At 62.1% G+C, this 57,671-nt stretch carries 45 protein-coding genes and 3 tRNA genes (1 of these 48 only partly in view); 26 read left to right on the top strand and 22 right to left on the bottom strand.

Annotated features, from left to right (window positions below):
- Positions 1 to 44 precede the first annotated feature (44 nt).
- The 4 genes from QM596_RS21720 to gdhA all read right to left on the bottom strand — a co-directional run bounded on the left by QM596_RS21720 (position 45) and on the right by gdhA (position 4,056).
- Positions 45 to 212 carry a hypothetical protein gene (locus QM596_RS21720; RefSeq protein ID WP_003945367.1) on the bottom strand — a complete coding sequence of 56 codons (168 nt, stop codon included), beginning with the start codon at positions 210 to 212 and terminating at the stop codon, positions 45 to 47.
- A 244-nt stretch (positions 213 to 456) separates the two neighbouring features.
- Entirely contained in the window at positions 457 to 603 is a 147-nt protein-coding gene (locus tag QM596_RS21715) for a hypothetical protein (protein WP_019749123.1), read from the bottom strand.
- A 363-nt stretch (positions 604 to 966) separates the two neighbouring features.
- Entirely contained in the window at positions 967 to 2,226 is a 1,260-nt protein-coding gene (locus QM596_RS21710) for a PucR family transcriptional regulator (RefSeq protein ID WP_019749122.1), read from the bottom strand.
- Positions 2,227 to 2,712: 486 nt separating this feature from the next.
- The gene (gene gdhA, locus QM596_RS21705) at positions 2,713 to 4,056 is read right to left on the bottom strand and encodes an NADP-specific glutamate dehydrogenase (RefSeq protein ID WP_003945368.1); all 1,344 of its coding nucleotides are present in this window, start codon (positions 4,054 to 4,056) and stop codon (positions 2,713 to 2,715) included.
- A gap of 270 nt (positions 4,057 to 4,326) precedes the next feature.
- Between gdhA and QM596_RS21700 the strand changes: the two genes are divergently transcribed.
- Positions 4,327 to 5,661, top strand: coding sequence for a glycoside hydrolase family 183 protein (locus QM596_RS21700; protein ID WP_021344745.1), 1,335 nt, complete (start codon positions 4,327 to 4,329; stop codon positions 5,659 to 5,661).
- Between the two features lie 81 nt (positions 5,662 to 5,742).
- Here the strand turns inward: QM596_RS21700 and QM596_RS21695 are convergent, their stop codons facing one another.
- Positions 5,743 to 7,920, bottom strand: a complete 2,178-nt coding sequence (locus QM596_RS21695; RefSeq protein WP_283309909.1) for a glutamine synthetase III family protein — start codon at positions 7,918 to 7,920, stop codon at positions 5,743 to 5,745.
- Positions 7,921 to 8,145: 225 nt separating this feature from the next.
- On the opposite strand from QM596_RS21695, the gene QM596_RS21690 reads away from it, so the two are divergent.
- Positions 8,146 to 8,415, top strand: coding sequence for a putative quinol monooxygenase (locus QM596_RS21690; RefSeq protein WP_223257903.1), 270 nt, complete (start codon positions 8,146 to 8,148; stop codon positions 8,413 to 8,415).
- A 364-nt stretch (positions 8,416 to 8,779) separates the two neighbouring features.
- Here QM596_RS21690 and QM596_RS21685 read toward each other — a convergent pair whose 3' ends face one another.
- From QM596_RS21685 to QM596_RS21665, 5 genes are all read right to left on the bottom strand, one after another.
- A complete protein-coding gene (locus QM596_RS21685; RefSeq protein WP_113684227.1) occupies positions 8,780 to 9,595 on the bottom strand; it encodes a class E sortase in 816 nt (271 codons plus the stop codon).
- Positions 9,596 to 9,661: 66 nt separating this feature from the next.
- Positions 9,662 to 9,805 carry a hypothetical protein gene (locus tag QM596_RS21680; RefSeq protein ID WP_003945342.1) on the bottom strand — a complete coding sequence of 48 codons (144 nt, stop codon included), beginning with the start codon at positions 9,803 to 9,805 and terminating at the stop codon, positions 9,662 to 9,664.
- Positions 9,806 to 9,932: 127 nt separating this feature from the next.
- Positions 9,933 to 14,534 carry a DUF5979 domain-containing protein gene (locus QM596_RS21675; protein ID WP_502943425.1) on the bottom strand — a complete coding sequence of 1,534 codons (4,602 nt, stop codon included), beginning with the start codon at positions 14,532 to 14,534 and terminating at the stop codon, positions 9,933 to 9,935.
- Positions 14,535 to 16,260: 1,726 nt separating this feature from the next.
- Complete coding sequence (locus QM596_RS21670; protein WP_283309907.1) at positions 16,261 to 16,419, bottom strand: hypothetical protein; 159 nt, start codon at positions 16,417 to 16,419, stop codon at positions 16,261 to 16,263.
- Between the two features lie 118 nt (positions 16,420 to 16,537).
- A tRNA-Arg gene (locus QM596_RS21665) sits at positions 16,538 to 16,613 on the bottom strand.
- Between the two features lie 97 nt (positions 16,614 to 16,710).
- Between QM596_RS21665 and QM596_RS21660 the strand changes: the two genes are divergently transcribed.
- Positions 16,711 to 18,846 (top strand): bifunctional copper resistance protein CopD/cytochrome c oxidase assembly protein, encoded by a 2,136-nt coding sequence (locus QM596_RS21660; RefSeq protein ID WP_259119227.1) that lies wholly within the window; start codon positions 16,711 to 16,713, stop codon positions 18,844 to 18,846.
- 181 nt (positions 18,847 to 19,027) lie between these two features.
- The gene (ssb, locus tag QM596_RS21655) at positions 19,028 to 19,441 is read left to right on the top strand and encodes a single-stranded DNA-binding protein (protein WP_007733347.1); all 414 of its coding nucleotides are present in this window, start codon (positions 19,028 to 19,030) and stop codon (positions 19,439 to 19,441) included.
- Between the two features lie 4 nt (positions 19,442 to 19,445).
- Here ssb and QM596_RS21650 read toward each other — a convergent pair whose 3' ends face one another.
- A complete protein-coding gene (locus tag QM596_RS21650; RefSeq protein WP_070797086.1) occupies positions 19,446 to 19,904 on the bottom strand; it encodes a MarR family winged helix-turn-helix transcriptional regulator in 459 nt (152 codons plus the stop codon).
- A 106-nt stretch (positions 19,905 to 20,010) separates the two neighbouring features.
- Between QM596_RS21650 and QM596_RS21645 the strand changes: the two genes are divergently transcribed.
- The 7 genes from QM596_RS21645 (at position 20,011) to QM596_RS21615 (ending at position 31,414) form a co-directional block, all read left to right on the top strand.
- On the top strand, positions 20,011 to 21,828 hold the full coding sequence (locus QM596_RS21645; protein WP_283309934.1) for an ABC transporter ATP-binding protein: 1,818 nt from the start codon (positions 20,011 to 20,013) through the stop codon (positions 21,826 to 21,828).
- 95 nt (positions 21,829 to 21,923) lie between these two features.
- On the top strand, positions 21,924 to 23,102 hold the full coding sequence (locus QM596_RS21640; RefSeq protein ID WP_283309906.1) for an acyl-CoA dehydrogenase family protein: 1,179 nt from the start codon (positions 21,924 to 21,926) through the stop codon (positions 23,100 to 23,102).
- A 166-nt stretch (positions 23,103 to 23,268) separates the two neighbouring features.
- The gene (ettA, locus tag QM596_RS21635; protein ID WP_007730925.1) at positions 23,269 to 24,948 is read left to right on the top strand and encodes an energy-dependent translational throttle protein EttA; all 1,680 of its coding nucleotides are present in this window, start codon (positions 23,269 to 23,271) and stop codon (positions 24,946 to 24,948) included.
- A 4-nt stretch (positions 24,949 to 24,952) separates the two neighbouring features.
- Positions 24,953 to 25,372: an acyl-CoA thioesterase gene (locus tag QM596_RS21630; protein WP_019749099.1), complete on the top strand. Its 420-nt coding sequence runs from the start codon at positions 24,953 to 24,955 to the stop codon at positions 25,370 to 25,372.
- 99 nt (positions 25,373 to 25,471) lie between these two features.
- Positions 25,472 to 30,319 carry an NAD-glutamate dehydrogenase gene (locus QM596_RS21625; RefSeq protein WP_283309905.1) on the top strand — a complete coding sequence of 1,616 codons (4,848 nt, stop codon included), beginning with the start codon at positions 25,472 to 25,474 and terminating at the stop codon, positions 30,317 to 30,319.
- On the top strand, positions 30,316 to 30,735 hold the full coding sequence (locus QM596_RS21620; RefSeq protein WP_003944573.1) for an acyl-CoA thioesterase: 420 nt from the start codon (positions 30,316 to 30,318) through the stop codon (positions 30,733 to 30,735). The genes QM596_RS21625 and QM596_RS21620 overlap by 4 nt, the downstream gene beginning before the upstream one ends.
- Positions 30,728 to 31,414 carry a DUF8010 domain-containing protein gene (locus QM596_RS21615; protein ID WP_019749097.1) on the top strand — a complete coding sequence of 229 codons (687 nt, stop codon included), beginning with the start codon at positions 30,728 to 30,730 and terminating at the stop codon, positions 31,412 to 31,414. The genes QM596_RS21620 and QM596_RS21615 overlap by 8 nt, the downstream gene beginning before the upstream one ends.
- Positions 31,415 to 31,480: 66 nt before the next feature.
- Here QM596_RS21615 and QM596_RS21610 read toward each other — a convergent pair whose 3' ends face one another.
- Positions 31,481 to 33,079 (bottom strand): glycoside hydrolase family 13 protein, encoded by a 1,599-nt coding sequence (locus QM596_RS21610; RefSeq protein ID WP_019749096.1) that lies wholly within the window; start codon positions 33,077 to 33,079, stop codon positions 31,481 to 31,483.
- 163 nt (positions 33,080 to 33,242) lie between these two features.
- Here QM596_RS21610 and QM596_RS21605 point away from each other — a divergent pair, with 163 nt between their 5' ends.
- On the top strand, positions 33,243 to 33,677 hold the full coding sequence (locus tag QM596_RS21605) for a cupin domain-containing protein (RefSeq protein WP_021344735.1): 435 nt from the start codon (positions 33,243 to 33,245) through the stop codon (positions 33,675 to 33,677).
- A 4-nt stretch (positions 33,678 to 33,681) separates the two neighbouring features.
- Here QM596_RS21605 and QM596_RS21600 read toward each other — a convergent pair whose 3' ends face one another.
- A complete protein-coding gene (locus QM596_RS21600) occupies positions 33,682 to 34,089 on the bottom strand; it encodes a globin (protein ID WP_003944464.1) in 408 nt (135 codons plus the stop codon).
- 182 nt (positions 34,090 to 34,271) lie between these two features.
- Here QM596_RS21600 and QM596_RS21595 point away from each other — a divergent pair, with 182 nt between their 5' ends.
- The 3 genes from QM596_RS21595 (at position 34,272) to QM596_RS21585 (ending at position 35,846) form a co-directional block, all read left to right on the top strand.
- Positions 34,272 to 34,970, top strand: a complete 699-nt coding sequence (locus tag QM596_RS21595) for an HNH endonuclease (RefSeq protein WP_020908239.1) — start codon at positions 34,272 to 34,274, stop codon at positions 34,968 to 34,970.
- A 146-nt stretch (positions 34,971 to 35,116) separates the two neighbouring features.
- Positions 35,117 to 35,380 carry an aa3-type cytochrome oxidase subunit CtaJ gene (gene ctaJ / locus QM596_RS21590; protein ID WP_007730943.1) on the top strand — a complete coding sequence of 88 codons (264 nt, stop codon included), beginning with the start codon at positions 35,117 to 35,119 and terminating at the stop codon, positions 35,378 to 35,380.
- Positions 35,367 to 35,846 (top strand): DUF5130 domain-containing protein, encoded by a 480-nt coding sequence (locus QM596_RS21585; RefSeq protein WP_019749092.1) that lies wholly within the window; start codon positions 35,367 to 35,369, stop codon positions 35,844 to 35,846. Before ctaJ ends, QM596_RS21585 begins: the two co-directional genes overlap by 14 nt.
- 71 nt (positions 35,847 to 35,917) lie before the next feature.
- Here QM596_RS21585 and pepN read toward each other — a convergent pair whose 3' ends face one another.
- Positions 35,918 to 38,497 (bottom strand): aminopeptidase N, encoded by a 2,580-nt coding sequence (gene pepN / locus QM596_RS21580; protein WP_283309904.1) that lies wholly within the window; start codon positions 38,495 to 38,497, stop codon positions 35,918 to 35,920.
- Positions 38,498 to 38,562: 65 nt separating this feature from the next.
- Entirely contained in the window at positions 38,563 to 39,798 is a 1,236-nt protein-coding gene (locus QM596_RS21575) for an NAD(P)/FAD-dependent oxidoreductase (protein WP_020908238.1), read from the bottom strand.
- A gap of 166 nt (positions 39,799 to 39,964) precedes the next feature.
- On the opposite strand from QM596_RS21575, the gene QM596_RS21570 reads away from it, so the two are divergent.
- The gene (locus QM596_RS21570; protein ID WP_003944541.1) at positions 39,965 to 40,588 is read left to right on the top strand and encodes a DsbA family oxidoreductase; all 624 of its coding nucleotides are present in this window, start codon (positions 39,965 to 39,967) and stop codon (positions 40,586 to 40,588) included.
- Here QM596_RS21570 and QM596_RS21565 read toward each other — a convergent pair.
- Positions 40,576 to 41,454, bottom strand: a complete 879-nt coding sequence (locus tag QM596_RS21565; RefSeq protein ID WP_021333424.1) for a M48 family metallopeptidase — start codon at positions 41,452 to 41,454, stop codon at positions 40,576 to 40,578. The two genes, QM596_RS21570 and QM596_RS21565, sit on opposite strands and share 13 nt — an antisense overlap.
- Before the next feature lie 100 nt (positions 41,455 to 41,554).
- Between QM596_RS21565 and QM596_RS21560 the strand changes: the two genes are divergently transcribed.
- Together QM596_RS21560 and QM596_RS21555 are read left to right on the top strand one after the other, a co-directional pair.
- Entirely contained in the window at positions 41,555 to 42,028 is a 474-nt protein-coding gene (locus tag QM596_RS21560) for a ribose-5-phosphate isomerase (protein ID WP_003944571.1), read from the top strand.
- A gap of 15 nt (positions 42,029 to 42,043) precedes the next feature.
- Positions 42,044 to 42,841 carry an Fpg/Nei family DNA glycosylase gene (locus tag QM596_RS21555; protein ID WP_020908236.1) on the top strand — a complete coding sequence of 266 codons (798 nt, stop codon included), beginning with the start codon at positions 42,044 to 42,046 and terminating at the stop codon, positions 42,839 to 42,841.
- Here QM596_RS21555 and QM596_RS21550 read toward each other — a convergent pair.
- A complete protein-coding gene (locus QM596_RS21550) occupies positions 42,838 to 43,632 on the bottom strand; it encodes a hypothetical protein (RefSeq protein WP_050768698.1) in 795 nt (264 codons plus the stop codon). The genes QM596_RS21555 and QM596_RS21550 overlap by 4 nt on opposite strands.
- Before the next feature lie 193 nt (positions 43,633 to 43,825).
- Positions 43,826 to 43,899, bottom strand: a tRNA-Gly gene (locus QM596_RS21545).
- Positions 43,900 to 44,298: 399 nt separating this feature from the next.
- On the opposite strand from QM596_RS21545, the gene QM596_RS21540 reads away from it, so the two are divergent.
- From QM596_RS21540 to clpX, 5 genes are all read left to right on the top strand, one after another.
- Positions 44,299 to 44,372, top strand: a tRNA-Pro gene (locus QM596_RS21540).
- 115 nt (positions 44,373 to 44,487) lie between these two features.
- Positions 44,488 to 45,861: a trigger factor gene (tig, locus tag QM596_RS21535; protein WP_019749086.1), complete on the top strand. Its 1,374-nt coding sequence runs from the start codon at positions 44,488 to 44,490 to the stop codon at positions 45,859 to 45,861.
- A 216-nt stretch (positions 45,862 to 46,077) separates the two neighbouring features.
- Entirely contained in the window at positions 46,078 to 46,665 is a 588-nt protein-coding gene (locus tag QM596_RS21530; RefSeq protein ID WP_007730960.1) for an ATP-dependent Clp protease proteolytic subunit, read from the top strand.
- Positions 46,666 to 46,713: 48 nt separating this feature from the next.
- Entirely contained in the window at positions 46,714 to 47,376 is a 663-nt protein-coding gene (locus QM596_RS21525) for an ATP-dependent Clp protease proteolytic subunit (protein ID WP_003944539.1), read from the top strand.
- 369 nt (positions 47,377 to 47,745) lie between these two features.
- On the top strand, positions 47,746 to 49,026 hold the full coding sequence (clpX, locus tag QM596_RS21520; RefSeq protein ID WP_003944582.1) for an ATP-dependent Clp protease ATP-binding subunit ClpX: 1,281 nt from the start codon (positions 47,746 to 47,748) through the stop codon (positions 49,024 to 49,026).
- A gap of 101 nt (positions 49,027 to 49,127) precedes the next feature.
- Here clpX and QM596_RS21515 read toward each other — a convergent pair whose 3' ends face one another.
- The 3 genes from QM596_RS21515 to QM596_RS21505 all read right to left on the bottom strand — a co-directional run bounded on the left by QM596_RS21515 (position 49,128) and on the right by QM596_RS21505 (position 53,637).
- The gene (locus tag QM596_RS21515) at positions 49,128 to 50,465 is read right to left on the bottom strand and encodes an MFS transporter (protein WP_020970000.1); all 1,338 of its coding nucleotides are present in this window, start codon (positions 50,463 to 50,465) and stop codon (positions 49,128 to 49,130) included.
- A gap of 203 nt (positions 50,466 to 50,668) precedes the next feature.
- Positions 50,669 to 52,891, bottom strand: coding sequence for a glycoside hydrolase family 3 C-terminal domain-containing protein (locus tag QM596_RS21510; protein WP_283309902.1), 2,223 nt, complete (start codon positions 52,889 to 52,891; stop codon positions 50,669 to 50,671).
- A gap of 71 nt (positions 52,892 to 52,962) precedes the next feature.
- Complete coding sequence (locus tag QM596_RS21505; protein WP_269577847.1) at positions 52,963 to 53,637, bottom strand: TetR/AcrR family transcriptional regulator; 675 nt, start codon at positions 53,635 to 53,637, stop codon at positions 52,963 to 52,965.
- A 127-nt stretch (positions 53,638 to 53,764) separates the two neighbouring features.
- On the opposite strand from QM596_RS21505, the gene aroQ reads away from it, so the two are divergent.
- The 3 genes from aroQ to QM596_RS21490 are packed head-to-tail and all read left to right on the top strand — an operon-like array spanning position 53,765 to position 57,002.
- A complete protein-coding gene (gene aroQ, locus QM596_RS21500; RefSeq protein WP_029255676.1) occupies positions 53,765 to 54,214 on the top strand; it encodes a type II 3-dehydroquinate dehydratase in 450 nt (149 codons plus the stop codon).
- A complete protein-coding gene (locus QM596_RS21495; RefSeq protein WP_113683745.1) occupies positions 54,214 to 55,092 on the top strand; it encodes a shikimate dehydrogenase in 879 nt (292 codons plus the stop codon). The genes aroQ and QM596_RS21495 overlap by 1 nt, the downstream gene beginning before the upstream one ends.
- The gene (locus QM596_RS21490) at positions 55,089 to 57,002 is read left to right on the top strand and encodes a sugar phosphate isomerase/epimerase and 4-hydroxyphenylpyruvate domain-containing protein (protein ID WP_283309900.1); all 1,914 of its coding nucleotides are present in this window, start codon (positions 55,089 to 55,091) and stop codon (positions 57,000 to 57,002) included. Before QM596_RS21495 ends, QM596_RS21490 begins: the two co-directional genes overlap by 4 nt.
- Here the strand turns inward: QM596_RS21490 and fdhD are convergent.
- Positions 56,953 to 57,671, bottom strand: partial view of a formate dehydrogenase accessory sulfurtransferase FdhD gene (gene fdhD, locus QM596_RS21485; protein WP_283309899.1) — the 3' portion only. Its footprint extends 151 nt past the window's final position; only the last 719 of its 870 coding nucleotides appear in the window; its start codon lies beyond the right edge, outside the window — the gene reads right to left on this strand; its stop codon occupies positions 56,953 to 56,955. The two genes, QM596_RS21490 and fdhD, sit on opposite strands and share 50 nt — an antisense overlap.

Below are 57,671 nucleotides of genomic sequence, written 5' to 3'. Positions count from 1 at the left end.
CGGCGGCCGAAGACGCGGATCGAACACCGATCACGAGTGAGGTCCTAAGCAGCGCTTCCGAGGCTCGCCGAGTCGAAGCTGCCGAGCCCGGTGCTGCCGAGACCGCTGCTACCGACCCCGCCCAATGCGAGCGCATTGCTGCTACCCGCGCTCAGTAGCTGGACGATGATGTTGATGACGATGGGGTCGCCGGTGAGCGGAATTGTAGGCACAGGGGGACCTGCTTTCTGTTTCGAGATGTGGTGAGCAAGGTGAGCGGCGACGGGATCGTCGACGTGGTCAGGCGGGCTGTTTCAGCCACTTCCGGTGCTGCCGAGCGACACGATAGAGCCGTTGCCGAAGCCGAGTGCTCGGGAGAGTGAGCCGAAGTCGATGACCAGGCTGCCCAGGGTGTGCTGGTTTATCACGGTGGTTCCTGTCTGTGCCGCGACTTTGTGATGCGAGCGGGTAAGTCGATCAGGGAGCAGGCGTCGTGGGAGTTTCGCCGCCGCCGCCGCCAATCGGAGAGTTGTTGGTGTAGAGGAAACTGCTGCCGGCGTTGAACATCTGTAGGACGGTGTTCAAGACGACGGCCAAAGCGCCTGTGGTTGGTGCGGCGATCATGTGCTTGCTCCTGGTTTCAGCGGTGGCGACGTGGTGGTCACCGTGGTCACCGCCATCACAGTGTCAGGCGGCTTGGAGCGGGCCCTGCGCGAGAGATTCTCTCGCACAGGGCCCGAGATTCGTCCTAGGAGACGCCGCCGCCATCCGTCGAACCCGTGCCGGTGCTGCCCGCGTTGAAGAGCTGCAGGATGGTGTCGAAGAAGGCACCGAGGAGAGCGTTATCCTGGCCGTTGATCATGTGTTTCCCCTTAATTGTTACTGGTTTGCGCGGTGATTCGCACCACACTTTTATAGCCCGGTTCGGAGCGGAAAAGTGGGGTCCAGGCGCCACACGTGGACAGCTAATAGCGAGGATGTGAGTGTTCACATTTTCGCTGGACGATTGTCCACATCAGTGCTTGCGAAAGTCAGAGAGATCATGGCAGCGCGCAGTTTGAGCAGTTCAGAGGGCAGGGCCGGATCCAATCCGGTCAGGGTTGCGATGCGCTTGATTCGATTGTCGACGGTGTTGGTGTGCAGGCCGAGCGCCGACGCGGTGCGCTGACGATGCTGGCCGTTGGCGAGATGTATGGACAATGTCTGCAGCAGTTCCGGATTGCCGTCGAGTGGCCTTAGAAGATTGATCAAGCTGTCGCGGCCTGCGCCACCCCGAGTGAGTTGATACTCGAGCGCGAGGTCTTCCATTCGGTACGACCGCGCCGGCAGTCTCAGGCGCCGCACGAGTTGCGCCAATTCGTGAGTGGTTGCTTGGGCGGCGGCGATATCTCGTACCGCGGCGTTCTCGGCGATTGCTGTGATCTCCACCCCGACCGTTGCGCGTGCACGTTGGATGACCTCGCACACTGTTCCCCAGTCGGGTGTGCCCTCGATCAGGACCAGACCACGTTGCGGTGCAGGAGCTTCGAGCAGCGCCGACCCGAAGTGGGCCGCGATTTTCGATTGAGCGACGGAGAGGTCACGGTAGGCCTGTATGCGCTGGTGGTTGCCGTTGCGTGCTCCCGGGCGGATGGGCGGCAGGTTCACCAGGAGCCGCAGGACGAGATAGCGGGGTGCGAGTTCAACGCCCATCTGCAACGCAAGCTGGGTGGGATCGTCGCCGTCCAGCATGGCTTTCACGAGAGCGCCGGCGGAGTATTCCCCGAGTTGGGAGCCAGCTGGAAGAGCCGAGAGATAGCTGATCGAGATGAACGAGTGAAGCCGCTGCGCGAGTGCGAACAAGAACTCGTTGAGATCCCCGAGATTGGCGGAGTCCTCGGCGTCGGCCCGGCTGAGGATGAGGGTGCGAAAAGTGCTGATGCCCTCGTTGGTCAAGTTGAGGATCGCGCTGAGTGGCACGCCTTTCAATGCTTGTTGGACGGTCATCGTGTGAATGCCGTCCAACTCTTGGTCGGTGGGAAGTTTGCGGTGATCCAGCAGCTGGATCCCCACTTGGAGCCCCTGCACGATCACCGCAATCAGTTCCCGACGAACTGCCTCCGTTTGGAGGGAAGTCAACGTCGGGTTGGCACGGGACAGGTGATCTACGAGATCGCTTGCCAGTGGGATGACGTCGTTGACCGCTGTGGAGGCGGGCTTGCCTCCCAACATGAGCGGTCCCGGGTTGTTCAGCAGCGCTGGGGACATGGGTGGCCTCCTCTAGACAGGTGCGTCGCCTGGCACAGGCACCCGGAGGCTCGGCGCGTTACGAAGCGGGGTACACGCTGAGGCCTTGTTCGGGGGCATACTCGCCGCTGAAATTTGCGGATCGAATTGCGCCAGGCGTTGTGATTTCTACCACATGAACGATCGTCCAACTGTGAAATGGACAAATGTGAAGATAAGTCCATATGCCCCACGCGCTGCGGACCTAAACAATCGTCCACTTACGGTGTTTTTCGACGTCAGAGCGGAAAACGGATTCGGAGGACACCACGAGTTCCGTCTGGGATCATTGCCGGCGCCTACGGTGCTCGTCGCGGGCGATTTGCTCAGATCAAGCTCGAGGGCCCTGGGTCCTCGCGGACCCAGGGCCCTCGAGGCCTAGGTATTGATTCGACCAGTCCGATGTACGGGAACCGGTTCAGGGTGAAATCACCCCTTTTTGTACTGCTGTCTGTATTGCGGAAATCTCTAGATGACGCCCAGTGAAATCATGGCGTCGGCCACCTTCACGAAGCCGGCAATGTTCGCGCCGTGCACGTAGTCGCCCGGCTTTCCGTACTCGGCAGCGGTGTTGATGGTGCGCTTGTGAATGCCGCGCATGATTCCGGCGAGACGCTCGTCGGTGTACTCGAAGCTCCAGGAATCACGCGAAGCATTCTGCTGCATTTCGAGGGCGGAGGTTGCAACGCCACCGGCGTTGGCCGCCTTGCCGGGCGCGAAGGCTACGTTCGCGTCACGGAAGAGCTGGATGCCACCGGGGGTGGTGGGCATGTTCGCGCCTTCGGCAACGGCCTGAACGCCGTTGGCGATCAAGGTCTTTGCGGCATCTTCGTCGAGCTCGTTCTGAGTCGCGCAGGGGAGTGCGACGTCGCACGGCACGTCCCAGATGGAACCATCGGCGATGAACTCGGCATGCGGAACTGCGTCGGCGTACTCGCTGATGCGGCCGCGGCGAACTTCCTTGATCTCCTTGAGGAGGTCGAGATCGATGCCCTTCTTGTCCACGATGTATCCCGAGGAATCCGAGCAGGCGATCGCGACGCCGCCGAGCTGGTGGATCTTCTGGATTGCGTAGATGGCGACATTGCCGGATCCGGAGATCACGACGTTCTTGCCTTCGAGGCCTTCACCCTTTGCCTTGAGCATTTCGGCGACGAAGTACGCGACGCCGTAGCCGGTGGCCTCGGTGCGAACCTGCGATCCGCCCCAGGTGATGCCCTTGCCGGTGAGGACGCCCGACTCGTACGTGTTGGTCAGCCGCTTGTACTGACCGAACAGGTAGCCGATCTCGCGACCGCCGACGCCGATGTCGCCGGCCGGAACGTCGGTGTATTCACCGATGTGACGCTGCAGTTCGGTCATGAAGGACTGACAGAAGCGCATGACCTCTGCGTCGGAGCGGCCCTTGGGATCGAAGTCCGAGCCACCCTTGCCGCCGCCGATGGGCAGGCCGGTGAGTGAGTTCTTGAAGATCTGCTCGAAGCCGAGGAACTTCACGATGCCCAGGTTGACGCTGGGGTGGAAGCGCAGGCCGCCCTTGTAGGGGCCGAGTGCACTGTTGTACTGCACGCGGAAGCCACGGTTGACGTGAACGTTGCCCTGGTCGTCGGTCCACGGCACGCGGAAGATGATCTGGCGTTCCGGCTCACAAAGCCGCTCGATGAGTCCGGCGTCGGCGTAGCGGGGGTGGCGTTCGAGCACTACGTGAAGAGACTCGAAGACCTCTGCGGCGGCCTGATGGAACTCGGGCTCTCCTGCATTGCGAACCAAAACCTGATCGTAAATCTGCGCTACGCGGTCACGTACGGACACCGCTCACCTACCTCGTTGTGAGAACTCTTTTACATTTCCGTTACATACTAGGCGCCTTTATTGCTGTATCGGACAACTGTCCTGTGAAGGTGAAATCGGACACAGCTGTCACTTGTGTCAGTTGAACGGGCGATTTATAACAATTTGCTCAGCTTTCACTCTCTTAACACAGTCCAAATGGTTTGCTTCTGCGGTCGGGGATCACTGTGCCTGTGGTCCGAACGGGAGTCGAAATGATCAGAGGGGCTGCACGTGCGTAAAAAACACTCCATGTCGGCGATGTTGTCGATAGGCGTCGTCACGATTGCCGCGACGATTGCCGCAGCACCGTCTGCGTCGGCGATCGGCGGACCGTGTGGGTCGGGAGGAAGTGGTTCCGCCGGATCGATGACGGGTTCGCTCGGTTCGCTGACCGGATCACTTGGCAGTGGTTCCGCCGGTACCGGCTCCCTCGCCAACGCGTTGCCGTGGATCACCGGCGCGCCCAACGGTGCTCTGCCGGTGCTGACCGGCCGCACCAAAGCGATCGAAATGGTCACTGGCCCAGGCAGTCCCAACAACACGATCGAGCGGTTCAACGTGTCGGGAACCGACCTCGGAATCATGTGGGACAACGGTCTTTCGGGGCCGGATCACGACGTTCTGATGGCATTCGGCGATACGGTTGGCGACTGCGACACCCCGGGTGACGACTGGCGCAGCAACGTGTTGTTCCGCAGCAACGACACCGCCATTGCCGACGGGATGAAAATCGACAGTTCTCCTTTGGACGGCCCCAATCATTCCAAGGAGATCATTCCGGGATTCGGCATTCCGGGTGAGTTCACCACCATCCCGACCGCTGGAATCTCTTACGGTGGTGTGCAGTACATCAGATTCATGTCCGTTCGGTCGTGGGACGAACCCGGAGCCTGGACCACCAACTACTCGGCTCTGGCTTTCTCCACGGACAACGGTGAGAACTGGGAACTCGATCCGGCGACAGTTCGCGCCAATACCGAAGGACTTGGCATTCCGGGGATTCCGGCAGTATCGCCGATCAATTCCAACTTCCAGCAGAGCGCCTTCCTCGACGGTCGGGACGGCTACATTTACGAATACGGAACTCCCTCAGGTCGTTTCGGTAAGGCGGTCCTGGCGCGAGTGGCCGGCGCCGACATCAGAAACCTCGGCGCCTACGAATACTGGGACGGCTCCGGTTGGAGTCCGCGAGATACCGATGCCGTTCAGGTCATCAAGGCACCGGTCAGTGAACTTGCCGTGCAGTGGAACGACTACCTGAACAAGTACGTTGCCATGTACACCAGTGCCGAGGGCAACCTCGTGATCCGTCAGGCCGACCAACCGCAAGGCCCGTGGAGCGGCACCCAAACTCTGTTGAGCGGAATCACGTTGCCCGCGTTGTACGGCGGATTCATGCACCCGTGGGCGAGCGGACAGTTCCTCGAATTCGTCGCCACCACGTGGGACCGTTACAACGTCATCTACATGCGGACCGATTTGAACGGACTCCAGATGGCGTCATCGGATTCGCGCGATCGTCCTGACCCCGCGACCACCGGTGAGGCTCGCGTCCTCGAAGTCACGATGCCGGAAGACCGCTAGCCGAGCAAGCTTCGACAACTGTGGCCTGCAACTCGATCGAGTTGCAGGCCACAGTTTTGTGAGCGTTGATTTCGGTGATGCTCAGAGAATGAAGAGCATTTCCTGATACGTCGGGAGTGGCCAGTGATCGTCGGCGACGATGGTTTCGAGGAAGTCGGCCGCTGCACGTACCTCTGCCATGGCGGGCAGGAGTGCGTCCTGTGCGTGCTTGGCCTGATCGAATGGCGACTCGCCGGAGTCGGTGTCGATTGCTGCGCGCAGGGCCGCGAGCGCTGTGCGCAGAGCCGCAACGGGCGCCGACACTTCTTCGAGCGGAGCTGAATCCGGTTCGAGGCCGGCGGACTTCAGTGCGACGAAGTTCTGCGCAACTTCCGTCTGGTGGCGCACTGCAGCCGGAAGGATCAGCGTCGTACCGATTTCGGCGGCCAGGCGTGCCTCGACGCCGATGCTCAGTGCGTACTGTTCGAGTCCGACCTCGTAGCGACTGTGCATCTCTCGGTGGTTGAAGACCTTGTACTTCTCGAAGAGTTCCATCGAGGACTCGGTGATCAGTTCAGGAAGGGCGTCCAGCGTCGTGCGAAGGTTCGGCAGGCCGCGAGACTCGGCCTCGATCTGCCAGTTCTCCGAGTAGCCGTCGCCGTTGAAGACAACCGCACCGTGGTTGGTGATGATCTCGGTGAGCAGATTCTGGACGGCGGTGTCGAAATCGGCGCCGTCGGCGACCGCGGCCTCCAGTTCGGTGGCCATGTAGTCCAAGGCCTCGGCCATGATCGTGTTGATGGTGACCATCGGGCCGTTGACTGTTTGCAGCGATCCTGGCGCGCGGAACTCGAAACGGTTGCCGGTGAAGGCAAATGGGCTCGTGCGGTTGCGGTCGCCCGGGTCGGTCGGTAGGACGGGAAGGGTGTCGGCTCCGATCATCATGGTGCCCTTGTCCTTCGACGATGTCGCCGCGCCCTTGGCGATCTGCTCGAAGACGTCGGCCAGTTGATCGCCGAGGAAGATCGAGATGATGGCCGGGGGAGCCTCGTTGGCACCGAGACGGTGATCGTTGGTTGCCGATGCGACCGACGCGCGCAGGAGGCCGGCGTATTTGTGGACGGCCCGGATGACGGCGGCGCAGAATACGAGGAACTGGGCGTTGTCATGCGGATTGTCGCCGGGGACAAGCAAACTGCCGAGTTCGGAGTTGCCCAGCGAGAAGTTGACGTGCTTGCCGGAGCCGTTGACACCGTCGAACGGCTTCTCGTGGAACAGACATTCCATGCCGTGCTTCTTGGCGATGGTCTTGAAGGTGGTCATCAGCAACTGCTGGTGGTCGGCGGCGATGTTGCCTCGCTCGAACATCGGGGCGATTTCGAACTGGCCGGGGGCAACCTCGTTGTGCCGTGTCTTGGCGGGGATACCGAGTTTGAACAGTTCCCGCTCGGTGTCCATCATGAATCCGAGCACACGTTCCGGGATCGCCCCGAAGTAGTGGTCGTCGAACTCCTGGCCCTTGGGCGGCTTTGCGCCGAAGAGTGTTCGGCCGGCGTTGAGGAGGTCGGGGCGGGCGAGGAAGAAGTGTCGATCGATCAGGAAGTACTCCTGCTCGGGACCGCAGAACGACACGATGTGCTCGGGGTCGTCGTGGCCGAACAACTTCAGGATTCGTTCGGCGTGGAAACCCATTGCCTGTTGTGAACGCAGCAGGGGAGTCTTGTGGTCGAGCGCTTCGCCGGTCATCGAAACGAACACGGTCGGGATACACAGTGTGTTGCCGTTGGGGTTTTCGAGAACGTAGGCCGGGCTCGTGACATCCCAGCCGGTGTATCCGCGAGCCTCGAATGTGTTGCGCAGCCCGCCGTTCGGGAAACTCGAAGCGTCGGGTTCACCTTGGATCAAGGTCTTGCCGGCGAACTCCGCCAGTGCACTGCCGTCGCCGACCGGCTCGAGGAAGCTGTCGTGCTTCTCGGCCGTCAACCCGGTCAGTGGATAGAAGACGTGGGCGTAGTGGGTTGCGCCTTTCTCCAACGCCCAGTCCTTCATCGCCGACGCGACCGCATCGGCGACCATGGGATCAAGCGGTTTGCCTTGCTCGATCGTCGCCATCACCGACTTGTAGACGAGCTTGGGCAGTCGCTTCTGCATGACCACCTTGTTGAAGACGTTGGCACCGAACACCTCGCCGGGTGTCTCGTCGGTGGTGAAACTGACCACCGGAGGTGTGTAGGCCTCGACGTCCTTGATCGCTTGCAAGCGAACTGCATTTCCACTCATGTGCTTACCCCTCGCCCGGGCCCAGGGCTGCGCTGCTGATTGCGAGCCCGACTTCGGCAAACCCTACGAACCTCCGGTATCGGGGGTGTTTCGTAGATATTGCGCCTGTCCGCAAACTTCGAGTCACAACGGAAATGTCGATCTGTCGGAGGTCTACGGCAGACTTCGAGCCGACGGGCTATTGCACGACAGTCGAATCGGAGAGTCTTTGTGATCAGGGTGTTGGTGCCAACAACGGTGGAGCAGGGCGATCTCGCGGAAGTGCTTCGGTTGTATGACGAACTTGTCACCGAGACCCGAAAAGAGGTCGGCTGCATCAATTACGAGTTACTGCAGCGCACCGACAATCCCTGCGAGCTCGTGTTGGCGGAGGAATGGGAATCGCAGGAGCACCTCGACGCCCACACACATACCGAGCACTTCGTCAGGTTGGTTGAGGCGCTGGACAAGCTCGAGACGGCAGCGCCGGCGCAGATCTTCACGAAGGTTCTGTAGCGGCGGAGTCCGGTCTCAGTGCTCGCTCAGGCGTCGAACGAACATTCCGGAGAGCCTCGAGCGTCAACTAGGCGAGCCGTTCCGACACACGCGGAAACTGGTTTGCATCGACACGCCAGAATCATCGTAGGTCCGTCGAGTCCGATGTAGGACAGCGCCTTCGGGCTCCAGCCGGGCCTTGTGCCGGTGTCGGCCGACCTGCACGGGCGCTCTATACGGTCACGTCGGAGTAGGGCATATGCTCTGACACCCAAGGAAATACGACTTCCATGAGTAGCAGCACCACCGCGACCAAGAGAACGATCGCCAGCAGGGCCTTCACTGGTCGGGGGCCGGGGAGCGCGCCCCAGAGGTAGCCGTACATTCATTGCTCCTGGAATGCCGCGGGAATGGTGCCCGAAGTCTTCGAGATTGTTTCGACGAGAACCGCGTGGACGATCAAGCGTTCGCTGTTCGAGTAGAGCGGATGGCACGTGGTCAGTGTCAACATACTTTCCAGCGTGGCGTCGGGCTCGGCCCAAGGGCTTCCGGGCAGCGGGTTGACGACCGCAACATCCCCGGGCACGGTGATGTGCCGCCCGAGGAGATGGGCGTAGTCGCCTTCGGAAACCCGATCGGCTTGCTCGGGATTCAAGCAGGCTTTCGCCGCAGCGCGACGTTCGGGCGAGGCCTGGTCGAGTGGGAGTAACCGGTACGTCATCCACTGGGACTCGGTCTCCACGACGACGGCATCGCATGCATCGAGTCGATCCAGGTGTTGGAAGACTGCGCCGGAACCATTGCGGTGCCCGGCGAGCGCGAAGTTTCCGGCTTCGCCGGGCATCTGCGAGTCCGGGTAGTGGCCGGGGCCGGCCCGCAGGTCCTCGTTGCGTGTGCCCTCGACGATTGCGTACGCGGCGCCGAGTGTGGGGAAATGCACGCGCGCGAATCCCTCGCCGAGCACAGGGATCAGCGGGGACACCGGCTGACCGTCGATCGCTCCTGGGGCTTCGGGGACTTCGGCCCAGGATTCCTCCAGACTGTTGTTGAGCTCGTCCTGCAGCCGCCCTGAGACGATATTGGTCCAGAACGCCTCATAGATGACGAACAGCAAGATGACGACCCCGGCCGTGAGGAGCAGTTCGCCGATTACCTGGCCTGCGCCCGGCCGCCGACGCCCTGGAACTTTGGTATCGCTCACGGACCGGGGTCTCCTCTTCACAGATCTACCGAGCTAGCTGATGTGTCGAATTGGTGACGTATCGAACTAGCTGCCCGCGTTGATCGTGGCGCTTCCGGTACCGCCGAGGAGATCGTAAAGGAGTACGGACAAGCGACCGAGGCCGTCGATCGCGGCAGAACCAGTGGTCTCGATGCCTTCGATGACGATCGGGAACGGGAGGAATGACATGGTGTTTCTCCTTCGAGGGGTGGCCACGGGGGCGGCCGCGAGATAGATACGTCGTGACGGTGAAACAGGGCGGGGGCGACCAGGCGTAGGTCGCCACCCGCCCTGTTTCGGTATTCCTGGTTGGGAGTTACTCCTGGCCGGGTGCACGCTTGCGGTTACGCAGGGTGAGCCATGCGCCACCGCCGATCAGCGCCAGCGCCAGACCGGCGAGCCAGATGACGTTCGCGCCGGTTACCGGCAGGGACGATGACTGGTCCGGTTTGGCCTGAGCAGGATTTCCTGGAGCAGGCGTGCCCGGAGCACCGTTGTGTCCACCACCGTTATTGCCGGGAGTGTTGTTGCCGGGAGTCGACACGTCGGTGCCTGGTCCTCCGGGCACCTCAGAGCCCGGCCACGTCGGGATTTCCCACGGCGGCAGCGGGATCGGGATGATGATCAGCCCATTGCTGCTGGTTTTGTTCTCGAGTCCCAGGACCACCGACTTGTTTGCTTCGCCGGTGAGCTTGACGGAAGTTGCGGTCGGTTCGCCGTCGATCTTCGAGACGTCCGCCTTGCCTTCCTTGACGCCCCAGATCACTTCACCCCACTTGACGTTGGTGACGTCAGTGTGAGCACCGGTTTCTGTGAAAGTGATGTCGGTGTTCAGCGGGAACTGGACCCGGCCGTCGATGACGGCTGCGTCGCACTGGGCGGTCGGAGTGACCGAAGCGCCCGGTCTGACATCGAGAACACAAGACCGCGCCTCATTGTCGATGTCCGTCCACGTAGCCGTGACCTGGAAGATCGTGGATCCGTCCTTGGCCACCTGGCCGCCCTTGGGGCCGGTCACGATCTTGTCGATATCCACCTCGGTGGTCGGGATCGGGCGGTTGTGGATCTCCACCACAGCCTTCTCACCGGCTACCGCCTTGACGGTGTCGCGGTATTCGGCGTCACCGGCATCCGCGGACACGTAGTAATACGGCCGCGCCCAGTCGATACCGTCCAGGGGCTTGGGGTCGACCTCGGAGAAGGTGATCACGGTGTTCCGCGGCACAACCTCGTCGGACGTCCAGCTCCAGTCGTTTCCGGCATCGAGGGTGATGGTCTGGCCCACTGCCGGGAAATCGGTTCCGGCGGGGAGCGCCGGATCGATTCCGTCGATACGGACTTCGAACTTCGTGCTGTCAGGCAGGTCGGCCTCGGGGGCGCGGACGGGGTTGCCGTCAGCGTCGAGGATGAACTTCGTGAATTCGACCGATCCGAATTTCCATAGCGCCTCGTTCGACAGCGTGATCAGTCGACCGTCGGTCGGGTCGTCGGAGACTATGCCCGTCGCGGTGCCGTCGAGGTTCGAATGCAGCCACGATTCGCCTTCCGGGCTGGTTCCCCAGGAGATGGTGCCCCACTCGACTCCGTCGACATCGGGACGGCCGGTCTCGGTGAAGGTCACCTCGGTGCCGACGGGGAGGTCGACGCCGAGCGGTGTGGTCTGTCCCTGCTTGACGCTCAGCACCTGGGTGCGGTACTCCACACCGTCGCGCCAACGCGCCTCGACCGTGAACTCCACGTCGTCGCCGACGGCCTCGGCGGCCTCACCGCCGACCTGCTTTGCGATGCGCAGAGTGCCGTCGTTGACGTCGACGAAGTTCGACACCTCGATCTTGCGCAGATCCTTGCCGATGGTCACCACGGCTGCGTTGTCCGGATTGATCCTGACATTCCCGGAGTATGCGGGCACGCCATAGGCGAGACCGTCACCGTTTGCCGGAACCAGCTCTGTCAGTGTGACTTCGGTGCCACCGGGCAGGTTCTCGCCGAACGGAACCGCGGTGCCGTCGGACGGAAGAGACAGTGTCTTGCTCTGCGGTTTGTCGTCCGTATCGAGCCAGGTGGCAATCACGTCGAAGCTCGCCGGTACGGCCTTGTCGAACGCCTTCGGGCCCGTGAGTTTCTTGCTCACTTCGAAGGTGCCTTGCGTGATCTTGGCCTCGTTGGTGACGGAGACCGTGTTCGCCGACGCATCGGCGCCGATGGTGAGCATTTTCGGGTTGATCACCGGCTCCGACCAGGTCACGAGGTCGGTGTTCATCGGTTGTACCTCGGTGAAGGTGACTTTCGCTCCGATGGGCAATTTGCCCAGGTCGTAGTGCTGACCGTCCTTCAGAGTGAATTGACGCAACTCGTTGCCGGCGGCGTCGTCACCAAAGGCGATCTCTGCGTTGACGACGAAAGCCTCGAGTCCCGTGCGCGCTCCGTCACCGATGACGGACTTGGTGATCCGCGCCGATCCCAGACTCGCTTTGTTGAGCAGTGTGACACCGACATTGCTCTTCGGTGTGATGGCCACCAGCGCCTCGGTGCGGTCCCCGTTGAGCGTCACACCCTCTGACGGGCGGAACGTCCCTCTCTCGAAATACACACCGTCAACGGTGGGGAGGTTGATCTCGGACAGTCGGATCTGCCAGCCGGTTCCGCGGGGGTTGATCCCACTGACCGGTGTCCCGTCAGCCTTCACCTTGATCTCGTAGGAGCTCACCGGGGCGTCGGTCGCTGGGATTTGCCCGGGGGCGAACTCCTCGACTTTCACGGTGAACTCGGTGTCTTGCGGGAATTTCTCGGAGAAGGGAGCGATCTCCTTCAGCAGCGAGAACGAGCCCCGCGACACACCTTGACCGGTGCCGCCACCGCCCCATTCCTGCTTGACGCTCTGCGACAGCGTCTGCTTGCCGGCATAGGTGAGGGTGTTGGCGTATTCCGTGTCGCGCTGGTCGAGTCCGCCGCTGCTGGTGCACAGGGTGTAGCTGACGAGGTACTTCGTCTGACGGCTGTAACCGTCCGCGTCACGCGGGAGAGTGAGATCGAAACCGCCGTCGGCGCGCGCCACCGAGGTGGCATCGGTGATATCGCGTTTCTTGTTGCCGTCGAAGAAGTCTTGCGCGACGACCTTGAGATTGAGGTTGCTCTTGAGATCGCCGCCGATTTCACACACCGTCATGTTCGGAGAGAACCTGTCGTTGATGACCGCCGGTTCCGTAAGGCCCTCGAGATCGTGTCCGGAGATTTCCACGGTCCAATTGAGGGTGGTGCCTGCCGGCTGCTCCACGCCGCCGACAGTCTGCGACGTGGTGTTGATCGCGCCGTTCTTGCCGCTCGTGAACCCAGGCCCCTCAGTCTTTCCCGTGATCGACGTCTTGTTGACGACCGCCGAGTTGGTGAGATGGTCCTCGGAGTCTGGCACCTCGGTGGTGGTCAGGCAGGTCCGGTACGTGACGTAGTAATACTGCTCTTCGTTGAACGTGTCCGGGTTATCCACAGTGATCGCCGCGGTGAAGGTACTCGCGCCGGCTACTGCGTCGATGGGAGCAATGGTGAATCCTGCGGCAGGAGTGCGGTAGTTGGGTTCGTTCTCCCGACCTGGGAGGTAGTCAGACTTCTCGATGACTACCTGCACGCCCGAGGCACAGACCGCATGGGGGCCGCCGAAGGTGTCGGTGATGTCGATCTTGTGGTTGTTGGCGGCAATGTCGGTGCCCGGAACCACAATCGTCCAGACGGCTTCCATATTGCGCTTACCGCCGTCGAGGTAGCCACCCTTCCAGGGCTCGGTCTGCGGCGCATAGTCCTGTCCCACGCCATCCGAAGCCACCGTGTTGTCACCGATCGTCACGGAGTTGGTGTACTGAGTCCCCTTGAGATCCACCACGCCGCTGGTCGTGCATGAGGTGTACTCGATGCGGTAGAGCTTGTTGCCCTCGAAGGGCGCGCCGTTGTTGATGTTGATGGTGACCTGATCACCCGCGTCGGCTTGAGCGACGGTGACGCCGCCGGGGGTCTCTTTGAGATCGCCCGGGCGACCGGACCACAGCTTCGCGTTGAGCAGGCTGCCTGCACACACCTTCATGTTGTCGGAGAGCTCGTCGCTCAGGGTCACCGAACCGGTGTTGCCTGCGTCCAACTTGGCCAGATCGGCGCCGGGGATGTCGATGGTCCACCGCACTGACTGCTTGTTGTCCTGGAGTTTGCCGGACTTCGTCGACTCGCCGATTACGCGGCCGTCGGTGATGCCGCCCGTGCCGGGCAGGTCGACCGGCGTGACCTTGTTGTTGATCGTGAAATCCACAGTCTCTGACGTGGTGTACTCGACTGCCTTCGTGTAGACGAAGAAATCGCCCTTCACCTCGTCCGGGCGATCCGCCACGGCATCGGAGAGAACACACGTCATCAGATTGGTGGAAGCAACCAGATCGCATGTGCCCCAAACCGTCCCGTCGTCGCCCTCGAGCGCGATCGTCGGGTTGGACTGGAGCTTCAACTCGTCAGGGAATCCGATGGTGAACTGGTCGCCCGGTTGCGGGCTCGCGCTTGACGCGTCCCAGGTGCCCTTCACCGTGACGGAGTCCCCGACCGTGATCTGCTGGTCGTTCTTTCCCTCGACCTGGACGTCGGTGATTTTCACATCGATGCCGGGATTGACTCCGCGTGCGGCCAGTCGCTGCGCCGCCACAGAAGTCGTAGACGGGGGCGCCGTGGTTGTGATCGGCGGTTTCGCAGAAGTGGGTGACTCCGACGTGGAAGTAGGCGGCGCCGTCGTTTTCAGTGGCGCCTCCGTCGTAGTCGCGGGCGGCTTCGTTGTGGTCGGAACTGTGGTGGTCGGACCTGTGGTGGTCGAGGTCCCGATGTCATCTGCTGAGGCAACTTGGACGAATGAGAACGACGATATGACCAGCGCCAGGACCGCAACGATCATCCCCAAAGCTGCCCACCGAGACACCACCCCCTCCCCGGCACGGCGTGGGAAGACACGGTTACGCATGACGAACACCTTTCGTTCAGAACACATGATTTGGGCCCCGTTTCCGGGGCCGTCGAATAGCGAAACGGGACCTTTGAGCAGCTCTGGAGCCTGGATGCGAGCGTTGGTGATTCTCAGGCGTCCTATTGCGGAGCCGAACAGTTGGTAATCGGACCTGGTTGGCGCCAGCGCAGACCGACGGCCGGCTCTGGGTAGGCCAGGAAATTCCAAGAAAGATCGACCGCCGGTATTACCTAACGCGACGACCTACGAGGTACTAAAGGCCGCGGCTGAGGTTTTTTCCTGCGCGATTCATTGCAGTTCGGGCATGAGCACCATCCCGGATAGCAATAGCAACAGTGCGATGGCTCCGAGGGGGAGTCTTCGTGCTGCGTGCTTTGCTGCCGTGACGGTTTTCATGAAATTCCTTTCTCTGGCACAACGTGAAGAAATTTGCGCGGGGCCGTTCGCGAGAAGATGCAAATTCCGCGCAAACAACGCAGAAGGCGCAAACCGGGCGATGCGCAATCAGGAATCTAACACGGGCAAATCGCATAGCTGGACACGCCATGGACGTCCGTCCATGCAAGAAAAACTCCGATTACCTGGCTATATGTATCCTCCGTTGATTTCTGTCAAGTTAACTGGCTGGTTCATCACAATTCGATCTCGACGATCAGTTGCATGCCTGTCTTGGACCTTGCCGACAATCGGTGAGCGGCCGAGCCGAGTCGACGCTGCTGTACGGAATGAGCCTTTATGCAGTTCACTGCCCCTTATTTGCTGTCGGAATGACAAGGTGTGGAGCGAATTTTCTGTGCGCACACGCTCGACATAAATGCAAATCATTTTTCTGCGTATAGGAGGAGGGTGAATTAGGGGGTGAATTCAGTCGAGGGTCATAGAAACCCCTGTTCTGAAAGGATCCAGAGATGGGGGTCACATTAGATTCGTTTTTCTTAGCAGATTGGATTCCGGCCTGAGTTAACCGTCGATAATGCTTCGGCGGCCGACATGGCATTTCGAGACAAAGAATCGCCCAGCTTTTCGTAGAAAGCCTTCGGTACGGTTACGTCAGTCCAGCTGATCACGCGCCGCAGCGACTTTTGGCGACGCTCGTGTGCGCACGGATGATGCACTACCTGGGATGTGTATGGATCTCGGAAAATGCCACGTCGGAGGTTTCTTCGAAGATCTCGAGACCTCGCAAGTTCAGGTCGTTCTCGCGCACCTCGGCACGATGAAATGGCTTACTTTTCAAGCGCTTTCGATGCCCGGAGTCAAATGGTGACGGTCGTTGCGTAGTCGCTGACGGCGGATGTGGCCGGTTCGATCGGTGCGAAGTCGCCACATCCGAGCAACCGCACCGAGTAGCCGCGAGGTCCCACAGCAAGTACTTTTCGCAGCTCTCTGGACACTTCGCGAAATTGGACCTTCGAATCGAGTTCTCGCGCAACCATTCTGACGCAGCTTGTGTCATTGGTGCTACACCCATGGCTGCCCGCAAGGTTCGACTGCCCCGGCTGCTGTTACGCCTTGGGATCCAGAGCCGAGAGGTTCTGTGACACTCACGGCCGCTCTGTATAGCGCGGTGCACGCGACTCAGCCGGCATTGGTGGGCAATTGCCTACCGGCTCTCGTCGTAGAACTTCGTGAGACGGCCTTTGTCGCAAGGGAAGGGCTACAACGATTGGTCTGGCCCGGTCAACGACGCGGGACCGGTCGTCGGTTGGTGTGCGCCGGTGAACCGCTCGACGACGGATACAACGACGATCGCGAGTGCCAGGATTCCAACGGTCCGGGCGATTGACTTCAGGGTCTTCGGAAGTGCCTTCTTCATGCGAGGCAGATTACTGCGGACGGCACGTAATTTGTGGGCTAGGTTTCGGTCCGGATCGGACTGCTCTGCCCAGTGGCCGCTCGTCCACGCAGCGTGACTATCCGTGAATCAAATCTTGTGGTGCCCCCGGCAGGATTCGAACCTGCGACCAAGAGATTAGAAGGCTCTTGCTCTATCCCCTGAGCTACGGAGGCGCGTGGAACATCATACTCGAGGGTTCGGGATGTGACGCGCGCCGCCCAACTCCGACGCGTTGTCGTAGTCGGTTCGCGAAGGTCCTACCCTTGAGGTATGGCTACACCCGACCTCGCGCCGACAGATTCCCCACCGGAGTCCACACAGCACAGCGGTGCACCCGCTTCTTCGACCGCGATATTCGTGGTCAGCGGACTCATCGCAGGGCTCACCGCAGCCGTCGTGGTGGGATTCTCCGCGTCGCAGGCACTGACTCTTCTGGGCATCCCGGATCCAGGCCCGATCACCACGTACGGCCTGCCCGCGATGCGCGCACTGGGGGAGATCGCCGCAGTCATCGCGATCGGGTCACTGCTTCTGGCCGCGTTCTTCGTGCCGCCGCAGAAGTCGGGTGTCCTCGACGTCGACGGCTATCGGGCAGTCCGAACTGCATCGCACGCCGCGATCGTGTGGGCGATCTGTTCGTTCATGATGGTGCCTCTGACGCTCTCTGACACGTCGGGTCAGCCGTTTGCCGAAGCGATCAAACCGGCGAACCTGTGGTCGGGACTCGATCAGGTCGAGATCGCCGGCGCCTGGCGCTGGACGGCGATCATCGCGGTTGTTCTGGCGATCCTGGCCCGACTGACACTGCGCTGGTGGTGGACACCGCTCCTGCTGCTGGTCGGTCTTCTCGGACTGATGCCGCTCGCTCTCACCGGTCACTCGTCTTCGGGCGGCTCGCATGACATCGCTACCAACAGCCTGATCCTGCACCTCGTGGCGGCTTCGCTCTGGGCCGGCGGCTTGTTCGCGCTACTGGCCCACGCGCGGCGCGGCGGCGATTACACCGACGTAGCAGCCCGACGCTTTTCGACGGTCGCATCCATCTGCTTCGTCGTCATGGGATTCAGCGGCGTCATCAATGCGATTGTCCGTCTGCCTCTCGACGACGTGTTCACCACGACCTACGGACGATTGATCGTCGCCAAAACAGTTGCACTGATCATCCTCGGGTTCTTCGGTTGGGCTCAGCGGAGTCGGGCGCTACCGGCGCTGGCGGAGAACCCGAAGAGTCGCTCTGCTCTGATTCGATTTGCCGGCGCTGAAACGATCGTGATGGCGGCGACCATCGGTCTCGCGATCGGCCTCGGTCGTACCCCGCCGCCTCCGCCGCTGTCGATTCCCTCGATCCCCGAGGTCGAACTCGGTTACAACCTTCCGGACCCGCCGTCGTTCATGGCGTTCGTGACGGACTGGCGATTCGACCTCATGTTCGGCACCGCCGCAATTGCTGCGGCGATTCTGTACGGCATCGGCCTGCGCAAGCTGGCCAAGCGTGGAGACTCCTGGCCCGTCGGCCGAACCATCGCCTGGATGAGCGGTTGCGCGGTGCTCCTGATCGCCACGTCGTCCGGTGTCGGCAAGTACGCGCCGGCAGTCTTCAGCGTTCACATGGGCGCACATATGGCGCTGTCGATGTTGGGCCCAGTCCTGCTGGTTCTGGGTGCGCCGATCACTTTGGCTCTGCGGGCGCTCGATCCGGCAGGCAAGGACGGCGTGCCAGGCATTCGCGAGTGGATTCTGACCGCGCTGCACAGCCCGTTCTCACGATTCATCACCCACCCGATCGTTGCGGCAGTTCTCTTCGTCGGCGGTTTCTACGCGCTGTATCTCGGCGGAATCTACGGCGCCACCGTCGACTCGCACAGCGCTCACCTGCTGATGAACCTGCACTTCATCCTCAGCGGCTATCTCTTCTACTGGGTGGCGATCGGAATAGACCCGTCACCACGCCAATTGCAGCCGGTGACCAAGCTGGCGATGGTCTTCGGCTCACTTCCGTTCCACGCGTTTTTCGGCGTGGCATTGATGAGCACCACCGCCGTCATGGGCGGCGCGTACTTCCGCTCGCTCGGACTCGGTTGGAACAACGACCTGATCGGCGATCAGCAGCTGGGCGGCAGCATCGCGTGGGCGACCGGCGAGATCCCACTCATGGTGGTCATGCTCGCGCTGCTGGTTCAGTGGTCGCGCAGTGACGGAAGGACCGCGCGCCGAACGGACCGTGCGGCCGAGCGTGACCACGACGCCGACCTCGCTGCTCACAACGCCATGTTCGCCGAATTGGCCAGGCGGGACCGCGAGGGGTGGAAACCGCGTGAGGCTGCTGACGCAGAGACTGCAAGCGAGGACTCTGCGGACGAGACACCCAGCGAGAAGAAATCCGACGAATCCTCCACTAGCACTTAGTTCCGACACTGCCCGGGCCGTTTGGCTCGGGCAGTGCTGTTTCTCCACAGCTGTCCCGCCGATGCACAGGTGGAAATCGAAATCCCGAGCCAGGCGTTTGCCGTTCCACAATCGAAACTGCCGACGCAATGATCGGCCCCGCGACAGTTGGCGGGTTCTGGAGTTCGAAGGGGGATCGGACATGTACGAAACGCATGCAACGGTTGTCGGAACCGTCATCACCAATCCGGTGAAGCGGCAGACAACCAATGGCGAAGAGGTGCTGAGCTTTCGGATGGCGAGCAACACGCGTCGCAAAGACGCGGTGACCGGAGAGTGGACGGACGGAGCGACCCTCTATCTCACGGTCAGCTGCTGGCGGCGGTTGGTCACCGGCGTCGGCGCATCCATCATGAAGGGTGATCCGGTCATGGTGGCGGGGGAGTTGCGCACCAACGAGTACACGACCAAAGAGGGTGTGCCTCGTTCCGATCTCGAGTTGCGGGCGACGGCAGTTGGCGCGGACCTTGCTCGTTGCATCTCGAAGATCGAGCGTCAGAGCAAGCCGACGTCGGCGGAGAATGTCGAGGACGCAGTCGACACCGTCGCTGCGTGAGAACTCAGATCGAGTGTTTCGGGCAGTCGCGGGGCCGAGAGTCGTGCCCCGCGTCCACTCGCTCGAGAAGTTCGGTGAGAGTTGCTCGCTCCGATTCGTCGAGGTCGTCGAACACATCCGAGGATTCTCGTCGTTGAGCTTTCGCGACGTCGGCAGCGAGGGTAGCGCCGGCGTCGGTGAGCTCGAGTAATACAGCTCGCCGATCGTTCGGATCGGGAGTGCGGCGCACCCATCCGGCCTCTTCGAGGGAATCCACGACGTCGGTCGCCGACCGCGGAACGATGCGCAATCGCTCGGCAAGAAACCCGAGTCGAACCGGCTCGCCCACTCGGGTCAGTACTCGCAGCGCTCGGCTTTGCGACGGCGAGAGACCGAATGGTTCCAGCGCTGCCACTTGGCGTCGGCGGATGAGCCGTGCCACGGACATCACGACGTCGGTGAGTTCGCGCTCTCGGGAATGCATGGCGTCAGTCTAGCGTTGTTGGTGTCAGCCTCATAGTGAGGTAACCTCACCAATATGAAACTAGGGTGAGAAAGCCTCCAGGAGGTAGAACGTGAAACCAGATCACATGCGAAACATCGAACGATCCGCTGTCGAGATCACTCCGGCGGACTCAGTACCGGCAAAGCGCATACTCGGACTGTTCGCGCCGTATCGAACTCAGATCGCCATCGTCACCGCGGTCATCACACTCAGCGCGATCGTGGCGTTGGGCAGTCCGCTGCTCCTACGCGAAATGCTCGACAAGGCGATCCCGGACAAGAACCTCGGACTCGTCAGCGTTCTGGCCATCGGCATGATCGCCATTGCCGTGATCACGAGCTGTCTCGGCGTGGCGCAGACTTGGATGTCCAACAGCATCGGCCAGAAACTGATGCACCAACTGCGTGTGCGGGTCTACTCGCATCTGCAGAATCAGTCGCTCGGATTCTTCGCTCGAACCCGAACCGGAGAAGTTCAGTCGCGCATTGCCAACGACATCGGCGGTATGCAGTCGGTGGTCACCAACACGGCAACGTCCATCGCGCAGAATGCAACGACCGTGGCAGCCACCATTGTTGCTCTGTTCCTTCTGGATTGGCGGCTTGCCATCTTCTCGCTGGCGATCTTGCCGGTGTTCATCCGTATCGCACGCAAGATCGGTGACGAGCGCCGCAAGATCTCGGGTAAGCGGCAGAAGCTACTCAGTGATCTGTCGGTGCAGGTGGAGGAATCTCTCTCCGTCAGTGGCATTCTCCTCGGCAAGACGACCGGCGCGAAGTCGGCTCTGACGGATCGATTCACCGAGCGTTCAGCGGAAGTCGCGGACGTCGAACTCCGGGCCATGATGGCCGGCAAGTGGCGCATGGCGACCATGTCGATCACCTTCGCAGCCATGCCCGCACTGGTCTACTGGTTCGCCGGTTTCACTCTCGATCACGGCAACACCATCACCGTCGGCACCCTCGTCGCATTCACCACACTGCAGACACAATTGTTCCGCCCCACCATGATGCTGCTCAACACGGGCGTCGAGGTGCAGAGTTCGATGGCACTGTTCAGTCGCGTGTTCGAGTACCTGGATCTGCCGATCGACATCGCGGATCCGGAAGAGTCGAAGAGCTTCGACCGCACCAAGATGTCCGGCGAACTTCGGTTCGACCACGTCGACTTCTCGTATCCAGGAACCGACAGCAAGACTCTCGACAACATCGACCTCACGGTCCCGGCCGGCGGAACCTTGGCGCTGGTCGGCTCCACAGGTTCGGGCAAGACCACCCTCGGATACTTGGCCGCACGTCTGTACGACCCGACTGCGGGATCGGTGAGAATCGACGACATCGATGTGCGGGACCTCGATCTGGCGACGGTCTCCGATCTGGTGGGCGTGGTGTCGCAGGAGACGTACCTCTTCCATACGACGATTCGTGAGAACCTTCGGTTCGCGAAACCCGATGCCACCGACGCCGAGATCGAGCAAGCAGCGCGCATCGCGCAAATCCACGAGTTCATCTCCGGTCTCGACGACGGGTACGACACCATGGTCGGCGAGCGCGGCTACCGATTCTCCGGTGGTGAGAAACAGCGCATCGCGATCGCGCGCACAGTTCTGCGGAATCCGCCGATCCTGGTCCTCGACGAGGCGACGAGCGCCTTGGACAATCGCACTGAACGTGCGCTGCAGGACGCGCTCGACGAGCTGATGGTCGGACGCACCACTCTTGTTGTAGCGCACAGGCTTTCCACGGTTCGAGATGCGGATCTCATCGCGGTCCTCGACCAGGGCGTGGTTGTGGAAAAGGGCACCCACGACGAACTTGTGCAACAAGGTGGGCGGTACGCACAGCTGCTCGCGGCTTCCGGTAGTGACGCGGTCGAACTCCCGTCGGAACTACAGACCGTGTGAGTGTAAGAAATGTCGGCCGTTTCACTTCCGCAAGTTTCTAGAACGTGTTCTACTTTAAAGGTCGTTGATCGACTATCAGTGGAGGCGGAAAGATCATGGGTCAGGTTCTGGACAACATCTCACAGTTCGCCGACGAGATCCGCGCCGACGGAGTCGAGGGCGACAAGCTGATGCGCTTGACGGACGGCAGCGCGAAGCGTTTGCGCGACTCCGGCGTCATCCGGATGTTGCAGCCGAAGGAGTTCGGAGGCCTCGAGGCGCATCCGCGTGAATTCGCCGAGACGGCAATGGCTATCGGTGCGATGGATGGTGCCACGGGCTGGGTCAGCGGCATCGTCGGTGTTCATCCGTGGGAGCTTGCGTTCTTCGACCGCAAGGCTCAGGAAGAGGTGTGGGGAACCGATCCCGATACGTGGATGGCGTCGCCGTATGCGCCGATGGGTGTGGCGAGGCCGGTCGAGGGTGGGTACATCCTCAACGGTCGTTGGTCGTTCTCGTCCGGTACTGATCATTGTGACTGGATCATGATCGGTGCGATGGTCGGTGACGAGGCCGGTAAGCCGTTGATGCCGCCGAAGATTCTGCACGTGTTGTTGCCGCGCTCCGATTACGACATCGACCAGGACAGCTGGAATGTCGTGGGCCTGCGCGGTACGGGGTCGAAGGATCTGATCGTCAAGGATGCGTTCCTGCCGACGTATCGGACTCTTGATGCGGGAAAGGTTTTCGACGGGACGGCGTGGAAGGAAGCGGGCCGTACGGAGACGTTGTACAAGTTCCCGTTCTCGTGCATTTTCCCGTTGGGGATCACTTCGTCGTTGATCGGTATTGCTGAGGGTGCGTTGGCGTGCAATATGGCGGCGCAGCGTGAGCGCGTGACGGTCAGTGGTGTTCCGATCAAGGAAGATCCGTACGTGCTGTTCGCGATCGGTGAGGCGGCGGCCGAGATCGCTGCTTCTCGGGCTGCGATCTTGGAGACGGTGGATCGTTTCTGGGACATGACCGAGAAGGGTCAGGAAGTTTCGTTCGAGCTTCGTGCGATCGGTCGGCGTACGCAGACTGCGGCGGCGTGGCGTGCGGTGCGGGCGGTGGACGAGATCTTTGCTCGTTCCGGTGGTGGCGCGTTGCAGTTGAACACGCCGATGCAGCGGTTCTGGCGTGATGCGCATGCCGGTCTCGCGCACGCGATCCATGTGCCCGGTTCCATTTTCCATTCGTCGACGCTCTCGCAGCTCGGTGGCGAGCCGAAGGGCATCCACCGGGCAATGATCTGAGCCGTCCGGGGGACACCCGGAGGTGTCCCCATCGCGGTTTTCGTGGGGGTCGATGAGCATGTCGGTGAATCTGGTCGATGACCTCGGACTGTCCGCAGAACCCGGATCGGAGTGAGTGCCAACGCGCAATGTGGGTTATAGGACAAACACCGATAGGCTGGCGGTCATGGCTGAGTTCATTTACACGATGAAGAAGGTGCGCAAGGCGCACGGTGACAAGGTCATCCTCGATGACGTCACGATGAGCTTTTACCCCGGCGCGAAGATCGGTGTCGTCGGACCGAACGGCGCTGGTAAATCCAGCATCCTCAAGATCATGGCCGGACTGGACCAGCCGGGCAACGGCGAGGCATTCCTGGCTCCGGGCGCGACCGTCGGCATCCTCATGCAGGAGCCGGAGCTCGACGAGACCAAGACGGTTCGCGAGAACGTCGAGGACGGTCTCGGAGAGACGATGGTCCAGCTCAAGCGGTACAACGAGATCGCCGAGCTGATGGCCACGGATTACTCCGACGAGCTCATGGAAGAGATGGGCGAACTGCAGGAGAAGCTCGATCACGCAGACGCGTGGGAGATCGACTCGCAGCTCGAGCAGGCTATGGACGCCCTGCGCTGCCCCCCGCCGGAAGAGATGGTCACCCACCTCTCCGGTGGTGAGAAGCGACGCGTTGCGCTCTGCAAGCTGCTGCTGAGCAAGCCCGACCTCCTGCTCCTCGATGAGCCCACCAACCACCTCGACGCCGAATCTGTCCTGTGGCTCGAGCAGCACCTCGCTGCTTACCCCGGCGCAATCCTCGCCGTGACCCACGATCGTTACTTCCTCGATCACGTCGCGCAGTGGATCTGTGAAGTCGACCGCGGCCGCCTGTACCCGTACGAGGGCAACTACTCCACCTACCTGGAGCAGAAGGCTGCACGCCTCGAAGTTGCCGGCAAGAAGGATCAGAAGCTGCAGAAGCGCCTCAAGGACGAACTCGCATGGGTTCGTTCCGGCGCCAAGGCCCGCCAGGCCAAGAACAAGGCTCGTCTCGATCGCTACGAGGAAATGGCGAACGAAGCCGAGAAGACCCGCAAACTCGACTTCGACGAGATCCAGATCCCGGCACCGCCGCGCCTGGGTGACGTGGTCGTGGAGGTCTCGAACCTCGACAAGGGCTTCGACGGCCGCGTGCTGATCAAGGATCTTTCGTTCACGTTGCCGCGCAACGGAATTGTCGGCGTCATCGGCCCCAACGGCGTCGGTAAGACGACGCTGTTCAAGACCATCGTCGGTCTCGAGGAGCCTGACGCCGGTGAGGTCAAGATCGGTCAGACGGTCAAGCTGAGCTACGTCGACCAGAACCGTTCCGGAATCGACCCCAAGAAGACGGTCTGGGAGACCGTGTCCGACGGGCTCGATTTCATCGTCGTCGGCCAGACCGAGTTCCCCTCGCGCGCGTACATCAGCTCGTTCGGTTTCAAGGGCCACGATCAGCAGAAGCCGGCCGGCGTCCTCTCCGGTGGTGAGCGCAACCGCCTGAACCTGGCGATGACGCTCAAGCAGGGCGGCAACCTGATCCTGCTCGATGAGCCCACCAACGACCTCGACGTCGAAACCCTCGGCTCGCTGGAGAACGCTCTCGAAGAGTTCCCCGGCTGCGCCGTCGTGATCTCGCACGATCGCTGGTTCCTGGACCGGACCTGTACCCACATCCTCGCGTGGGAAGGTGGCTTCGGCGACAACGAGGCAGCTTGGTACTGGTACGAGGGCAACTTCGAGGGCTACGAGGCGAACAAGGTCGAGCGACTCGGCCCCGACGCCGCACGCCCGCACCGCGTGACTCACCGCAAGCTCACCAGGGACTGATCCGGTGTCCGACGTATACACAGCGCAGATCCAGGTCCGGTGGGGCGATTCCGACCGGTTGGGTCACGTCAACAACACGCGTTACGTCGAGTACATGCAGGAAGCTCGCATCCAGTTCCTGGAAGCGAAACTGGCGCCGCTCGGCGGCCGGCCGGGATACCTCGTGGTTCGAAAGATGACCATCGAGTTCCTCAAGCCGGTCACCGATCGGTCCGGTCCGTTGAACGTGGAGATCTTCACGACTCACGTCGGGACTTCCTCGTTCACGGTTCGGCACGTCATCCGTGACAACGCGGGTGTCGAATGCGCCTTCGGCGACGCGTTGATGGTCGGATTCGACACCGTGTCCGAAAAGTCCAGACCGCTGGCGGACAGCGAACGTGCAGTGCTCGAAGCATCGCTTGTTCAGATGACGACATCGTAGATTTCGTTTCTCAGTTCACCCTAGGTACTGGTTGCCGCGGCTAGTCTCGAGTCAGAGATTGGTCGCGGCGATCAGAACCCACAAGGATGTGAGCCAGGAATGACAGACCGTGTACGGCAGCAGGGCACAGGCCTCGACGAAGCGACGTTGTTGACGCGTCTTCGCGAGGCCTTTTTCACGCACATCGACGAGGGTGACAGCGACGACGTCATCAACGGTCGATCGGATCGAGTCCTGCTCGCGCATCTCGCGCTCGGGAGGCAGCGGACGCCAGGCACAGCCGTATGGCGTGTGTACCGCCCGTCAGGATCCGAGGGTCTCGGCGCTGCCGTCCAGATCGTCACCGACGACATGTCGTTGCTCGTCGAGTCCGTTACCGCGATGCTCAACCGACAAGGTGTGGGAATCAGTCAATTCGCCCATCCGATCCTGACGGTTGAACGCGACAACGCGGGCAATCTGATTTCCTTGGGCGACAGCGGTATCCAAGAATCCTGGATGCACGTCCAGTTGGACTCCGAAGTCGAGGATTCCGATCTCGACGCGATCGAAGCCCACCTCGGCAAAGTGCTCGCGGACGTCCGCCAGGTGGTTGGTGATACCCCGGACATGAAGGCACTGCAACTGCGCGTTGCCGACGAGTTGGAGAGTGCTGCAGTAACTGCCTCCGGGAGGATCACCCCCGAAGAATTCTCCGATACCGCTCGGCTGCTCCGGTGGATGGCGGACGGAAACTACGCCGTACTCGGATACCGGCGATTCGAGGGCACGAAGGACGGCTCACGCACGGTCGCCGGCAGCGGGCTCGGCGTGCTGCGCTCCGACGCGGTCACCGAAGGCCCGATGAGTTTGCCTCCAGTTGCAGATCTCCCGGATCGACCGCTTCTGGTCCTGACGCAGGGATCGTTCCCCGCCACGGTGCACCGCGCTGTCTACCCGTACTTCGTGGGTGTCTCGATCCTCGACGACGAGGGAAACATCGTGGGGGAGCACAGATTCCTGGGTGTGTTCACCGTGGTCGCACTCCACGAGAACGTCCTCGCGATTCCGCTGATCGAGCGACGCGTCCGCGAAGTCATCGCGCGTGCCGGTGTCGACCTGCATTCGTACTCCGGGCAGGCGATGCTCGAGGTCATCCAGTCCTTCCCGCGCACCGAGTTGTTCTCGAGCGATGCCGAGACCTTGTTCGAGACCGTCCACGCCGTGCACAGCATCGGGCTGCGTCGACAGGTGCGACTCTTCGTCCGCGAGGACACGTTCGGACGGTTCGTATCCTGCTTGGTGTATCTGCCTCGCGACCGGTATACGACGCGGGTGCGACTGGCGATGCAAAACCTGTTGTGGCGCGAATTCGGCCCAGGCACAGTTGATTACACCGCCCGGGTTACCGAGAACGATCTTGCGCTGTTGCACGTGACGATCCGGCGCGATCCGGACAGTGAGCCGGTTCACCTGGATGTCTCCGAGGCCAACCGCGAGCGAGTTCAGGCCCTGCTGACCGAAGTCAGTCGTAGCTGGGACGACCGCATCAACGACCTTGTTCGCGACATTCCGGGTGTGGATCCGGAACTGGTGCAACGGTATTCGCGGGTACTTCCCGATGGATACAAGGAGGACTTCGAACCGTCACGCGCGTTGGCCGACATCGCCAGACTCGAGGCGTTGGCGCCAGGCGCGATCGACGTACTGCTCTATCGCGCCGTGGACTCCGCGCCCGGTGCCTGGCGCTTCACGCTCTTCGTCGGCGGCGACGGTATCTCGTTGAGCCAGGTGCTACCGGTGCTGCAGTCACTCGGCGTCGAAGTTCTCGACGAGCGACCGCACGTCGTGCAGCGACTCGACGGCGTTCAGTGCTGGATCTACGATTTCGGGTTGTCGGTACCGGCGGATCTTCGGGCGTCGGTCGAGATCGACCTCGATGCGCAGGTGCCACTCGAGACCAGTACCGCCCCGCTGACCGAGGTCCAGAAGCGATTCACGGCTGCATTCGGTGCAGTCTGGTTCGGCCGGGCAGAAGCTGACCGATTCAACGAGTTGGTGCTGCGGGCCGGAATGTCCTGGCGGCAAGCCGTGGTGCTGCGTGCTTACGCAAAGTATTTGCGCCAGGCCACATTTCCGTACAGTCAGTTCCACATCGAAGGAATCGCGCTAACGCACCCGCAGACCGCGTTTGCATTGGTGCAGTTGTTCGAGGCGATGTTCGACCCCGAGAAACAAGACGACATCCGCGTCGCCGAATTGGACGAGCAGTTGCGTGCGTCCATCGACGAGGTACTCAGCTTGGATGCCGATCGCATTCTGCGTGGAATGTTCTCCTTGGTGAAGGCGACCTTGCGTACCAATTTCTACGTCGTCGACGCCGATGGCCGCTCTCGCGACTACCTGTCGGTCAAGCTCGATCCCTCGCGGATCAGCGAGTTGCCCAAGCCGCGGCCGGCTTTCGAGATCTACGTGTACTCACCCGAGGTCGAAGGCGTCCACCTGCGATTCGGCGCAGTCGCGCGCGGCGGACTCCGCTGGTCCGACCGGCGCGAGGATTTCCGCACCGAGGTGCTCGGCTTGGTGAAGGCTCAGGCCGTCAAGAACGCGGTGATCGTGCCGGTCGGCGCCAAGGGCGGCTTCGTCGTGAAGAATCCGCCTCTGCCGACGGGTGATCCGGCCGCTGATCGAACGGCGACGCTGGAAACCGGCAAAGCCTGCTACACCACGTTCATCTCCGGATTGCTCGACATCACCGACAACGTGCACGCGGCCACCGGCGAAGTTGTGACGCCGGATCGAGTGGTGCGCAAGGACGATCAGGATCGCTACCTGGTGGTCGCCGCGGACAAGGGCACGGCGACGTTCTCGGATCTCGCGAATTCGGTTGCCGCCAAGTACAACTTCTGGCTCGGCGACGCGTTTGCCTCCGGTGGCTCCGTGGGATACGACCACAAGGGCATGGGAATCACCGCTCGCGGCGCCTGGGAAAGCGTCAAACGGCACTTCCGCGAACTCGGGGTCGACACGCAGACGCAGGATTTCACGACGGTAGGCGTCGGCGACATGAGCGGAGACGTGTTCGGCAACGGAATGCTCCTCAGTCGGCACATCCGTCTGGTGGGCGCGTTCGACCATCGACACATCTTCCTCGATCCGAACCCGGATGCAGCGAGCTCGTTCGTCGAACGTCAACGACTTTTCGAGTTGCCACGGTCGTCGTGGGCCGACTACGACAAGAGCCTGATCAGTGAAGGTGGCGGCGTCTGGGACCGCACGGTCAAGTCGGTTCCGATCGCCGAAAGCGTCAGGATCGCACTGGGTCTGGCCGAGGGGGTCACGAAGCTCTCGCCGCCGGAATTGATGCAGGCGATTCTGTCGGCACCGGTGGATCTGCTGTGGAACGGCGGAATCGGTACATACATCAAGGCTTCGACCGAGACGAACGCGCAGGTCGGAGACAAGAGCAACGACGCTGTGCGAGTCGACGGTCAAGACCTGCGGGTCAAGGTGATCGGTGAGGGCGGCAACCTCGGCGTGACTGCTCTGGGACGAATCGAGTTCAGCGCCAACGGCGGTCACATCAACACCGACGCCATCGACAACTCGGCCGGCGTCGACTGCTCCGATCACGAAGTGAACATCAAGATCCTTCTCGATTCGCTCGTGCGTTCGCAGTTACTGCCGACTCAGGAACGGAATCCGTTGCTGGCGTCGATGACCGACGACGTGGCGGCGCTGGTGTTGGCGGACAACATCGCCCAGAACGCGCTGCTCGGAATCTCCCGCGTGACCGCGCCGCAGATGCTCGGTGTTCACCGCCGTCAGTTGACGGATCTGACCAAGGCGCGTGGCCTTGACCGCAAGCTCGAGGCGTTGCCGACCGACAAGGAGATCGAGCGTCGACTCGAGGCCGGTGTGGGTCTGACGTCGCCGGAATTGGCGACGCTGACGGCGCACGTGAAGCTTTCACTCAAGGACGATCTGCTCGCAACCGAGTTGCCGGACAACGATTTCTTCGCCCAGCAGATCCCGCAGTACTTCCCGACCGCTGTTCGCGATCGGTTCGAAACGGAGATCAAGGCACACCCGTTGCGGCGGCAGATCGTCGCGACGATGCTCGTGAACGAAGTGATCGACAACGGCGGAATCACGTACGCTTACCGCTTGGCCGAGGAGACCGGAGCGAGCAGTACCGACTCGATCCGTGCGTACGCCGCTGTGCGAGAGGTCTTTGCGCTCGACGAGGTGTGGTCGCGAATCCGCTCGGCCGGCGTCAGTGCAGAGATCGAAAACGAGCTGATCGTGGAGTCATGCCGCTTGCTCGACCGCGCGTCGCGGTGGTTCCTGGCGAATCGGCCCCAGCCGATCGCGGTCGGCGCCGAAGTTGCGCGCTACTCGGCGGCGTATCGGGCGACGGCGCCGCTGGTTCCGGGGCTGCTCGCCGGCCACCAGCTCGACGATCTGCTCGTGCGCGCGCAATCCGTGATCGATCGCGGGGCTCCGGAAGCGTTGGCGCTGGACGTGTTCCGACTGCTCGACGTCTACTGCCTGCTCGACATCGCGGATATCGCCGACATCGCCGATCACGACATCACCGAAGTCGCGGAGCTGTACTACGCCTTGGACGCGCATCTGGGAATCGACTGGCTGCTGAGCGCGGTCTCGGGACTCGAGCGCGGCGATCGCTGGCACTCGCTTGCTCGGCTCGCGTTGCGAGACGACCTCTACAGTTCGCTGCGGCAGTTGACGATGGAGGTTCTGGCCGGCGGCGAGCCGGGGGAGTCGCCGCAGGAGAAGATCGACGAATGGGAATCGACCAACGCCTCGCGGCTGAGTCGGGCGAGGGCAGCTCTCGTCGAGATCTTCGAGTCTGGGACGCTTGACCTCGCGACGCTCTCGGTGGCGGCGCGTCAGGTTCGTAGCATGGTGCGCAGCATGGGCACCCGATCGGAGGTAGGACGTTGAGCGAAGGATTCCACGCCGAAGTTGTGGTTCGGTGGTCCGACATGGATGCCTTCCAGCACATCAACCACGCACGGATGGTGACGTTGCTCGAAGAGGCGAGGATTCCTTGGTTGTTCGAAGACTCGCGCCCGACGGTCACCCTGCGTGACGGGGCTGTGATTGCCGATCTCCATGTGCGGTACCGCGGGCAACTGCGGCACGACGATTCACCGCTCGATGTCTTCATGTGGGTGGAAAAGGTTCGCGCGGTGGACTTCACCATCGCGTACGAGGTTCGCCCCCGCGGCGCCGATCTCAGCGTCCCGCCGTCCATCGTGGCATCGACTCAGATCGCGGCCTTCGATATCGACACTCAACGTCTGCGCCGCCTCAGCGGGCCCGAGCGGGAGTACTTGGAGAGCTGGCAACGTGCATGAACGTGTCCTGACCGTGCCCGAGGAGGCCGAGCGAAAGAACTTGGCCGGCTTCATCGGTCACGCCTTGCGTTTGGACGAGTCCGCGGTCATCCGAATGCGTCGACGCGGCGATGCGCACCTGAGCGTCTGGGCGTCAACGGGTTTCGACGCTCTGGCGACGCGAACCGTGGCGGGCACCATCAACCCTGACGACACGTCGGCTGCCGGCGATCAGTTGCTCTCGGCGGTGGAGCAGGCAACAGGTGAGCTGATCGATCCGGGGTTCGCCATGGATTCGGCGTGGCGTGGGGCGTTGCCGCCGATGGACGGCTTCGAGCACCTGGACGACGTACCCGCCCGGGTGTTGATCGAACTGGCGCAGCGGGGCAACGCCTTGGCGCTCGAGCATGGAAGTAGTCACGGGCCGCCGGCGTCGTTGCTCGATCAGGACGTGCTCGAGGTCAGTGGTCCATCAGGCACGGTCGGGATCTCGATGCGAGTTATTTTTGCCTTGACCGCAATGGGATTCGTTCCGCACGCCGGATCCGAAGCGATGACTGCGGACATCGATCTCGAACAGATCGACGCGTCGGAACTGGTTCGGGTGCGGGCGAGTCGATCGTGGGTGCGCCTCGATGCACGGTTTGGTTCGATCTACCGTCACCGCGGTGGTTCGATACCGCTGATGGTTGCGCGGTAGGAGTTCAGGCGACGGCCACCACCAGCGCGATGGGGCCGCCGCCTGACGACGTGCGAGAGTGTTCGGTCAGATCAGCCACGCCGCAGCGTTGACGGGCAACTGACCGTCGACGAGTGGTGCGCTGCTCAACAGCAGCTGCCCGCTCGGCAGTGCGATCGGCACCTCCGTGGTGTTGAGAGCACAGATCAGACCGCCGCGTCGACGGAAAGCGAGGCAGCCGGGGGGACTGCCGTACCAATCGATGTCGGTGCCGGAAAACTCCGGCCTGGCGCTACGAAGTTCGAGGGCGGCGCGATACAGCGAGAGCATCGAGTCGACGTCCTCGATCTGAGCCTCCACGGTGAGCGTCGACCACTCGGCCGGCATCGGCAGCCAGGTACTCGCACCGGTGGTGAATCCGAAAGGCGGCTCGGTTCCTTCCCAGGGAAGGGGCACTCGGCAGCCGTCGCGTCCTCGCTCGGCATGTCCGGATCGTTCCCAGACCGGGTCCTGTAGTGCATCGTCGGGCAGGTCGACGTTCGGCAGGCCGAGTTCGGCTCCGTTGTAGATGAAGCTCGCGCCCGGAAGCGCCAACTCGACGAGGATCATCGCCCGTGCGCGTTGCGTTCCGATCTCGCCCCCGCCGTAGCGCGTGACTTCACGTTCGACGTCGTGATTCGACAGTGTCCACGTGGGCACACCCCCGACCTCGGCGACGGCCGCGAGGGAGTTCTCCACGGCCTCTCGGACGGACTCGGCGGAGAATTCGGTTTCTGCAAGCCGGAAGTTGAATCCGAGATGCAGTTCGTCTGGCCGGATGTATTCGCCGAACTTCTGGTTGTCCTTCACCCAGATCTCGCCGACGGTCATCGCCTCCGGGAACTCGTCCATGACCTTGCGGATGCCGCGGTGGATTTCGTGAACTGCCGGATTGTTGAACCGCGGGTCGTCGTCGGAATTGCGCATGAGCTCGTTGAGCTCCCAGTCGTGGTCCGGCAAACCGTCGGGCTTGGCCATTCCGTGGGCCACGTCGATGCGGAATCCGTCGATTCCGCGTTCGAGCCAGAAGCGCAGAGTCTTGGCGAGGTCGTCGAAGACCTCGGGGTTGTCCCAGTTCAGGTCCGGCTGTTCCTTGGCGAAGATGTGCAGGTACCACTGGCCGGGTGTTCCGTCGGCTTCGCTGACGCGGGTCCATGCCGGGCCGCCGAAGATGCTCGGCCAGTTGTTCGGCGGTTCGTTGCCTTTTTCACCTTTGCCGTCTCGGAAGATGTAGCGGGATCGCTCCGCAGAACCGGGCGCCGACGCCAGGGCTGCCTTGAACCACTCGTGCTGATCACTCGTGTGGTTCGGGACCAGGTCCATGGTGACCTTGATTCCGCGCTCGTGGGCTGACGTGATCAGCGAATCCATCGTCGCCAGATCACCGAACAGGGGATCGATGTCGCGAGGGTCCGAGACGTCGTAGCCGTGGTCTGCCATCGGTGACTTCATCACCGGGCTCAACCAGATCGCGTCGATGCCGAGCAGCTCGAGGTAGCCGAGTTTCTCCTCGACTCCGCCGAGGTCGCCGATACCGTCACTGCCCGAATCGGCAAAGGAACGCGGATAGATCTGATAGAAGACCGCCTCGTTCCACCACGGGGCTTCGGGCCGGCTTACAGAGGACGAATCCGCGGGGGTGCTCACAGCAGTTCATAGTGCCAAACGTCTGGCACTCTCACGACTTGGACACGGCAAAAGCGTGACTCTTTACCTAGCCTTGGTGTACTTTGCATTCACGCGGTGACTCCATGTGGCAACTTTGGTGTTACTGCCGGGGGAGAAGTATCGAGAATTCAACCAAGGGGGCTTGGCCTTGACTTTGTCGGCAATCGAAGCGGTCAGTTTGGATCACGTACTGCTCGACGATGATCCGATCAACCGTGACTGGATAATCTTCGGCACACCGGTTGCACGGTCGGCGCAATGGTCGGCGAGTAAAGACGGGACCACGACTACGCACGTCTGGGATTGCACGAAGGGGCGCTTCCGCTGGTACTTCCATGCGGACGAAATCGTGCACATCATCGAAGGGTCGGTCACCGTTCAGGGCGACGGAATCGCGAAACGAACCCTGGGCGTCGGCGATGCCGCACTCTTCCGGGCGGGCAGCTGGTCGGAGTGGGAGGTCGAAGAGTACGTGCGCAAGCACGCAATCTTGAGTTCTCCGCTACATCCCACTGTGTCGTTCGGGGTACGAGCGGCCCGCCGGATCGCGCGTGTGTTCAGGCCGAAGGCGAAGTAAACGGTCAGATGGCGGAGTTCACCATGGACGCAGCAGCCATCTCCATGTAGTCGATCAACTGCTTGCGGTGCACCGGGCTCAGGGTCTTCTCGTCGATGGACGCGATGGCGACGTGCATGCACCTAAGCCACGCATCACGCTCGATCGGGCCGATCACGAAAGGATTGTGGCGCATCCGCAGACGCGGATGCCCACGCTCCTCCGAGTACGTGTGCGGCCCGCCCCAGTACTGCTCGAGGAACATCCGCATCCGCCGCTCTGCCGGGCCGAGATCGGCCTCGGGGTAGAGCGGGCGCACAACCTCGTCCTTCGCGACTTCTTCGTAGAATCGCGCGGTGAGCTTGTGAAATGTCTCGGCTCCGCCGACGGCGTCGTAGAAGGTCTGCTGCACGTCGTGCTGTACGTCATTCATGGCAAGTTCCATTGTGCCTGACGGCCGTAGTGGTCGGTTTCCGGGTCGACGACGGTTGCATCGGGTCGGAATGCGTACCCATTCACCGGAAATTCACCGGCCGTCCTGGCAATTTTGTTCGAAATGGGAGTGCGTAACGCGATCATCCGTGGTCAACTTGGGGGCAGTCTCCCGGAGGTCGTATGAAGAACCGACATGCTGCACGCAATCACCGACAACTCCAGCCCACTAGCGCGCGGAACGACCACGCGTTAGGGGCTGTTCTGGAAGTTGTTCCTGACGGGTTCGCGCACACTGCTGACCCACTCTTTTCCGAAGAGCATTCTCACCTCGAGATGTTCCCTCCCGATCGCGTTGTGCCCGAGTGGGTAAAACGTCGGGTGCTACTGCTCAACGTCACGTACGAACCGCTGACCGCCCTTCCTGCCAGGCGCGCGGTCGTACTGATGGCCTGCGGCAAGGCCGATACCGTCCACGAGGACGAACAAGGCCCGGTAGTCCATTCTGCGGACTGGTCGGTGCAGGTTCCCTCGGTCATTCGATTGCGCACCTACGTGCGCGTTCCGTATCGCGCCCGCATCCCCATGACCCGTGCCGCACTGATGCATCGTGACCACTTCCGATGTGCGTACTGCGGAGCCAAAGCCGAAACCATCGACCACGTCGTTCCTCGCAGCCGAGGTGGCGGGCATTCGTGGGAGAACTGCGTCGCGTGCTGTGCCCCCTGCAATCACCGCAAGGCCGACAAGATGCTCAGCGAACTCGGATGGACTCTCCGTGCGGAATTGGTTCCCCCGTCCGGTCCGCATTGGCGTCTGCTCGCGGCGACCAAGGAATTGCATCCGGCGTGGATGCCGTATCTCGGCGTGGGCGCAGCCTGAGCTATGTGTCGGCGTGGGCGCAGCCTGAGCTATGTGTCGGCGTGGGCGCAGCCTGAGCCGCGTTCTGTCGTCACCGAAACGAAATTGCCCGAGAATTTGTGGCCCTGACGCTTTCCTTCCTGGCGTTCTGGGCTACGTTATCTGGTGTGAGCATTCTCGAGGTAGTACTGATATACGTTGGGATTCCGGCCTTGATCACCGCGTTCTTCGCGGCTGCGTCCTTCCTCGGGAAGAAGACGCCGGGACCGGTTCCGCCGGCGTTCCATCTCGGTGAGTCGTGGGATCACGCTCCCGTGCTGTGGAGTGCTGTCGACGAAGTCACCGTTCGCGGTGGCCATCACGGCAGTGCACACGCAATCGAAGCCGGTTCGGCTGATCTGATCGGAGGGTCCGCAAGTGGCAAGTGGTGATCATTCGACCGCGCTCGCAGTAGCGCCCGAGGACCTGCCCGTCGGCAGCGTCGTCACGTCCAGCGGACGCGTTTCCGGTGTGCACCGCATCGGCGAGCCGTTCACCGACGATCTTCCGTTCGAGACCATGGATCTGGTCGCGCTCGACGTCGCGATGACCGAAGCGACGCGGGCCACCAAGGTGCGATTCAACGCCTACATCGGTGATCTCGGTTCTGATCCGGCAGCGGGTGCCGACGCACTGTTCCCGACCACGCCCGAAGCCGAGCGTTCCGTGCTGATCGCCGTCTCGCCCAACCAGCGCACCGTCGAGGTACGCAGCGGGCGGGCAATCGCCGATCGGGTCACTGATCGCGTTACCCAGCTCGGAGCAACGGCAGCTGTTGCATCCTTCAGTGAAGGCAACCTGATCGACGGACTGATCAGTGCCATCCGCGTTATGGCAGCCGCAATTTCAGCGCCGTAACTGTTTGTCAGACACCGGCCGGTGCCCGCGTCGATTCGTGAGAATCGACCCGGGCACCGGCCTTTCGCATGTCAGCTCGCATCGAACTTTCGTGCTGCGAGTGAACGAACCACACCGGCCTGGCCTTCGACGACCAGACGACGTAACGCGGGAGGGATGTCGCCTTCGAGGAATCGGTCTGCCGCCGCGACGGATTCTGCGGAGATCGACCACGCCGGGTACAGCCCGATGACGACGGTCTGTGCCACTTCGCTCGAGCGTCGTTCCCACACCGCCGCGATGTCGGCGAAGTAACGGGAGACGAAGGGTTCGAGCAATTCGTCCTGGCCTTCGCGAGCGAACCCGCCGATGATCGATCGTGCGGTGATGTTGGGCACCGAGTCGTCGCCGACGACCTTCTCCCAGACCTCTTCCTTGACCGCGGCCTGCGGACGTCCGGCTGCGGCCGCCGCGGCCTGACGAGCGCCCGCAGCGGTCGGGTCACGCTGGGCTTCGGCGTCGATGAACGGAGTTGCGGTTCCTTCGGCGTCGATCTCACCGGCAGCTGCCAGTGCCCCGACGATGCGCCAGCGCAGGTCCGTGTCGACGATCAGGCCGTCGAGCCCAACGGTGGAGGGATCGGCGTCAAGCAATTCGCGCAGTACCTCGGTGTGCCACGGGGAGAGTGCTGCACCGGTGAGTGCGTTGACGAATGCCAGCTGGTGGTCGGACCCGGCCTCTGCCTCACGTGCGAGTTCGAGCAACCGATTGGCGAAGCTCGCCGCGCCTTCGGCCTCGGCCCAGGCCGGATCTGCGTAGGAGCCGATGGCGGTTTGGGCTTGGAGCAAGAGACGTTGCACCACACCGACTTCGGTCTCCGAACTGATGCCGCGCTCGACCAGCGCGACGAAGTCGCGTGCCTTCAGTTCGGCCTGACGGGTCATTTCCCACGCCGCCGACCAGACCAGGGTGCGGGGGAGTGAGTCGGTGATGTCGCCGACCCGCTCGATCGCCGTCGCCAAAGATTCGGGATCGAGTCGCACGGAGCCGTAGGTGAGATCGTCGTCGTTGACCAACACGAGTGCACCGCGGGCGACGCCGACAAGTTCGGGGACATCCGTGCTTTCCACGGCATCGAGGTCGAGTTCGACGCGATGGCTTCGCACCAACTTGCCGTCGACGTCGTCGTAGATGCCGATGGCGATCCGGTGGATTCGCCGCTCGCCGGCGCCTGGTGCCGCACCGTCCTGCAGGACGGCGAAGCGGGTGAACTTTCCGTCTGCGTCGACATCGAAGTCGGGGCGCAGGATGTTCAAACCGGTGGTCTTGAGCCACTGTCGACCCCAGTCGGAAAGGTCACGGCTCGAGGACTTTTCGAGTGAGCCCAGCAGATCGTCGAATGTTGCGTTTCCGAATGCATGCTCACGGAAGTACTCACGCAGTCCGGCGAGGAACGGCTCGAGTCCGACGTATGCGACCAACTGCTTGAGGACGCTGGCGCCCTTCGCGTAGGTGATGCCGTCGAAGTTGACCTCGACGGCAGCCAGGTCCGGAATGTCCGCGGCAATCGGGTGCGTCGACGGCAACTGATCCTGGCGGTATGCCCACGACTTCTCGACGTTGGCGAACGTCGTCCAGGCGTTCGTGTACTCCGTGGCCTCGGTCTGGCACAGGACCGAAGCGAAGGTCGCGAACGACTCGTTGAGCCACAGGTCGTCCCACCACGCCATCGTGACGAGGTCGCCGAACCACATGTGCGCCATTTCGTGCAGCACCGTCTCGGCACGACGCTCGTACGAGTAGCGGGTCACCTTGGACCGGAAGACGTAGTCCTCGAGGAAGGTCACGGCGCCGGCATTCTCCATCGCGCCCGCATTGAATTCGGGGACGAAGAGCTGGTCGTACTTGCCGAAGGCATAGGGAACACCGAAGTTGCGGTGGTAGAAGTCGAATCCCTGCTTGGTCTCGGTGAAGAGCCGCTCCTCGTCCATGAACTCGGCCAGCGAAGCGCGGCAGAAGATTCCGAGCGGGATGTCGCCGTGCTCGTCGGAGTAGTTGTCGGTCCACTGCGCGTAGGGACCGGCGATGAGCGCCACCAGGTACGTGCTCATCTTCGGGGTGGTCAGGAAAACGTGCTTGCCGGGATCGGCGGCAAGGGTCTCGACGACCGCGGAGTTGGAGATGACCTTCCACGACGTGGGAGCGGTGACGTGGATGTCGAACGTGGCCTTCAGATCGGGCTGATCGAAGCACGCGAACATGCGCTTGGCGTCAGCCGTCTCGAACTGTGAGTAGAGGTAGACGGCGTCATCGGTCGGGTCGACGAATCGGTGCAGTCCCTCGCCGGTGTGGGAGTAGATGCAATCGGCCTCGATGACCAACTCGTTGTCGGCAGCGAGGTCGGGAAGGCTGATGCCCGTCGACTCGTCGTAGTCGGAGACGTCGAGTGCGGTGCCGTTGAGGACCGCGGAATGGACTCGGGCCGCGACGATGTCGATGAAGCTGCTTGCTCCGGCCGTAGCCGTGAACGTGACGGTGGTCTTCGAAGAGAACGTCTCCTCGCCGGGTGCGTCGTTGCCGTCGGTGAGATCGAGTTCGATCAGATAGTTCTCGACGGTCAGGATTGCTGACCGTTGCGCTGCGGTTTCGCGTGTCAGGTTCGGTGCGACCACAAAGATCTCCTCGTAGATGGTGCGGATCTATTACGTCCATCCCATCACGAAGAGAACGGCTTTACTCAAGCGGACACTTCTGCCAGCGGAATCTCCGGATCGGCCAGCCGCTCCGGATCGACAGGACGCGAAGAGGCGACCAATTCCTTGATGGCGTCACCGGCATCCCAGATGTTCACGTTCATGCCGGCGAGCACCTTGTTCGCGGAATCGAGCCAGAAGGCCAGGAACTCGCGCTTGTCGACGTCGCCGCGAGTGACGACACGGGAGTAGCCGCCGTGCGGCGCGTGACCCACGTATTCCATCCCGAGGTCGTACTGATCGGTGAAGAAATACGGCATGCGCACGTACTCGGCGGGCCGACCCAACATGGTGTCTGCGGCCGTCTCGGGTTGGTTGAGTGCGTTTGCCCAGTGCTCCACCCGAATTCGTGCATTCAGAATCGGATGCTGTGCGGCCGCGATGTCGCCTACTGCAACGACGTCGGGGTCGCTGCTCTGCAGACCGGCGTCGACGAGAACTCCGTTGTCGACGTCGATACCCGCCTCCGACGCCAACTCGGTGTTCGGCAACGCGCCGACAGCAATCAACACGGCGTCGGCCGGAATCACGGTGCCGTCGCTCAAAGTGACGCCGGCGGCGTGATCGCCGTCGACAGAGATTGCGCTGACGTCCGTGCCGGTGCGCAAGTCGACGCCGTTCTGGCGGTGCAGAGCGGCGAAGACCTCACCCATTTCCGGGCCCAGGGTCGATTCGAGCGGAAGGCCGGCATGTTCGAGCACGGTGACGTCGACGTCGAAACCGCGAGCCGACGCGGCAATTTCGAGACCGATCCAGCCGGCACCGATCACGACGAGTTTCTTGTCGGCGGCCAGGGTGCGCAGTAGCGCAGCGGCTTGATCGACTGTTCGCACGTAGTGAACGCCCTCGGCGTCGGACCCCGGGATGTCGAGGCGCCGCGAACGTGAGCCGGTGGCCAAGGCGAGCTTGTCGTAGCTGATCGTGGAACCGTCCGGAAGTGACACGGTGTGCGCAGCGGGGTCGATGGCCGTTGCCGTCGTTCCCGGACGAAGATCGATGTGATGGTCGCGGAACCACTCGCCGTCGTGGACGGTGAATTCGGGGAGTGTCTTCTTGCCTGCGAAGAACTCTTTCGACAGCGGCGGCCGCTCGTACGGAAGGTGGTCTTCTTCGCTCAATACGGTGATCTCACCGTCGAAATCTCTGTCACGCAGGGCTTCTGCGATCTTTGCGCCCGCGAGCCCGCCGCCGACGATCACGAATCTCCGGTTGGTGCTCATTACTGAACCACTCCTTCGTACTCGTTTCTTTTCGACACTACTGCGATCGGAAGGTGGTTCGGGGGAAAGCGCGGGAAGGATTGCGGGTTCATGATTGTTGGCAGAACGGGAGTATGTCCCCGAACTGACAGAACCTGACCGACATGAACTGATAGGGAGTTTCTTCGTGAGCGCAACCTCGAGTAAGACCACGGACACTGCTGACTTCTGGTTCGACCCGCTCTGCCCGTGGTGCTGGATCACCTCGCGCTGGATTCTCGAGGCCCAGCAGGTACGCGACATCGAGGCCAAGTTCCACGTGATGAGCCTTGCGGTTCTCAACGAGGGCCGCGACCTCCCCGACGAGTATCGCGAGATGATGACCAAGGCCTGGGGCCCGGTCCGCGTCGCTATCGCTGCAGCGCAGCTGAAGGGTGACGAGATCCTGCTGCCGCTGTACACGGCCATGGGTACGAAGATCCACAACGAGGGCAACAAGGACTTCGCCGACGTCATCAAGTCGTCGCTCGCCGAGGTCGGACTGCCGCCCGAACTGGCCGAGGCTGCCGACACCGACAAGTACGACGAGGCACTGCGTGAGAGCCACCACAAGGGCATGGACGCCGTCGGACCCGACGTCGGAACCCCGACGATCCATGTCAACGGCGTGGCGTTCTTCGGTCCCGTGCTGTCACGTATCCCGCGCGGCGAGGATGCAGGCAAGGTGTGGGACGGCGCCGTCGCGCTGGCCGGCTACCCGCACTTCTTCGAGCTCAAGCGGACCCGCAACGAGGATCCTCAGTTCGACTGAGCGGTAGTGAGCGCCGGATTTCGGTAGAGCTGACCGGGCCGGAAGAACAGATGTCCTGAGTGCGTGCGGTTGCGAAGCGCGGCCGCACGCCAGGTCAGCACCGGATGCGACGACAAGATGTTGACGAACCACGGGAAGAAACCGGATTCGAGTGTCGCGCGATCGGCGAGTTCGTCGAACCCGACCAGACCCACGAGATACTTTCCGGCGCCGAGGACACCCATGGCGCCCGGTGCGCCCTGTGGGCGCATGTGAAAACCGAAGTTGTCTGCCGTGTACTCCATGGAACGCGACAGCGAAGACCCGATCACCGGAATGTAGTTCGACGCGAACTGTCCCCACTGGCGCCAGTACGACGCATGCCCAGCAGCGATGTGGCCGACCTCGTGACCGATGATGAATGCGAGCGCATCGGGCTCGCGGGCCTGCCCACCGACCTCGAACAGGTCGCTATAGACGACGACGAAACGCCGAAATCCGTGCCCTGACGCAAATGCGTTGATCCGTCCGTTCCCCAGCACGACGTAGGCATCCGGCGGAGTTTTCATGCCGAACCGTGCCGCGGCCTCGGCAACCAGCTGATACCCCTCCGGAAATTGCGAAGGCGTCATCTTGATTCCGTTGACCTGCTGCGATCCGTACAGCTGACCTCGCGCGAGGAACAGTAGGATCGGAGCCGCGAGCACCACGAGGATCCACGTCGACAGATCACCCGCAGCGATCAGAACGATCGCCACCACATAGGTGACGACTGTCGTCAGAACGGCGAGCACGAGTAGCGGGATTTCCCACGGGTGGCGAACCGCGTCACTGCCTGGTGACACACGAACGGCGGGTGCAGCGGCCTGGCCGTTGACGGGGTACATGGGCACCACGATAGGTGCGCTCGCGCGGCGATGCGTGTTCCTGAAAGTGTGACGTCGACCCGGGTGCGCCCGGCTGGTCGGGCCTGAGAGAATTGTCGCCATGCGCGTATACCTGGGTGCCGACCATGCCGGATTCGAACGTAAGAACGAGATCATCGAACACCTGAAAGCGAACGGCCACGAGGCTATCGACTGTGGTGCTCACGAGTACGACGCCGTGGACGACTACCCGGCATTCTGCATCGAAGCCGCAAAGCGCGTCGTTGCCGACGAGGGCAGCCTGGGAATCGTCCTGGGTGGCAGTGGCAACGGTGAGCAGATCGCCGCGAACAAGGTTCCCGGCGCACGGTGCGCTCTCGCTTGGAGCGTCGAAACGGCGAAGCTGGCCCGCGAGCACAACAACGCTCAGCTGATCGGCATCGGTGGACGTATGCATTCCCTGGAGGAATCACTCGCCATCGTCGACGCTTTCCTCGCCACCGCATGGTCGGGTGAAGAGCGTCATCAGCGTCGTATCGACATCTTGTCCGAGTACGAGAAGACCGGCGTCGCACCGGCTCTGCCGCAAGCCTGATCCGAAAGTTGTTCCGTGCCTGAAGGTCATACCCTGCATCGACTGGCACGGTTGCATGCCCGCAAGTTCGTCGGTTCACCGGTCCGCGTCCTCAGCCCGCAAGGCAGATTCGCCGAGGACGCGCGTCTGGTGGACGGACACGTACTCACGTCCTCGGATGCCTGGGGGAAGCACCTCTGGCACACCTATGACAACGGATTGACAGTTCACGTACACCTCGGGCTGTACGGAAAGTTCACCGACTCCGCCCTGCCGATGGAAGAACCGGTAGGCCAGGTCCGGATGCGAATGGTCGGTGCCGATTTCGGCACCGACCTTCGTGGTCCCACCGCCTGCGAAGTCCTACTGCCGCCTCAGGTCGCCGCGATCGAGGCCAGACTCGGGCCGGACCCACTGCGCCGCGGCGCGGATCCACACCAGGCATGGGTGCGAATCTCCAAGTCCAAGAAGGCGATCGGCGCGCTGCTCATGGATCAAGCGGTCCTGGCGGGTGTCGGCAACGTCTATCGCGCCGAACTTCTCTTTCGTCACGGAATCAGCCCTGAACGACCGGGGAATCTCATCTCTCACGACGAATGGACTGCCATGTGGGCAGATCTTGTCGAATTGATGAAGGTTGGTGTCAGGCGCGGGAAGATGCACGTCGTTCGCGCCGAGCACGACAACGGTGATCCGGCGTACGCGAAGGATCGTCCGCGGACTTACGTTTACCGAAGAGCAGGATCGCCGTGCCGCGTGTGCGGCACACCGATCCTGCATTCCGTCATGGAGGCGCGAAACCTGTTCTGGTGCCCGGTGTGCCAGTCGGTTTAGAAGTCGAAGCCGCCGAAGTCTCCGCCTCCGAAATCGCCGCCTCCGAAGTCCCCGTAGTCGCTGCCTCCACCGTCTGCGGTGAAATCGGTGTTGTCGACACTTCCTTGATCCGCGCCGGAGTCACCGGCGTCCATACCCTGATCTCCCGAGTCGCCCTGATCTCCCGAGTCACCCTGGTCTCCCGAGTCGCCGGCTCCCGTATCGCCACCCTGCGCGAAAGCTTCTGCGCCGTAAGGAACCCCGGCCATGCCGGAGAACATGGTCGAGAACAGCATCATCGAACCCAGACCCCAGGCGCCGGCGACGAGGGCAGGCTTCCACCAGGGTTCGGAGTACCAGCCGGCCGGGACCGGGCGTCCGGCGACTCGGCCACCGGGGTAGTAGTTGGGTGTGTGCGACGACGGATTGGGTGATGCCGCGACCTTGCGGCCCTCGAATTCGACCTCACGGTCTTCGGTGACCGAACCCGCAGCCTTCTGTCCGTCGATGGAAGGAACTTCCGGTCCCGGATCCATGCCCATTGCCACCCGCGCCGCGCGGATGTAGTAAAGCCCTTCCAGCGCAGTCTGTTTCGCGAGACGTGCCTGCACCGGCGTTGCGGCCTGATCGATCTGCGAGCCTGCGGCGTTGTACCGTTCGGCCGCGTCGGCGAGGGCTTGGCGCGACGCGTCGTCACTGCCGGTCAGGTTGTAGACCTGACCGCCGAGGCGTTCGATCGCCTGCCTGGCATCGGCTTTCGCGTCGTCGAGTTGTGTTGCGCTGTGGCCGGAACCGCGTTGCTGGCTTTTCATGACCAGAAATACGACTACGGCCAGAACGACGAGTATGAGAAGAATCGTGGTCACGAGTGGCCTCCCGAGCAGAATCGATCCGGACAACTCCAGGATACGGACCACAGGGGAGTGGCCTGAGTGCACAAAGTCTGAACACAAAAAATCCGCACCGGCCAGGCCGATGCGGATTTTTGTGGAGTTTCCCTCCTCATGGAGGGGATGACGGGAATCGAACCCGCGTGATCAGTTTGGAAGACTGAGGCTCTACCATTGAGCTACATCCCCGTGCATACGACAACTCGGGATCGCCGTGTTCGTCGTCTGCGATACGAAACTGTACCCAATGCCCCACCGGATTTCATAATCGGGGGGTTGGAGAAGTTCGATACCGTCGTTCACCTGGGGAATTGCCGAAATGCCCGGCGAGTCGGGGTGTCTTGCCTTGCGGCCCGGCTTCTGATTCCGGCTGTCATCACGTTTCGTTCAGCCAAGGCTGTATGTGGCGGCGGTCGGATGACATACTGACGGGGTCGGACAGGCGGGCCGTGTACAAACGACGGTCGGGTTCGTGAGAGAGTAGTGAGCGCGATAGGGTTGTGCGCGGTCACCGATGGTGGCTGCCTTTGTGGCCCGCTGTCTTTGTGGCCTCGGATGGCCGTATCGTGTGTTTCATGTGATCGGAAACGGGATGTAGCGCAGCTTGGTAGCGCATCCGCTTTGGGAGCGGAGGGTCGCAGGTTCAAATCCTGTCATCCCGACAAGTACGTACATGGCACTTCACCTCCAGTAAGTCCGGGAGTGAAGTGCCGCGCCAGACAGCAGTACCGATTCAACACAAGTTGTGAGCAAGACCAGACGAAGGAGCGAAGTTTCGTGAAGAGCACCGTCGAGCAGCTCAGCCCGACGCGAGTCCGTATCAACGTTGAGGTGCCCTTCGCGGAACTCAAGTCTGATTTCGACAAGGCCTACAAGGCCCTCGCGCAGCAGATTCGTCTCCCCGGCTTCCGTCCCGGCAAGGCTCCGGCTCGCCTCCTCGAAGCACGTGTCGGTCGCGGCGCTGTGCTCGAGCAGGTCGTCAACGACGCTCTGCCGTCGCGTTACTCCGAGGCTGTCACCAGCGCCGGCGTGAAGGCCATCGGCCAGCCCGAGATCGAGGTCACCAAGATCGAAGACGGCGAGCTCCTCGAGTTCACCGCCGAGGTCGACGTGCGCCCCGAGATCGAGCTCCCTGACTTCAGCTCCATCAACGTCGAGGTCGATCCGATCGAGATCACCGACGAAGCCATCGAAGAGCAGTTGCTTTCGCTGCGTCAGCGTTTCGGCACCCTCACCGGCGTCGACCGCGCAGTCGAGGACGGCGACTTCGTCTCCATCGACCTGTCGGCCACCGTCGACGGCGAGAACGTTGCCGAGGCAACCGCTAGCGGACTGTCGCACGAGGTCGGATCGGGCCAGCTCATCGAGGGCCTCGACGAAGCCATCATCGGCCTCAAGGCGGGGGAGTCCAAGGACTTCACGTCGACGCTGGTCGCCGGCGAGTACGCGGGCAAGGAAGCTGTTGTCACCGTGACCGTGCAGACGGTCAAGGAGCGCGAGCTTCCGGCTGAGGACGACGAGTTCGCTCAGCTCGCCAGCGAGTTCGACACCCTGGAAGAACTGAAGGCTGACCTCCGCGAGCGCGTCGCACGCGTCCGCAAGGTCGAGCAGGCCGGTCAGATCCGCGACAAGGTTCTCGAGCAGCTGCTCGAGACCGTCGAGGTTCCGTTGCCGGAAGCCGTCGTCAAGGCTGAGGTCGATGCTGCACTGCACGACGCCGTTCACGGTCTCGATCACGACGAAGAGGCACTGAACAAGCTCCTCGAAGAGCAGGGCAGCAGCCGCGAAGAGTTCGACAAGGATGCCCAGGAAGCCGCTGAGCGCTCCGTCAAGACGCAGCTCTTGCTCGACTCGATCGCCGATGCGGGCAACGTCACCGTCGGTCAGGACGAGCTCACCGAGCGCATCCTGTTCCAGGCGCAGCGTTACGGCATGGCTCCTGAGCAGTTCATCCAGCAGATCCAGCAGGCCAACCAGCTCGGCGCCGTCTTCGCAGACGTCCGTCGTGGCAAGGCTCTCGCGTCCGTCGTCGAGTCGGCCGGTGTCAAGGACACCTCCGGCGCCGTTGTCGACACCGCTGAACTGTTCGGCAGCAGCGAGGACGAAACCGAAGCGGATGCGTCTGATTCCGCCGAGAGCGAAGACAAGTAAAAACGCAGGCGGACGGGTGTTTTCACCACGATCGACTGCACTGAGTTTTCCGCTTTGAGCGAAGTAGGGCGGCACCGGGACTCCGGTGCCGCCCTACTTCGTTACTGTCTGTGTCAGTAGAAGTGTTTCGCATAGACGATCCACCGCACAAGTAGATCCACATAGAAGGCAGGTACCGTGACTTCCAATCACCTGGAGACTTTGCAGAGTCCCGCCATGACTTCAGCGACCGCTGGGTTGAACCTCAGCGACTCGGTGTACGAGCGCTTGCTGCGAGAGCGCATCATTTTCCTCGGTACCCAGGTCGACGACGACATCGCCAACAAGCTGTGCGCGCAGATCCTGCTGCTCTCGGCCGAGGACCCGACGCGAGACATCTCGCTCTACATCAACTCGCCCGGTGGATCTGTCACCGCAGGTATGGCGATCTTCGACACGATGCAGTTCGCCGAGTGCGACATCGCCACCTTCGGTATGGGCCTTGCGGCGTCGATGGGTCAGTTCCTGCTCTCGGCAGGCACCAAGGGCAAGCGTTACGCACTGCCTCACGCCCGCATCATGATGCACCAGCCGTCCGCCGGTATCGGTGGTTCTGCCAGTGACATCGCGATCATGGCCGAGCAGTTCAAGCACACCAAGCGCGAAATGGCCGAGCTGATCGCTCAGCACACCGGCCAGACGGTCGAGCAGATCACCGCGGACTCCGACCGTGACCGTTGGTTCACGGCGAAGGAAGCTCTCGAGTACGGCTTCGTCGACCACGTCGTCTCCCGTGCGAATCAGGCCGGCGGCACCGGCAACTGAGCCGGTTCGTCCATCCTTTCGCTGCCCAATTCATACTTTGGAGAACTGATGACCAATCTTTTCGGAGCTAACTCGCTGGGCGGCCAGGCGCCGTCGGGCCCCCAATCGCGTTACATCCTGCCCCAGTTCACGGAGCAGACCAGCTACGGCGTCAAGACGTCCGACCCGTACAACAAGCTGTTCGAGGAGCGCATCATCTTCCTCGGCTCGCAGGTCGACGACGTCTCCGCCAACGACCTCATGGCACAGTTGCTGGTTCTCGAATCGCAGGATCCGGACCGCGACATCACCATGTACATCAACTCGCCCGGTGGTTCGTTCACCGCGCTGATGGCGATCTACGACACGATGCAGTACGTCCGTGCCGACATCTCCACCGTCTGCCTCGGTCAGGCTGCTTCGGCAGCTGCTGTGCTTCTCGCCGGTGGTACGCCGGGCAAGCGCTTCGCGCTCCCCAACTCGCGCATTCTGATTCACCAGCCGGCCACGGGCGGCATCCAGGGTCAGGTTTCCGATCTGGAGATCCAGGCTGCGGAAATCGAGCGTATGCGTCGACTCATGGAGAGCACGCTGTCGCTGCACACTGGCAAGGATCCGGAGACCATCCGCGTCGACACCGATCGCGACAAGATCCTCACGGCCGAGCAGGCCAAGGAGTACGGCATCATCGACGACGTGCTGGCTTACCGGAAGCTCAGCGCACAGAAGTAGTCGATTTCCGCCTCGTGTCGAGGATCTGTATTCCGATTCCCGACACGAGGCGGACACGTCGAGAAGTGCCTGGTGGAGCGCTCGCCAGGCTGAGATCTCGACTCTTTTCTTTTTTATCCGCAGGCGAAACGCCGAGAACAGGTCGACCCCGTTCGGGATCTGCGGGTACCGTCACTTCACGGGCTGGTTCTCGACCGGCGTTCTGCGATTGTTCGACCAGATTTGTTCGATCGGTTTGTTGATCAGTTTGTCTGATCCGACAACTTCTGATCTGACAACTTCTGATCTGATACCGAGTACTGCGGAGCGTCTCGACCGATCGAGTGGCGGCGAGTGCACGTACATGATGGAAAGTAGGGACCTCACGAGATGGCACGCATCGGCGACGGCGGGGATCTGCTCAAGTGCTCTTTCTGCGGTAAGAGTCAGAAGCAGGTCAAAAAGCTCATTGCAGGACCCGGGGTGTACATCTGCGACGAGTGCATCGACCTCTGCAACGAGATCATCGAAGAGGAATTGGCCGAGTCGAGCGAGGTCAAGCTCGACGAGCTTCCCAAGCCTGCGGAGATCCGAGAATTCCTCGAGAACTACGTCATCGGTCAGGATTCCGCCAAGCGGACGCTGGCCGTGGCCGTCTACAACCACTACAAGCGCATTCAGGCCGGAGACAAGGGCCGTGATGCGCGGGGTGAGACGGTTGAGCTCGCAAAATCCAACATCTTGATGCTCGGCCCCACCGGCTGTGGCAAGACGTACCTCGCTCAGACTCTCGCGAAGATGCTCAACGTCCCGTTCGCCATCGCCGATGCGACGGCGTTGACCGAGGCCGGCTACGTCGGTGAGGACGTCGAGAACATTCTGCTCAAGCTGATTCAGGCTGCCGACTACGACGTCAAGCGCGCCGAGACCGGAATCATCTACATCGACGAGGTCGACAAGATCGCTCGCAAGAGCGAGAACCCGTCGATCACGCGTGACGTCTCCGGCGAAGGTGTTCAGCAGGCGTTGCTGAAGATCCTCGAAGGTACGCAGGCGAGCGTCCCGCCGCAGGGTGGTCGCAAGCATCCGCACCAGGAATTCATTCAGATCGACACCACGAACGTGCTGTTCATCGTCGCGGGCGCTTTCGCTGGTCTCGAGCGGATCGTCTCCGATCGTGTCGGCAAGCGCGGTATCGGTTTCGGCGCCGAGGTTCGGTCGAAGGCCGAACTGGATACGGTCGATCGTTTCGCCGAGGTCATGCCGGAGGATTTGATCAAGTTCGGTCTGATTCCCGAGTTCATCGGCCGTTTGCCGATGATCGCGTCGGTGACCAACCTCGACAAGGAATCGCTCGTTCAGATCTTGTCGGAGCCCAAGAACGCTCTCGTCAAGCAGTACCGTCGTCTCTTCGACATGGACGGCGTCGAACTCGAGTTCACCGAAGAAGCGCTCGACGCTATTGCCGATCAGGCGATCTTGCGTGGAACCGGCGCTCGTGGCCTGCGCGCCATCATGGAAGAGGTTCTTCTTCCGGTGATGTACGACATCCCCAGCCGTGACGACGTCGAAAAGGTGGTCGTCACCGCGGAGACCGTCAACGACAACGTACTTCCGACCATCGTTCCGCGTAAGCCGGAGCGTGGCGAGCGTCGCGACAAGACGGCGTAGAAACTTCAAAACGACTGTGGCCCGGTATCTCTCGCGAGATGCCGGGCCACAGTCGTTCGTGCAACACAGTCGTTCGTGCAGGGCGTCTGGGGGGTGTTCGGCTAGATCGGGTTGCCGAGTTCCTTGAGGGGAGTGCGGAACGTCTCCTTGGCGGTGAACGCGGAGATCGCGCAGATGACGCAGGCCACCGATGTCAGAATGGCAACGGGCATCCAGTGTGTCTTGTCCCCGCCCATGAGGGCGTTGCCGATGGCGGGCGCAAAGCCTGCGAGGGCGAAGCCGACCTGGGTGCCGATCGCGATGCCGGAGTAGCGGACCTTGGTGTTGAACATTTCGGAGTAGAACGACGGCCAGATGGCATTCGGGGCAGCGTAGAAGACGGACATCAATCCGATTGCGGCCAGGAAGATCAGCGGGACGTTGCCGCTGGCGATTGCGCCGAAGTACACGTAGATGAACACCGCGCTACCGAGGGCGCCACCGATGAACAGCGGTCTGCGACCGATTCGGTCGGAGAGAATCGCCCAGGCGGGCTGGCTGAGCAAGGCCACGGCGTTGGCTGCGATAGCCACCCAGAGCATGGTCGACTTCGGGATCCCCACTTCCTCGGTGGTCGCGAAGGCGAGTCCGAAGACGGAGAAGATGGTCGAGACGACGGCGATGAAAGCGCAGCAGATCACGCGAATCAGATTTGCGCTGTGGGTGCGAAGGAGATCGGCAACAGGCAATTTGGCGACGGCCTTCGACTCCTGCTGCTCGGTGAACTCTTCCGGCTCTTCGAGCTTGAGACGCATGATGTATGCAGCCACGAGAACGATCAGGCTGCCCCAGAACGGGATTCGCCAGCCCCACGTGTAGAGGATGTCGTCGGGGAGTGCGGCGATGGGCAGGAAGACGAGGCTGGCGAGGATGAAGCCGGCCTGGGTGCCGTTGAGGGTCCAGCTGCAGAAGAATGCCCGTCGACCTTCGGGAGCATGTTCGAGAGTCAGTGAGCTGGCGCCACTCTGTTCGCCAGCGGCGGAGATGCCCTGAGCGATTCTCATCAGGACCAGCAGTATCGGTGCAAGAACTCCGATCGAATCCGCGCTGGGAATACATCCGATGAGGAATGTTGCTGCGCCCATCATGATGAGCGTGAGCAGCATGATCTTCTTGCGGCCGACGCGGTCACCGAAATGGCCGAGGACTACAGCGCCGAGGGGACGCGCGACGTACGCGACACCGAAGGTGGCCAGCGAAAGCAGTGCCGCATGTCCGCTGTCCGGGAAGAACACGGTGGGGAAGATGAGTGCAGCGGCGGATGCGTAGATGTAGAAGTCGTAGTACTCGAGCATGCTGCCGAGAAACGACGACGTTGCGGCGCGCTTGACCTTGGTCGTGTCCGGCCTGGCCAAGGATCCCGCCTCGGGGCCGGACGGTGTAACCGTGCTAGCTGACATGCTCATCTCCTGGGTGGAAGCGTCGTGGAGGCTCTACATCCGCCGATGGTGTTCGTCGAGGGTGTTCGTATCGAGAACGCCTGTGCGGAGAGCGATACAAGGAATGTAACCGACGCCACAGCGACTACACAAGATTATTAACCAAATAGTTCATAAAAATCTACCGGCGGACTCTTCGCACGTCGAAACCGCAGTTCAGGCGGTCAGGAGCCTGGCTGCGCGGCGGCCGCCACCAACTGCGCCACCTGTTCCTCGGTGATGCCGAGGCCGAAGGTGGCGAGTTTCCCGAGCGGCATCGAGCCTGCGAGTGCCATCATCTCGGGGCTGACCGCCTGTGCGCCGTCGCCCGCTGCGGCAGCCATGGCGGCGCCGAGAACTGCGCTGCCGACGGGATGGGCGAGCCATTCGCCGATGGTCGACATGGCGTCGAGCGTGCCGACGCCGACGTTCCCGGCCAGGGTGATCGTGTCGGTGGTTGCGATGTCCCGAGACGAGAAGCCGACGCGGATCTCGTAGTCGCCAGGTTCGATCGCCCAGTCCTGCGCCGCGACGGACCAATAGGCGAATGCCCTGGTGTCGAGCGTGATGGTCACAGTCGCGGATTCGTCGGGGTCGAGGTGGACCTTGGCAAAGCCCTTCAATTCCTGCGCGGGTCGATCGATGCTTGCCGAGGCGTCGTGGACGTAGACCTGAACGACGGTGCTGCCCGATCGGTCGCCGCTGTTGCGCACGGTGACGGTCACTTCGGCGGAGTTCTCACCGGCCTCGACGGAGGTATCGGTGATGTCGAAGGTGGTGTAGCTCAGCCCGAACCCGAACGGGTACGCCACTTCGCGCAGCGCGGAGTCGTAGTAGCGGTATCCCACGTACAGGCCTTCGCCGTAGCGGACGTGCTGCTGTGATCCCGGGAAATGCAGATACGACGGATTGTCTTGGAGGCGAAGCGGAATGGTCTCCGTGAGGCGGCCGGACGGATTCGTGATGCCGAACAGAAGATCGGCAATCGCCGAGCCGCCCGCCTGGCCGAGTAGCCAGCCCTCGAGGATTGCGGCGGCATGATCCTTCCAAGGCTCGTTCGAAACCACACCGCCGTTGGCGAGCACGACGACCGTGTTCGGGTTCGCGCCGTGGACCGCTTCCAGCAGGGCGATCTGGTCAGCCGGCAGTTCGATGTCGGTTCGGTCGAATCCTTCGGATTCTGTGGCGGACGGTAGTCCGAGGAACAGCACGGCGACGTCAGCGCGGCGCGCAGTGTCGACAGCCTCGGTGACCATGTCGTCGTCCGGAGTGCCGTCGAAGGTGAAGCCCGGTGCGAAAGTGACGCGGTCGGCGCCTTCGAGGTCGAGGATCGCGTCCAAGGCATTGTCGAGCTTGGTTGGAACCACCTGTGAACTGCCGGCCCCCTGGTACCGCGGGCTGCACGCGAATTCGCCGATCACCGCGACAGTTTGTCCGCCGGGGGTCAGCGGCAGTAGTTCTCCGTCGTTGGCCAGCAAGACAGCGGACTCCGCTGCAGCGGTCCGTGCCAGTTCGTGGTGACGCTCGACGTCGTACGTGTGGCCTTCGGTGCGCGCGGCGGCGGTGCGTTTCACCAGCGTCGACAGTCGTTCGGCTGCAGTGGTGAGCACGGATTCGTCCAGGTCGCCGCCGCGCACGGCGTCGACGATCTGGGTATCGGTTCCGGTCGGCGGCATTTCCAGGTCGAGGCCCGCGGCGAGTGCCGCCACGCGGTCGTTGACCGCTCCCCAGTCCGAAACGACGAGGCCGTCGAAGCCCCACTGTTCGCGGAGTACCTCGGTGAGCAGCCAATGGTTCTGGCTCGAGTACACACCGTTGATCTTGTTGTACGAGCACATGACCGTCGTCGGGGCCGCGGTCTTGACGGCGTATTCGAAGCCGGCCAGATAGATCTCGCGCAGCGTCCGTTCGTCGACGTCGGCACTGACTCTCATCCGGTCGTGTTCTTGGTTGTTGGCAGCGAAGTGCTTGAGCGAGGTTCCGACGCCGCGAGACTGGATGCCGGTGATCAGCGCTGCCGCGACGCGGCCGGAGAGGAATGGGTCCTCGGAGACGTATTCGAAATTCCTGCCACACAAGGGTGATCGTTTGATGTTGATGCCTGGGCCGAGGAGGACCGAGACCTGTTCGGCTTTGGCTTCGTCGCCCAGAGCCTCACCGACCTGGCGGATGAGGTCGAGGTTCCACGACGAGCCCAACCCGACCGCCGGTGGGAAACATGTCGCTGGAATGCTGTGGCCGAGTCCGAGTGCGTCGCCGCCCTCGGGTTGTTTCCGGACTCCGTGCGGACCGTCGGTCAGGAGTATCGATTCGATTCCGGCAACGGACTGGCTGTGCCAGAAATCCGAGCCGGACGTCAACGACGCCTTCTCCTCGAGTGAAAGCCCGTCTACGTAATTCTCGGTCACGTCATTCCTCCCGGTGGCAGCTGTGAGTTCCACTCACCACCGTAGGGGGATTTTTCGGACTTCGGGGTAGGTCAGGACGGCGCCTTCGAGGTCAGGAACGCAACAACCATGTCGCCGAGCATTGTTCGAAGATGCTCACGATGCGTCGAGTCGGTCAGATCGCGGTCGAAGAGCGCTTTGAAGGTGTACCGATTGGCGATACGAAAGACGCAGTAACTGCTGATCACCATGTGAATGTCGAGAGCATCGACGTCGGAGCGGAATGCCCCAGACTGCTGCCCGTCGTGCAGGATCTGCGAGACCAGGTCGGCGGCAGGGGCGCCGAGGCCGCTGAGTAACTCGGATTTCTCGATGTGCTCGCCGCGGAGCATGTTCTCGTTGGCCACGAGTCGAATGAAATTCGGGTGCTGTTCGTGGTGGTCGAAGGTGAGTTCGGCCAAAGCGCGGACTGCTGCCGTGGGGTTCAATCCCTCGAGGTCGAGTTCACGTTCCTGCGCACGAATGACGCTGTACGCATGCTCGAGTACCGACTTGTACAGCCCTTCCTTGTCGGTGAAGTAGTAGTAGATCATGCGCTTGGTGGTATGCGTCTTGGTTGCGATCTCGTCGACTCGGGCGCCGGCGAAGCCTTTGTCGGCAAACTCCTCGGTGGCGACGGCGATGATGTTCACCCTGGTCAGATCGCTGTTTCGGCGTCGTTTCTCCGGCTTCGACACCACGGAGTTCACTGACTGCTCGGAAACCATGTGCTCACTCTATCTGCCAGCAGTTTGTCGACTTTGCTTGTCGAGTTCGCGTCGGGGGAGTAACGTCCAGTGAACTAACTCACTAGTTCGTACATTAGTTTCGAGCGTCAACCCCAAGGTGCCCCTGATGACTCCATCTCTACCGGTTCTGGTCCTCAACGGACCCAACTTGAATTTGTTGGGCCAGCGCCAACCGGAGTTCTACGGGAGAGACACCCTGGACGACGTCGTTTCCCGCTGTGAAGCGGCGGCCGAGAAGTTCGGAGTGGTGGTCGAGGCAAAGCAGTCGAACCACGAGGGCCAACTGATCGATTGGGTCCACGAGGCCAGGGGAAATGTCGCGGGCATCGTCATCAATCCCGGTGGGTACTCGCACACCTCCGTTGCGTTGCGCGACGCTCTGGTCACACTCGATGCCCCCGTCGTGGAGGTGCACATCAGCAACATCCACAGTCGCGAAGATTTCCGTCACCACTCGTATGTCTCCGGCATCGCCGACGCCGTCATCTGTGGATTGGGAATCGACGGATACAGCGCCGCAGTGGAATTCGTCTGCATCCGAGAAGGGAAGAACTGATGAGTGATTCGATCCTCTGCGGTCTGATCGGCACCGGAATCGGAGCCTCCTTGACTCCGATCATGCACGAGGAAGAAGGGCGCAGACAGGGCCTGCCTTACGTCTACCGCATCCTCGATCTCGACGTGATGGGAATGGCGCCGTCGGACATCGGTGAACTTCTCACCTATGCAAGACGTTTCGGCTTCCGCGGCCTCAACATCACTCACCCGTGCAAGCAGTTGGTGATCGAACACCTCGACGAGCTCTCGCCGGATGCGAGCAGGCTCGGAGCGGTGAACACGGTCCTCTTCGACTCCGGCAAGGCGATCGGACACAACACTGATTGGTCGGGCTTCGGCCGCAACTTCGACGACGGACTTCCCGGAGCACAGCTCGATCGCGTCGTGCAGCTCGGTGCCGGCGGAGCCGGTGCGGCGGTTGCCTATGCAGCGCTCACCCGCGGTGTCGGGACACTGACGTTGGTCGATTCGAGCCTGCCTCGCGCGGAGGAACTTGCACAAACCTTCGCGCAGCAGTTTCCGGCGCAGGTTGTCGAGGCGCGGCACACGAACGACCTCGCCGAAGTGCTCGGCAACGCAAACGGATTGATCCACGCGACGCCGATGGGAATGGCGGCTCATCCCGGAATGGCATTCTCGCCAGATCTGCTCCGTCCAGATCTGTGGGTAGCGGAAATCGTCTACCGCCCGCTCGAGACCGAGCTGTTGCGTCAAGCGAGGTTGATCGGAGCCCCGACGCTCAGCGGAGGCGGAATGACTGTCTTTCAGGCCGTCGACGCGTTCCGGATCTTCACGGGCATCGAGCCCGACAGTAAGCGGATGCTCGCGCACATGACGGAACTCGTGCACGGCGAACAGACTGCGGCAGCGCTGTGAGTGCCCCGGTCCGGACGTCGATCGCGACGGTATCGCTCAGTGGCACTCTCGAGGAGAAGCTCGACGCCATCGCTGCTGCCGGCTTCGACGGCTTCGAGGTGTTCGAGCCGGATTTTGTCGCTTCGCCGTGGTCCCCGAAGGAATTACGAACGCGGGCTGCGGATCTGGGCTTGACCCTCGATCTGTATCAGCCGTTCCGTGACTTCGACACGGTGGACGAGGCCCAATTTGCTCGGAATCTTGTTCGAGTGCAACGCAAATTCGAGCTGATGGATCAACTGGGGTGCGAGACGCTCCTGGTGTGCTCCTCGCCCCTGCCGACCGCAAGTCACGATGACCGTCAGTTGACAGAGCAATTCGGAGCTCTCGCCGAACTGGCGTCCGAGCACGGCAAGAAGGTTGCCTACGAGGCGCTCGCGTGGGGTGCCCACGTCAATACGTACGGCCATGCGTGGCAGATCGTCGAGGGCGTCGACCATCCTTCGCTCGGTACCTGTCTGGACAGCTTTCACATCCTCTCGCGCGGTGACGATCCCGCCGGAATTCGCGAGATTCCCGGCGAGAAGATCTTCTTCCTCCAGTTGGCGGACGCTCCGTTCTTGGCGATGGACATCCTCCAGTGGAGCCGGCATCACCGAAACTTCCCGGGGCAGGGCAGCTTCGATCTCAGTGCGTTCGCTCAGCATGTCTACGCCACCGGTTACGACGGACCGTGGTCGCTCGAGATCTTCAACGACGTATTCCGCCGCGCGGACACCCAGCGGACGGCAATCGACGCTCATCGGTCGCTCCTCCATCTGGAAGAACAGGTCGCCGCCGCGAACCCTGCCGCCGGTGGACCCACGCTGTTCACCGCCCCGGAGCGCACCCCGCTCGAAGGGATCGTGTCTCTGCGAATCGCTGCGGGTCCGGCTAAACAGGACCAGGTGCACTCGATGCTCTCTCGCGTCGGTTTCCATCTGGTCGGACGGCACCACGATCACGACTTGCAGTTGTGGCGGCACGGACCGCTCACCGTTGCCGTCGACGCGACAGCGGGCACGGTGTGGACGGCGCCCGGGCTGCCCGCGGATCTGCCGGTTCTCACTCAGATCGGCATCAGGGCAACCGAACCCGAAGTGTGGGGAGAGCGCGCTCTGGCTCTCGAAGTACCGGCGACGCGCGTGCAGTTGCCCGGTTCGAGCGACGAGAACTCCGAGGTACCGGACGTCGTACGCTTGAAGGTCACCGATGCGACATCGATCGACCTTCGTGGCCCCGGCAGCGCTGCAGCGTGGGAATCGGCATTCGAGATCTACCCGCTGCCCGCCGAGCGCAATCGTGAACAGGGCGCAGTGTTCACCGGGATCGACCACGTGGCACTGGCAGTTCCGGCCGAGAGTTGGGACGGCATCATGCTGCTCCTGCGGTCCGTGTTCGAGATGCAACCGCACGAGGGGCAGGACGTCACCGATTCGGTCGGACTCATGCGGAGCCAGGCACTCACGCTCGTTCAGGACGGTGACGGACATACCCTGCGGATCTCACTGAACATGGTGGAGGGCAGTCGAAGCGGGCTGCCGACGGTCCGTCGCGGCGGCGTCAGCCACGTCGCTTTCGCGTGTGAGAACATCTTCGGTGCCGCTGCGTCCATGCAGGACTGGGGCTTTGCTCCGCTACCCATTTCCCCGAACTACTACGACGATCTGGACGCACGTTTCGGTCTGAATTCAGAACTGCTCGACCGGATGCGCAGCGCCGGAATCCTTTACGACGCTGACGCCCGCGGTGAGTTCTTCCACCTGTTCACCCCGACGGTCGGGGGAGACCTGTTCTTCGAGGTCGTGCAGCGAGTGGGTGGATACGAGGGCTACGGGGAGGTCAACTCCGCTGTGCGACTGTCGGCTCAGTTGCGCGCGAATCAGACGTGACCCCGACTCGGTGCGGGTGCGAGTAGATATTCATCGAATCGCCGCGGATGAAACCGGCGAGGGTCAACCCCGATTCCTGTGCCAGCTCCACGGCCAATGACGACGGCGCGGAGACTGCGCCCAGAATCGGAATGCCCGCCATGACGGCCTTCTGGACGAGTTCGAACGACGCCCGCCCACTGACGATCAGGATCGTGTCGTAGAGCGGCACTCGGCCGTCGGTGATTGCCCAACCGATCACCTTGTCGACTGCGTTGTGCCGGCCGACGTCCTCGCGCAGCGCCAGGAGTTCGCCGGTGGCGGTGAACAATCCGGCTGCGTGCAGGCCTCCGGTGCGCTCGAAGATCCGTTGGCTCTCCCGAAGCGTGACCGGCATGGCAGACAGGACGGTGGAGGTGACGGAAGTCGTGTCACCGACCAGGGGATGCCGCGTGGTGGTTCGGACGGCATCGAGTGACGTCTTGCCGCACACGCCGCACGCTGAACTGACGACGGTGTTGCGATCGGTGGTGTGATCGGGCAACGGCACTCCGGGAGCGAGCGCGATGTCGAGGACGTTGTAGGTGTTCGCGCCGGTTTCGTCGACGCCGTCGCAGTACCGGACGACGCTCACGTCGTCGCGGGTACCGATGACGCCTTCGCTGAGAAGGAATCCGTGGACGAGGTCGA

Source organism: Rhodococcus sp. IEGM 1406 (assembly GCF_030056745.1).
Classification (GTDB): domain Bacteria; phylum Actinomycetota; class Actinomycetes; order Mycobacteriales; family Mycobacteriaceae; genus Rhodococcus_F; species Rhodococcus_F erythropolis.
The sequence above is the reverse complement of the archived record's forward strand: the minus strand, read 5'-3'. Positions and strand labels throughout refer to the sequence as shown.

Coding starts and splice junctions, on each gene's coding strand:
- QM596_RS21680 (WP_003945342.1), bottom strand. CDS start 9,805: ATGTCATTCCTCCCGTTCCCGATCGTCATCGAAGGCATCGAGACCACT.
- QM596_RS21625 (WP_283309905.1), top strand. CDS start 25,472: ATGACAGACCGTGTACGGCAGCAGGGCACAGGCCTCGACGAAGCGACG.
- QM596_RS21700 (WP_021344745.1), top strand. CDS start 4,327: ATGTCGGCGATGTTGTCGATAGGCGTCGTCACGATTGCCGCGACGATT.
- QM596_RS21660 (WP_259119227.1), top strand. CDS start 16,711: ATGGCTACACCCGACCTCGCGCCGACAGATTCCCCACCGGAGTCCACA.
- QM596_RS21675 (WP_502943425.1), bottom strand. CDS start 14,534: ATGATCGTTGCGGTCCTGGCGCTGGTCATATCGTCGTTCTCATTCGTC.
- aroQ (WP_029255676.1), top strand. CDS start 53,765: ATGACTCCATCTCTACCGGTTCTGGTCCTCAACGGACCCAACTTGAAT.
- QM596_RS21695 (WP_283309909.1), bottom strand. CDS start 7,920: ATGAGTGGAAATGCAGTTCGCTTGCAAGCGATCAAGGACGTCGAGGCC.
- QM596_RS21715 (WP_019749123.1), bottom strand. CDS start 603: ATGATCGCCGCACCAACCACAGGCGCTTTGGCCGTCGTCTTGAACACC.
- QM596_RS21650 (WP_070797086.1), bottom strand. CDS start 19,904: ATGCATTCCCGAGAGCGCGAACTCACCGACGTCGTGATGTCCGTGGCA.
- QM596_RS21530 (WP_007730960.1), top strand. CDS start 46,078: ATGACTTCAGCGACCGCTGGGTTGAACCTCAGCGACTCGGTGTACGAG.
- QM596_RS21575 (WP_020908238.1), bottom strand. CDS start 39,798: ATGAGCACCAACCGGAGATTCGTGATCGTCGGCGGCGGGCTCGCGGGC.
- ettA (WP_007730925.1), top strand. CDS start 23,269: ATGGCTGAGTTCATTTACACGATGAAGAAGGTGCGCAAGGCGCACGGT.
- QM596_RS21710 (WP_019749122.1), bottom strand. CDS start 2,226: ATGTCCCCAGCGCTGCTGAACAACCCGGGACCGCTCATGTTGGGAGGC.
- QM596_RS21640 (WP_283309906.1), top strand. CDS start 21,924: ATGGGTCAGGTTCTGGACAACATCTCACAGTTCGCCGACGAGATCCGC.
- QM596_RS21495 (WP_113683745.1), top strand. CDS start 54,214: ATGAGTGATTCGATCCTCTGCGGTCTGATCGGCACCGGAATCGGAGCC.
- QM596_RS21595 (WP_020908239.1), top strand. CDS start 34,272: ATGAAGAACCGACATGCTGCACGCAATCACCGACAACTCCAGCCCACT.
- QM596_RS21670 (WP_283309907.1), bottom strand. CDS start 16,419: ATGAAGAAGGCACTTCCGAAGACCCTGAAGTCAATCGCCCGGACCGTT.
- QM596_RS21645 (WP_283309934.1), top strand. CDS start 20,011: ATGCGAAACATCGAACGATCCGCTGTCGAGATCACTCCGGCGGACTCA.
- ssb (WP_007733347.1), top strand. CDS start 19,028: ATGTACGAAACGCATGCAACGGTTGTCGGAACCGTCATCACCAATCCG.
- QM596_RS21600 (WP_003944464.1), bottom strand. CDS start 34,089: ATGAATGACGTACAGCACGACGTGCAGCAGACCTTCTACGACGCCGTC.
- QM596_RS21560 (WP_003944571.1), top strand. CDS start 41,555: ATGCGCGTATACCTGGGTGCCGACCATGCCGGATTCGAACGTAAGAAC.
- QM596_RS21515 (WP_020970000.1), bottom strand. CDS start 50,465: ATGTCAGCTAGCACGGTTACACCGTCCGGCCCCGAGGCGGGATCCTTG.
- QM596_RS21525 (WP_003944539.1), top strand. CDS start 46,714: ATGACCAATCTTTTCGGAGCTAACTCGCTGGGCGGCCAGGCGCCGTCG.
- QM596_RS21550 (WP_050768698.1), bottom strand. CDS start 43,632: ATGAAAAGCCAGCAACGCGGTTCCGGCCACAGCGCAACACAACTCGAC.
- QM596_RS21565 (WP_021333424.1), bottom strand. CDS start 41,454: ATGTACCCCGTCAACGGCCAGGCCGCTGCACCCGCCGTTCGTGTGTCA.
- clpX (WP_003944582.1), top strand. CDS start 47,746: ATGGCACGCATCGGCGACGGCGGGGATCTGCTCAAGTGCTCTTTCTGC.
- QM596_RS21505 (WP_269577847.1), bottom strand. CDS start 53,637: ATGGTTTCCGAGCAGTCAGTGAACTCCGTGGTGTCGAAGCCGGAGAAA.